The sequence below is a fragment of the Streptomyces sp. NPDC046759 genome, assembly GCF_040645475.1.
GTDB lineage: Bacteria > Actinomycetota > Actinomycetes > Streptomycetales > Streptomycetaceae > Streptomyces.
This window is the reverse complement of sequence record NZ_JBEYYJ010000017.1, coordinates 113713-170084: the sequence shown is the minus strand read 5'-3', so window position 1 is coordinate 170084 and position 56372 is coordinate 113713. Positions and strand designations below refer to the sequence as shown.

Here is a 56372-nt window from a genome sequence, read left to right as displayed (position 1 = left end):
TCTCCCTCCTCTCCCCCTCTCCCTCACGCGACGGCACCCCGTACCCCGCCACCTCGTACTCGATCGGTGAGCTGGCCCGGCGTACCGGGCTGACGGTCAAGACGATCCGCTTCTACTCGGACCAGGGCCTGGTCGTCCCGGAGAGCCGCACCGCGGCCGGTTACCGCCGCTACGGCCCCGGGGCCGTCGCCCGGCCGGCGCTCGTACGGACGCTGCGCGAGCTCGGCCTCGGCCTGGAGGTGATCCGGCGGATCGTGGACCGGCCGCTCAGCCTCGGCCGGGTCGCGGCCGAGCAGGCCGCCGCACTGGATGTGCAGATCAGTGTGCTGCGCCTGCGCCGGGCGGTGCTGTCCACCGTCGCGTCCAGGTGCGAGCCGACCTTCGGGGAGATGGAACTCATGCACCGGCTGGCGACCTTGTCCGGAGCGGAACGGCGACGGCTGATCGGCGGTTTCCTCGACTCCGTCTTCGCGGCGCCGCACCGGCCGGCCCGCCCCGAAGCACCCCGGCCGGCCCAGCCCGGCGCCCCGCACCCGGCCGAGGCCGCGCTCCGGCGTTCATCGAGGACGAGACCGGTGCGCTGCGCTGGATCTGCGAGCAGCGGCGGGAGTGGGAGGCCGGGAGCCGGTTCGGGTTCGCCGTCACCGAGACCGATGCCCAGGGACCCGGAGCCGAGGGGCAGTTGGTGGGGCACGTCGTCCTGAAACAGCCGGGCGGGGGATCCGCCGAGGTCGGCTACTGGACGGCCACGCATGCGCGGGGGCGAGGGGTGGCGCCGCGCGCGCTGGAGGCGTTGACCGACTGGGCCTTCGGCAGCTTCGCCCCGGCGGGGCTGACCCGTCTGGAACTCCTGCACCAGGTCGACAACATCGCCTCGTGCCGGGTGGCGGGTAAGTGCCGTTACCAACTCGCCGGGCTGCTGCCCGCCGCGCCGCCCGGCTTCCCTCTCGACGGTCATCTGCATGTCCGGAAGTGTCCCGGCCGAGCCGTTCCCGGGACGGGGACCGGAACATGACGGCTGTCCCGGGACCGTGCACGGGGACCGCCGCGGCACGGATGAAGCCGGGCTTCGGCACCCGGGGGGGATAGGCGCCGAAGCCCGGCTCGGGAAGGTCCCGGCGCCGGGGGGGATGTGCGTCGGGACGTGGCTGTGGGGTGGGGTCGTGCGGGTCGCGTGCGTGGGGTCGGCCGTGTGGTGCGTGGGGAGTGCGGTTCCCGGGCCTGGTGGCTGGGGACTCGGAAGGGTTGTTCCCGCGGTCCCGGAGCTTGAAGCGATGGGACCACGCCATGTTTGCGCCGTCTTCCGCCCCCGGCGTGCGCTCCCCCCAGGCACCGTACGCCCACAAGCATCACGCGTATCCGCGCACCGCCGGGCCCGGCACACCGCACGGCCCCCGCGCACCCCGCGCGCAAGGACACCGTACGCCGCCGCCCGGGCACTTTCCGAAGCCGCGGACGCGATCGAGCCGCGGCGGGCCGCCGGCGCCCTGCTCCGCACGGCCCGGAACCCCGCCGTGCTCCCGCGTCACGCCGCCGCGTCGAAGCCGGTGTCGCGTGCCAGCTTCTTCAGCTCCAGCAGGGCGTGCTTCTCGATCTGGCGGATGCGTTCGCGCGTCAGACCGTGCTCCTTGCCGACCTCGGTCAGGGTGCGCTCGCGGCCGTCCTCGATGCCGTACCGCATCTTGATGATGGAGGCCGTGCGCTGGTCCAGGCGGCCGATCAGGTCGTCCAGTTCCTCGCTGCGCAGCAGCGTGAGGACGGACTGCTCCGGGCTCACCGCGGAGGTGTCCTCCAGCAGGTCGCCGAACTGGGTCTCGCCCTCGTCGTCCACCGACATGTTCAGCGAGACCGGGTCGCGGGCCCAGTCGAGGACGTCGATGACGCGCTCCGGCGTCGCACCCAGCTCCGCGGCGATCTCCGCGGGCTCCGGGTCGCGGCCGTTCTCACGGTTGAACTCGCGCTGCACGCGGCGGATGCGGCCCAGCTCCTCCACGAGGTGGACGGGGAGCCGGATGGTGCGGGACTGGTCGGCGATGGAACGGGTGATGGCCTGACGGATCCACCAGGTGGCGTAGGTCGAGAACTTGAAGCCCTTGCGGTAGTCGAACTTCTCGACCGCGCGCACCAGGCCTGCGTTGCCCTCCTGGATCAGGTCGAGCAGGGGCAGACCACTGCGCGGGTAGCGTCGGGCCACCGCCACGACCAGGCGGAGGTTGGAACGGATGAAGACGTCCTTGGCCCGCTCGCCTGCGGCGACCAGCGCCTCCAGTTCCTGCCTGGTCGCGTCCGAGGTCGTCTCCTCGAAGCCGTCCAGGACCTGCCGCGCGAACACACCCGCCTCGACGGTCTGGGACAGCTCGACCTCTTGGGCTGCGTCGAGCAGCGGCGTACGCGCGATCTCGTCGAGGTACATGCCGACCAGGTCGCGGTCCGCGATCTCGCCGCCATGAGCGCGAACACTGCTTGCCGAGTCGGCCGTCTCGCCGGTGGCGGACTGACGACGGGCGACGGCACGGGTTGCCATGCGTGCTCCCTTGCGATGGTGGGCTGGCGGGTGGTCCTACGAACGCTCGGCACGGGCGGGGACTGTCTCTGGGACTCTCTCCGAGTGCCCTGCATCCGTGGGAGACAACGACTGGAATCCGGACAGAATTCCCAACCTGCCCCCCAATTTTTCTGATCTTGCAGTACCCTGTTTCGCCACACGGGGAGGCGAGATGCCGACGCCACGTACAGGGGTGCAGGTCAGGCCGGGAGTCGAAGGGGACCTCGACGCCCTCACGGCGATCTACAACCACTATGTACGTGAGACGGCCATCACATTCGATACCGCGATCTTCACTTCGGAAGAGCGCCGCCCTTGGCTGCTCTCCCACCCGGAAGACGGCCCGCACCGGCTGATGGTTGCCACCGACAGCCGGTCACAGGAGATTCTGGGGTACGCCACATCCAGCCCTTACCGGCCGAAGCCCGCGTACGTCACCTCGGTGGAGGTCTCGGTGTACGTCGCCCCGGACGCCGGCCGGCGCGGCGTCGGCACCCTGCTCTACGACGCCCTCTTCAAGTCCCTGGCCGGCGAGGACGTGCACCGCGCCTACGCCGGGATCGCCCAGCCCAACGAGGCCTCCGAACGGCTGCACGCCCGCTTCGGCTTCCGGTACGTCGGCACGTTCCGCGAGGTCGGCCGCAAGTTCGGCCGCCACTGGGACGTCGCCTGGTACGAGAAGGACCTCTAGGGCCGCCGGGCAGTACTCAGCCGAACTGCACCGACCGCTTCGCCATTCCCATCCAGAACCCGTCGATCACCGACTTCTGCGCGTCGAGCCCGCCGCCGGCGTCCGCCGCGCCCATGGTGACGAAGAGGGGGGCGAAGTGCTCGGTGCGCGGGTGGGCGTAGCGGCCGGCCGGGGCCTTGTCCAGGAAGTCCAGCAGGGCGTCCCAGTCGCGGGCCTGGAGCGCCCGGCGCCCCCAGTCGTCGAACTCGGACGACCAGCTGGGCACGCCGCTGCCGGCATGCCGCAGGGCGGCGAGGTTGTGGGTGAAGAAGCCGGAGCCGACGATGAGTACGCCCTCGTCCCGCAGGGGCGCCAGTCTGCGGCCGATGTCCATCAGGCGCCGGGGGTCGAGGGTGGGCAGGGAGATCTGCAGGACGGGGATGTCGGCGGCCGGGAACATCTCGACGAGCGGGACGTAGGCGCCGTGGTCGAGGCCGCGGTCGGGGATGTCCTGGACGGGCGTGCCGGGGGCGCGCAGCAGCTTGCGCACGGATTCGGCCAGCTCGGGGGCGCCGGGGGCGGCGTAGCGCACCCGGTAGTAGTGCTCGGGGAAGCCCCAGAAGTCGTAGACGAGCGGGACGGTCTCCACCGCGCCCAGCGCGAGGGGGGCCTCCTCCCAGTGGGCGGACACCATGAGGATCGCCGTGGGGCGGGGCAGGGCGGCGGACCACGCGGCGAGCTGGCCGGGCCAGACGAGGTCGTCGGCGAGCGGCGGGGCACCGTGGCTGAGGTACAGGGCCGGCATGCGCTCCGGCCGGGCGGTGGACGTCTCCGGTATGGCGGCGGACATGTCGGCGGCTCCGATGCTGATGCTTTAACTCTCAAGCTTTCGTCCACCGTACGCCCGACTTGTTCAAGTTTCAAGGAGCCGTTTCGTACAGTGGGCCCCATGAACACGGCATCCGGCTCCGCCGCGCAGCACCGCTGGCTCACCGACGGGGAACAGCGCGTCTGGCGCGCCTACCTGCACGCCACCACCCTGCTGGAGGACCACCTCGACCGGCAGCTGCAGCGCGACGCGGGCATGCCGCACATCTACTACGGCCTTCTCGTCGGCCTCGCCGAGGCCCCGCACCGCCGGCTGCGGATGACGGAGCTGGCGATGCAGGCGAAGATCACCCGCTCCCGGCTGTCGCACGCGATCGCGCGGCTGGAGAAGAACGGCTGGGTCCGCCGCGAGGACTGCTCCTCCGACAAGCGCGGCCAGTTCGCGGTGCTCACCGACGAGGGCGCCGAGGTGCTGGCGCGCACCGCGCCCGGCCATGTGACCGCCGTACGGCAGGCTTTGTTCGAGCGGCTCAGCCCGGAACAGCAGAAGGCCCTCGGCGAGATCATGGAGATCGTCGCCGAGGGCCTGCAGCCCAGTGAAGCGGGTGCGGACCTGCCCTGGCTCCGCTAGATCACCGCACGGGCGCTCAGTGGGCGACCACCGGCACCGGCACCTCGTCCTCGGCGCCCTCGCCGGAGGCCACCGTGAGGGGCGCGGGCCGGCCGGCGTTGACGAAGGTGAAGGCGATCAGGGAGGCCACGGCCAGGATGCCGACGGCGAACCAGATCGCGGTGCTGTAGCCGTGCACCATGCCCTGGAGCTTGACCAGCTCCTGCTGCGGCCTGGCCGCGGCACCGGCGATGTGGTCCTTGATGTACGACGTGGTCGCCGAGGCGGCGATGGTGTTCAGCAGGGCGGTGCCGATCGCGCCGCCCACCTGCTGCGAGGTGTTGACCATCGCGGAGGCGACACCGGCGTCTCGGGGCTGGACGCCCTGGGTGGCCAGGGACATCGCCGGCATGAACGCCGTACCCATGCCGAGGCCGAGCAGCACCATCGCGGGCAGCAGCTGGGTGCCGTACGCGGAGTCGATCTTCAGCTGGGTGAGGATCAGCATGCCGAGCGCGGCGACCAGGAAGCCGGGGCCCATCAGGAAGCGGGCCGGGATCCGGGTCATCAGCCGGGCGCCGATCTGGGTCGAGCCCGTGATCATGCCGGCCACCATCGGCAGGAACGCGAAGCCGGTCTTGACCGGCGAGTAGCCCTTCACGACCTGGAGGTAGTAGGTCAGGAAGAGGAACAGGCCGAACATGCCGATGATGGCGAGGCCGAGGGAGAGGTAGATGCCGCCGCGGTTGCGGTCGGTCACCACCCGCAGCGGCAGCAGCGGGGCCTTGACCCGGGACTCGACGATCACGAAGGCGAGCAGCAGCACCGCGGAGGCGACGAACATCGCGACGGTCACACCGTCGCCCCAGCCGTCGGACTCGGCGCGGGTGAAGCCGTAGACGAGCGCGACCAGGCCGAGGGTGGACAGGATCACGCCGGGGATGTCGAGCGGGGAGCGGTTGCGGCCGCCCTCGGGCTCACGGATGACGAAGTAGGCGCCGGCCGCGGCGACGATGGCGAACGGGATGTTCACGAAGAACGTCCAGCGCCAGTCCAGGTACTCGGTGAGGAAACCGCCGAGGATCAGGCCGACGGCACCGCCGCCGCCGGCGATCGCGCCGTAGATGCCGAACGCCTTGGCCCGCTCCCTGGCGTCCGTGAACATCACGGCGAGCAGGGACAGCGCGGCCGGGGCGAGCAGGGCACCGAAGACGCCCTGCAGGGCGCGGGCGCCGAACATCATCGGGCCGTTGACGGCGGCACCGCCCAGCGCGGAGGCGAGGGCGAAGCCGGCCAGGCCGGTGACGAAGGCGCGCTTGCGGCCCCACTTGTCGGCGATACGGCCGCCGAAGAGCAGCAGACCGCCGAAGGCGAGGGCGTAGGCGGTGACGACCCACTGCCGGTTGCCGTCGGATATGCCGAGATCGTTCTGGGCGGAGGGCAGAGCGATGTTCACGATGGTGGCGTCGAGGACGACCATCAGCTGGGCGAGCGCGATGAAGACGAGCGCTTTCCAGCGGTTGGCGTCGCCGATCTGCGCGGCGGCGCGGGCAGCCTTGCTGGCTGTTGCGGACATGGGGGTACCCACTTCTGGACTTCGTGACGGAAAAGACGAGGTAGGGAGGGAGGTCGGAAGGTGCGAAACAGGAGCAGAGGGCAGGACGGAGAAACGGAGGGCGAAGAGCTCGGCTCGTCGTCGGTGACGGCCTCGGCGTCGGACGCGGACGTACGGGTGGACTGGGATCAGGAGCGGAACTGAGCGGTCAGCACGAACGCAGCTCCTTGATCGTCACGGCGGTGCCCGGCAGGGCGGAGCGGGCGGGCGCCCGCAGGCCGTCGAGGAAGAGCTGGAGGTGGCGGTGGACGAAACGGTCGCCGTGGAGGCAGTCCGTGCCGGCCGGCGGCCGGCTCAGCTGGGCGACGACGATCATCAGATCGCCGACACCCACGTCGGACCGGAGCTGTCCGGCCGCCTTGGCCCGGTCCATGACCTCCTCCACGAGCTGTTCGACGCGCTCGCGGGAGGCCTCCAGATCGGGGTGGTGCTGATTGAAGGTGCCGGCGATCATCGGGCACAACGCGCTGATCCGCTCGTCGGCGGCGGCGTGCACGAAGCGCTCCAGTGCGGCGAAGGCGTCGCCGGTCTCCGCGAGCGCCACCTCGGCCGCCTCGGCCGTACGGTCCATCACGGAGCAGACGACCTCGCGGACGAGGGCATCCCGGTCGGGGAAGTTGCGGTACACCGTGGCGTTGCCGACGCCGGCCCGGCGGGCGATCTCGTCGAGCGGCACGTCCGGGCCGTGCTCGACGAACATCTCCCGGGCGGCGCCGACGATCCGCTCCCGGTTGCGCACGGCGTCGGCGCGGGGCCGGGGCACCTTGCGCGGTGCGGGGGTGGTCGCGGTCGGCACGGTGGACTCCTCGGAAGTGATGCGGTGTTCGAAGGCGATGAGGGCGATCCGGGGAGGCAGTCCCCGTTTCGCTCGGACACAGGGCTAAACGGGGAGACGCTCCCCGGTTATTTCCCGACCCTGCCCACAATCCCTGTGACCTGAGACACACTCACTTCCCGCCCGGATTCACCCGCGTGCGGACCGGCATTCCCACGTTCGGTCTCCTCCAGCGCGCGCCCCCGTACGCCGCCGACACAGGGTGAGCGCAAGGGTGCAGCCGGAAGCCCCGCGGCTGCCGTGGAGCGAAGGGTCCATGCATGCCGCCGCAGCCACCCCGCCGCCGCATACGCCCCGCCCGCGCACGCCGCCGGATACGCCCGCGCCGGACGGCCGCTCTCGCCGCGGTGACCACGCTGACCCTCGCGGTCGGCACCTCGGCCGGGACCGGACGTCTGACGGCGCCCACCACCGCCGGGCCCATCGGCACGGCACCCTCCACCGCCCTCGCCCCGTGCACGGTCCACGGCGGCTCCGAGATACAGATGACCGAGGGCATCCCCACCCCCGCCGGCTACGCCCACTCCACGGGCACGCTGCACGCCCTGACCCTGATGGTCGACTTCTCCGACGCGCCCGGGCACGGCAGCGCCATGGACCGCTTCCACGAGTTCTTCCCGCAGACCCAGCAGTGGTTCCGCACCGCGTCGTACGGCCGCCTCGACTACCGGCCCGAGACGCCGATCCGCACCTGGCTGCGGATGCCCAAGCCCTTCAAGGCGTACGGCATAGAGCGCGGCGCACCCTTCGATCCCGGCTACCGGCAGCTGGTGCAGGACATCGTCGCCGCGGCCGACCCGGCAGTGGACTTCCGGTCGTACGACATCCTCAACGTCCTGGTCAGCCCCGACGCCGGCCCCGCCGCGCTGGACACGGTCCTGTCGGTGACGTTCGCCGGCAACGGTGACGCCCCGGTCGCCGACGGGGTCACCGTCTCCAACGCCTCCTTCGTCTACTCCCGGCAGGACGACGGCTCCGGCTCCTACGCCCGCACCGGCTACCGGGTGCTGCCGCACGAGAACGGCCACACCCTCGGCCTGCCCGACCTGTACACCCAGGACGGCGGGGGCGCGGCCGGGCACTGGGACATCATGAGCGAGGACTGGGGGGCCGACAACGATCTGCTCGGCTGGCACAAGTGGAAGCTGGGCTGGCTGGACAACTCGCAGGTGGGCTGCGCGGCGGCGCCGGGCAGCGCCGAGTACCGGCTGACGCCGCTGTACCGGCCGGGCGGCGGAAAGCTGGTCGTCGTACCCCTCGACGCGCACAGCTCGTACGCGCTGGAGGTGCGCGAACAGGGCGGCAACGACGAGGTGGTGTGCCGGCCGGGCGTGCTGGTCTACAAGGTGGACGGCACGATCGACACCGGCCACGGGCCGGTCACGGTCTACGACAGCCACCCGGGCAGCGGCGGCTGCACCCGCAGCCCCAACGTCCAGGCGGAACTCTCCGACGCCCCCTTCTCCCCCGGCGAGAGCTTCAAGGACCCGCGGCACGGCATCACCGTCCAGGTGCTCGGCGCGGACGAGGACGGGATCTACCGGGTACGGGTGACGCGGGCGCAGGGTGCTTCGGCAGCGGGGTGACGAGCAGCGGTCTACCGTAGGCGTGCCGTACGCCGTACCGGAGGGACGATGCCCGCGAAGACCGCACCGGATGCCGACGCCCGAACCGAAGCGGCGCCACCGGAGGAGGCGGTCGGGCCGCTGGTGCGCGGCGTAGGGGTGCTGCGACGGCTCACCGGGGCGGGCGGCACGCTGAGCCCGAGCGGGCTGGAGCGGGCCACCGGTCTCGCCCGCTCCACGGTCGACCGGATCACCGCCACCCTGGCCCGCATGGGGTACGTCCGCCTCGACGGCCGGGACGTCGTCCTCGCCCCCGGCGTGATGGAGCTGGGCAACGCCTACCTGGCCGCCCTGCGCCTGCCGGCACTGCTCGGGGCCCACGCCGACGCCCTCGCCGACGAGCTGGACGAGTCGGTGTCGCTCGCGGTCGCCGATCTCGACGGCATCCGCTTCATCCACCAGGCCACCCGCCGCCGCGCGCTGTCCGTGAGCTTCCGCATCGGTGACCTGCTCCCTGCCGAACGCACCGCGCCAGGGCCGCTGTTCGCGGCCGAGTGGGCGCAACGGGACTGGGCGCGCTGGCGCGCCCGCCGCGCGGCGGACCCGACGGACGCGGCCTTCCCCGCCGTGCCGCCCCGGCAGAAGCCCGCCGGCGGCTCCGGCCGCGCGGACCACTCGGACGACGCCGGCGACCCGGGCTTCGCGCGGCGGGTGGAGCGGGCGTGCCGGGACGGGTGGGCGGTGGACGACCAGCTGATCGAGCCGGGCCTGGTCGCCGTGTCGCTGCCGGTACGGGATCCGGGCACCGGCCGCGTCGCCTGCGCGGTGAGCGTGGTCAGCCACACCAGCCGGCACTCCGCGGCCGGCCTGCGCGCCGGCCTCCTGCCCCGCCTTCGTACGGCGGCGGCGGCGATGGAGTCCGCCCTGCGCACGGCACCACCGCCCGAAGCCGGCCCGCCCCCCTCGGGCCTGGCCACCTGGACCACGGCGTCCAAGCACCAGCTGGGCCGGGACTTCGTGGAGTCGCTGGCGCGCGGCCTGACCGTGCCGGCCGCGTTCGGCGAGGGCCGCTCGGCGCTGTCGCTGAGCGAGGTGGCCCGGGCGACCGGCCTGACCCGGGCCACGGCCCGCCGCGCGCTGCTCACCCACGAACACCTCGGCCTGGTGGTGTCGCACCCCGACCGCACCTTCGGCCTCACCCCCCGCGTGCTGGACCTCGGCTTCCCGCCGCTGTCCCGCAGCACGCTCCCCCGCCTGGCCGGACCGCATCTGCGCGCCCTCGCGGACCGGTTGCACGAGCCGACGGCGCTGGCGGTGCTGACGCCGGACGGCACCGAGATCCAGTACACCGCCGGCGCGGGCGCGAGCCGGGTCCTGACCGTGCACGTCACCGTCGGCGCCCGCCTGCCGGCCACCGCGACACCGCCGGGCCGCGTCCTCCTCGCGGACACCGCCGCCCCGCTGCCCCCGGCCCTCGCCGAGGTCCGCGCACAGGGGTACGCCCTGGTCGACGAGGAGCTGGAGTCGGGCCTGCGGTCCGTCGCCGTACCGGTGCGGGACCGGGCCGGCCGGGCGGTCGCCGCGCTCGAGGTCGCCACCCACGCCGCCCGCCGCTCCCTGGAGGACTGCGTCCACGGCGTCCTCCCGGCCCTCCGCGCGACCGCCGACGACATCCAGTCGGATCTGCACACGGCCTCCCGCTTCACCCGCATCCCCGTTTCCTGAACCCCGCCCGCGGCGGACCGGAGCGGGCGCGCCCCCGTCACCCTTGTAGAAAATTCCTTCGCGAAGGTATTGTCTGGCCTCGGCTCGGTTGGCGACCGCCTTTCGGAAGGACTCTCGGCGTGCACGACGTGATGGATGCTCTGCGGGACCGGTTCCGCCGCGCGGAGGGAACACTCTCCGACGCGGAGCTGATGGGTGCGGTGGCCGTGGCCGTGTGCCGGCGGGCCGGGATCCGGCAGGTGGAACTCGACGGTGCGGGACTGCTCAGGGTGACACCCGGGACGACGTTCCGGGAGGTCACCGAGCAGGTGCGGGAACTCGGCGTCGGGCTCGGGATCGTGACGGACGCGGACATCGACCTCGAGTTCGACCCCTGTCTCGGTCCGGACCGGCTCGCCCTCCTCGTCGAACGCCTCACCGCGCACCCCGACGAGCCCGTGGAGCACGTCGACCTCGCCCGGCCCGAGGAGCTGGAGCAGCTGCGCGCCTGGAACGACACCGCCCGTGCCCTCCCCGCCACCACCCTGGCGCTGCTCGCCGGGGAACAGGCCGCCCGCACCCCCGACGCCGAGGCGGTACGGGACGAGCACGGTGCCCTGTCCTTCGCGCGCGTCGAGCAGGAGGCGAACCGGCTGGCCCGGCTGCTCGTGGCCCGGGGCGCCGGGCGGGGGCGGACCGTGGCCGTGGCGCTGCGCCGGTCGGCACGGCTGCCCGTGGCCCTGCTCGCCGTCCTCAAGTCGGGTGCGGCGTACGTGCCGTTGGACCTCGGCCACCCGGCCGGACGGCTCGCCGCCGTGCTGGAGGACACACGGCCCGCCGTGGTCGTCGCGGAGTCCGGCGGCGGCAGCGACGACCCCGGGCTGCTCAGCGGCGCCTGGGAGGCCGCCGGTCTCGACGGCCATCTCCCGCTGCTCGACCTCACCGGCTCCGCCACGCGCGCCGCCCTGTCCGCCCTGTCCGCGCTCCCGGACACCGGCCTCACCCCCGCCGACCTCCCCCAGGGCCCGGCGCTGCCCGCGGATCCCGCCTACGTCATCCACACCTCCGGCACCACCGGCCGCCCGAAGGGCGTCGTCGTGTCGCACGCCGCGATCTGCAACCGGCTGCTGTGGATGCGGGACGCGTACCGCGCCGACGGGCACGAGCGCGTCCTGCACAAGACGCCGGTCGGGTTCGACGTGTCCGTCTGGGAGCTGTTCCTGCCGCTGATCAGCGGGGCGGTGATGGTGGTGGCACCCGACGGCGCGCACCGGGATCCCGGACGGCTGGCGGCGCTGGTGCGGCGCGAGCGCGTCACGCTCGCCCACTTCGTGCCGTCGATGCTGCGGGTCTGCCTGGAGGACCCGGAGCCGTGGCGCGGCACCCGGCTGCGCCGGATCGTGTGCAGCGGGGAGGCGCTGCCCGCCGGACTGGCCGCGCGCGCGGTCGCGGTGACCGGCGCCGAGGTGCACAACCTGTACGGCCCCACCGAGGCCGCCGTCGACGTCACGGCCTGGGTGTTCACGCCCGAGACGACCACCACGCCGACCGTGCCCATCGGCCGGCCCGTGTGGAACACGCGGACCCATGTGCTGGACGACGCGCTGCGTCCCGTGCCGCCGGGCGCCGTCGGCGAGTTGTACCTGGCCGGCGACCAGCTCGCCCTCGGGTATCTGGGGCGGCCGGAGCTGACGGCGCAGCGGTTCGTCGAGGATCCGTTCGGCGCGCCGGGCGAGCGGATGTACCGCACCGGTGACCTCGTACGCCATCTGCCGGGCGGCGAGCTGGAGTTCCTCGGCCGGGCCGACCAGCAGATCAAGCTGAACGGGGTGCGGATCGAGCCCGCCGGCATCGAGGCCGCGCTCACCTCCCGCCCCGGTGTGCGGGCCGCCGCCGTGCTGCTGCGCGAGGACCGGCCGGGGCATCCCGTCCTCACCGCGTACGTCGTCCCGGAGCGGGACGGGGCGGGCGGGCCGGAGGAGTGGCGGGCGCATCTGGCGGGCCTGCTGCCGGAGGGCCAGGTGCCGGGCGCGTTCGTCACGCTGGACCGGCTGCCCGTCACCGTCCACGGCAAGCTCGACCGCGCGGCCCTCCCCGCCCCCCTCGCCGCCGCGCCCGGCACCGGCCGGGAGCCCGGCAGCCCTGCCGAACGCGCGCTGTGCGAACTGTTCGCACGTGTCCTCGGCCTGGACCGGGTCGGCCCCGACGACGACTTCCTGGCGCTCGGCGGGCACTCGCTGACCGCGGTCCGCCTCACCGCCCTCGCCCGTACCGTCCTCGGGGTCGAACTCTCCGTCCGCGAGGTGTACGAGAACCCCACCCCGGCCGCGCTCGCCCGGCGCGCCGGTGCCGCCCCGGCCGCCCGGCCACCGCTGACCGCCCGGCCGCGGCCCGCCCGGGTGCCGCTGTCGGCGGCCCAGACGAGCCTGTGGTTCCTGGACCGCATGGGCAGCGGGGCGACGTACAACATGCCGCTCGTGCTGCGGCCCGTCCGGCCGGTCGACGTGGACGCGCTGCGGGCGGCCCTGGCCGACCTCGCCGACCGGCACGAGGTGCTGCGCACCCGGCTGGTGGCCGGGGCCGACGGGCGGCCGTACCAGGAGATCGGGGACGTGGGCTCCGTTCGGCCCGCGCTGAGCGTCCTCGACTGCCCGGAGGAGGAGGTCGAGGCGCAGCTCGCGGCCGCCGCGCACCACCGCTTCGACCTCGGGCGCGACGTGCCCCTGTGGGGAGCGGCCGTCGGCGGGAGGGCCGTCGTCCTCGTGCTGCACCACGTCGCCGGTGACGGCTGGTCCCTGCTGCCGCTGGCCCGGGACCTCGGGCAGGCGTACGCGGCCCGGACGGCGGGGCGGGCCCCGAACTGGGCGCCGCTGCCCGTGCAGTACGCCGACTACGCGCTCTGGCACCGGGAGCTGACCCGGGACGGCGGCGAGCCGGCGCAGCGGCAGCTGGCGTTCTGGCGGACCACGCTCGACGGGCTGCCCGGCGAACTCCCGCTCCCCGTCGACCGGCCCCGCGGCGCCGGTGTGCACACCGGCGCGGGCCAGGTCGCCGTGTCCGTCGGCGCGGACCTGCACGGCGCGCTGCGAGCGGTCGCCGAACAGGGCGTGACCAGTCTGTTCATGGTGCTGCACGCGGCGCTCGCGGCGCTGCTCACCCGCTGGGGCGCGGGCACCGACATCCCCGTCGGCACCCCGGTCGCCGGGCGCACGGACAGCGCGCTCGACGGGCTGATCGGGCACTTCGCGAACACCCTCGTGCTGCGCGCCGACACCTCCGGCGACCCGGCGTTCCGGGAGCTGCTCGCCCGGGTCAGGGAGGCGGACCTGGCCGCCTACGACCACCAGGACGTGCCCTTCGACCGGGTCGTCGAGGAACTCAACCCCGAGCGGGTGCCCGGACGGCATCCACTGTTCCAGGTGATGTTCGCCCTGCAGAACAACGCCGACGCCGAGCTGCAGCTCGGCGGGGAGACACTGCGGGTGCAGCCGTGGGCGACCGCCACGGCCAAGTTCGACCTGTTCCTGGACGCGGTGGAGCGGCACACGGCCGACGGTGCGCCCGACGGGCTCGACTTCCGCTTCGACTACGACGCCGCGCTGTTCGACGCCGGGACCGTCCGGGCCCTGGGGGACGCCTGGTGCGCGCTGCTGGCCGCCGTGGCCGCCGCGCCCGGCGCACGGGTCAGTGCGCTGCCCGCGCCCTCCCGGCCCGAACCCGCCGACAGGCACGAGGCGTCGGCGGCCTTCGTGCGGACGCTGGACGGCGTCCGGGACGCCGCCGCCGTGGCCGGTCCCGACGGACGTCCGGTCGTGCTCGCCGTACCGGAGCGTGCGGGCGCGATCGGCGCGGCGGCCGAGGCGCTGCGCACCGCTTACGGTGCCACCGGCGCCCCGCGTGCCGTCGCCGTCTCCGGGCTGCCCCGCACTCCCGACGGCGCCCTCGACCACTCGGCCCTGACCGGCCTGCCGCTCGTCGACGAGGTGCTGGCCGAGCGATGGGCGGCCGAACTGGCGGCGCTGCCGGGCGTGCTGAGCGTGGACGTGGGCATCGAGCCGCACGCCCCCGAGCGCGAGCCGCTGCGCTTCGCCCGCCGGCCGCCGGCCCCCGAGGCGGCCGGCACCGCACCCGATCCCACGGCTCCACCCTCCCTCAGTGAGGGCCCGCGCCTGCCCGAGCCGGAGGTCAGCACCCTGCCGGAGGCCCTGCGGCGCGCCGCGCAGGCCGGGCCCCAGGGCGGGATCGTGCACGTCCGGGCCGACGGCAGCGAGGTGCACCGCGGGTACGCCGGACTGTACGCCGAGGCCACCCGGGTGCTCGGCGGGCTGCGCGCCCGGGGACTCGCGCCCGGCGACCGCGTGCTGCTCCAGTGCGACGACAACGAGGACTTCCTCGCCGCGCTGTGGGGCTGTCTGCTCGGCGGCTTCACCGTCGTGCCGCTGACCGTGCCGCCGTCGTACGCCACCCCGTCGGCGGCCCGCGCCAAGCTGGTCTCGGTCCACGGCATGCTGGACCGCCCCTGGGTGATCGCCTCCGGCCGGCATCTGGACGCCCTGGCCGCGCTCCTGGCCGCCGACGGCGCCCCGGCGCCCCGCCTGGCGTCGGCGCACGCGCTGCGCGCGGCCGCACCGGACACCGAGGTCCACCCGTCCCGCCCCGGCGACATCGCGCTGTTGCTGCTGACCTCCGGCAGCACGGGCCTGCCCAAGGCGGTGCGGCTGAGCCACCACAACATCCTCACCCGTTCGGCGGCCACCACCGCGGTCAACTCCCTCACTCCAGGCGACATTTCGCTGAACTGGATCCCGCTGGACCATGTCACCGGGGTGGTCATGTTCCACCTGCGCGACGTCTACGTCGGCTGCCGCCAGGTGCACGCGCCGACCGCCTGGGTGCTCGCCGACCCGCTGCGCTGGCTCGACCTCGCCGACCGGCACCGCGCCACCGTCACCTGGGCGCCGAACTTCGCCTTCGGGCTGGTCGCCGAGCATGCGCACCGGATGGCGGGGCGGACCTGGGACCTGTCGGCGCTGCGGTTCATCACCAACGCCGGCGAGGTCGTGGTCGCCGCCACCGCGCGCCGCTTCCTGCGGCTGCTGGCCCCGCACGGTCTGCCGCGGAGCGCGATGCACCCCGGCTGGGGCATGTCCGAGACGTCGTCCGTGGTCACCGACGCCGAACTGGCCGCCGAGCCCGTGCCCGACGAGGGTCCCGTGGTCAGCTGCGGTCTGCCCTATCCCGGCTTCGCGATGCGCGTGGTCGACGAGGACGGGCGGATCGTGCCCGAGGGCACCCAGGGACGGCTCCAGGTCCGCGGCACCTCGGTGACCGACGGCTACCACGACAACCCGGCGGTGAACGCCGAGGCCTTCGGTCCCGAGGGCTGGTTCGAGACCGGCGACCTGGCCCGTCTGCTCGCCGGCGAGCTGTATCTGACCGGCCGTGCCAAGGACGTCATCATCATCAACGGCGTCAACCACCACAGCCACGAGATCGAGGCCGTGGCCGAGGAACTCCCCTTCGTGGAGCGTTCGTTCACCGCCGCCTGCGCGGTGCGCACCGATCCGGCGGCGACCACCGACTCCCTCGCCCTCTTCGTCTGCCTGGCCCCCGGCACGGACGAGGCCACCGCGCTGCGCGAGCTGCGCGGCAAGGTCACCCGGGAGACCGGCGTCGCGCCGTCCTACGTGCTCCCCGTGGCCGCCGGGGACATCCCCAAGACGGAGATCGGCAAGATCCAGCGGACCCTGCTGCGCCGCCGCTTCGAGGCGGGCGAGTACGACGCCGTCGTCCGCCGCGTGGAGGGGCTGCCGGGCGGGGCGCCGGCCGTGCCGGACTGGCTGCTGAAGCCGGTCTGGCGGCCGTGCGAGCGGTCCGGCGCAAACGTGCCGGCGGGCAGCGCTCTGGTCGTCGCCGGCCGCGGGGCCGGGGCCGGTGCGCGGCTCGCCGGACTGTGGCGGGACGCGGGCGGCATCTGCACCGTCGTGGAGTGGGGCGCCGGGTTCGAGCGGCGCTCGGCAGCCGCGTACCGGGTGCGGCCCGACGCCGTCGAGGACTGGACGGCGCTGCTGGAACGGCTCGCGGCGGACGGCCGTACGCCCTCGGTGGTGGTGCACCTGGCGCCGTACGCCTGCCCCGAGGACGTCCCGTTCGAGGACGCGCAGACCGACGGCGCCGAGAGCCTGCTGATGCTGGCGAAAGCCCTGGCCGTGCGGGCGGATCCGGTCGCCGTGCACCTGGTGACCGCGCGCGCCTGGGCGGCCGCGGACGCCGACCGGCCCGCCTTCGCCCACTCCCCGGCGGGCGCCCTCCTCAAGAGCCTGCGGGACGAGCTGCCGTGGCTGCGCGGCCGGCACCTCGACCTGTCCGGACCCGACGACCTCCCGGCGCTGGTGCGCGAACTCCTCGGCGACGGCACCGACCCCGAGGTCGCCCTGCGCGCCGGACGCCGCCTGGTGCGGCGGCTCGCGCCGGTCACCGGGCCGCTGCCGCCCGTACCGGACCGGCTGCCCGGCACCCCGGGCGGATTCCACGTCGTCAGCGGCGGACTCGGCGCTCTGGCCGGCGAGGTCGGGGCGCACCTGCTGGCCGTGCCCGGCACCCGCCTGCTGCTCCTGGGCCGCACTCCGCTGCCCGAGGAGGCCGGGTGGGACGCGCACCTCGACGAGGACTCCCCCCTGGGCCGGCGCCTGGCCACCTACCGGCGGCTGCGCGAGCTGGGCCCGGTGCGCCACGCGTGCGTCGACGTCACCGACGAGGCGCAGCTGCACGACGCCGTCGAGCGGGCGGAGCGCGACTGGGACGCTCCCCTCGCCGGGGTCTTCCACCTGGCCGGCGGCTTCGACCAGCGGCCCGCGCTGGAGTACGACCTCGCCGGGTGGCGGGCGGCGCTCGCCGCCAAGGGGACCGGCGCCCTCGCGCTGGCACGGCTCGCGGCCGGGCGTCCGGGGGCGTCCTTCGTGGCCTTCTCCTCCGTCAACGGCACCTTCGGCGGGGCGTTCAGCGCCGCGTACTCGGCCGGCAACGCCTTCCTCGACGCGCTCGCCGTGCACCAGCGCCGGGTGGCGGGCGCGGATGCACGCAGCCTCGCCTGGAGCCGCTGGGACGGACTGGGCATGAGCCGCGGTCTCGGGCTCGCGGCGCTGACCGCGGCGCGCGGCTACCGGGCCGTCGGCGTCCCGGACGGGCTGCGCAGCCTGGACGCGGCGCTCGCCCTGGCCGAGCCGCACCTGCTGATCGGGGCCGACCGCGACGCGGTGTGGGTCGGCAGCCACGTCGACGACACTCCCCGGCCGCTGCACCGGCTCACCGCCCGTGTCACCCTCGCCGAGGGCACCGACCTGGGCGCCCTGCACCACGGCGCCGCGCGGGCCGCGGGGCGGGCCGGCGCGGGCGGGGCCTGGGTGCTGCGGGCGGGCGGGGGCGGGGCTGCGTCACCCGCGTCCGGCGGCGAGGGGAAGGCGTCGTCCGCGCCGGACGCCCCGGCCACGCCGGCGCCGGGACCGGCCCGGACGCGGCGGACGGACCCCGGCGAGGCACGGCTGAGGGAGCTGGAGGACCGGCTCGCCGCCATCTGGCGCGAGGTCCTCGGCGGCGCGGCGGTCGGTCCCCTGGACAGTTTCTTCGACCTCGGCGGCACCTCGTTGCTGCTGATCCAGGTGCAGGCCCTGACCGCGCAGCGGCTGGGACACGAGCTCACCGTCGTCGACCTCTTCGACCACCCCACCGTACGGACCCTGGCCGCCCACCTCGCCGCCCGCGGCACACCACCGGACGGCCCGGCGCCGGACGGCACCGACCCCGACGCCGGCACCGGCACCGGCACCGGCCCGGACGGCACCGCCGCGTCCCACGCCCTGCGCCGGGCCCGGGACCGGGCCGCCCTGCGCCGCGCCGCCCGGCCCGCCCGCCGTCCCCTGGACACCGAAGGGACCCTCCGCCATGTCTGATCAGCACCGAGCCGCCACCGAAGCCGACCCCGACGCCTCCTTCGACATCGCCGTCGTGGGGCTGGCCGGCCGGTTCCCCGGAGCCGGGAGCGCCGAGGAGTTCTGGCGGCTGCTCGCCGAGGGCCGGGAAGGGATCCGTGACATCACGGAGGAGGAGTTCCTCGCCGCGGGCGGCGCCCCGGCCGACCTCGACGACCCCGCACTGGTCCGCAGGGTCGCCGCGCCCGACGGCATCGACCTGTTCGACGCCGCCTTCTTCGCATACAGCCCGGCCGACGCCGAACTCCTCGACCCACAGCAGCGGTTGCTGCTCGAATGCGCCTACCACGCCCTGGAGGACGCGGGATGCGCCGTGCTGCCCGACGGGCAGGTCGTGGGCGTGTACGCGGGCGCGGACGACAGCCAGTACTACCCCGGGCACATCCATCCGCGGTTCGCGGGCGTGCCGTACTCGATGGCGCAGACGCACGCGGCGATCGCCAACTCCCTGGGCGCGGTCGCCACCCGGATCTCCTACGAACTCGGGCTGACCGGACCCAGTCTGAGCGTGCAGACCACGTGTTCCACCGGGCTGGTCGCCGTGCACACCGCCTGCCAGGAGCTGCTCGGCTTCAAGTGCGACATCGCGCTGGCCGCCGCCGCGAGCGTGAACCCGGCGGGCCCGCTCGGCTACCGGCACGTGCCCGACGGGCCGTTCGCGCCGGACGGCCGCATCCGGGCCTTCGACGCGAACGCCCGGGGCACGGTGTCCGGCAGCGGTGCCGGCGTGGTCGTCCTCAAGCGGCTGGAGGACGCGCTGGCCGCGGGTGACCGGATCCGGGCCGTGGTGAAGGGCACGGCGGTCAACAACGACGGCCGCCGCAAGATGGGCTTCACCGCACCCAGCGCCGAGGGCCAGACCGAGGTGATCCTGGACGCGCAGGCGGCGGCGGGGGTGACGGCCGACTCCATCGGATACGTGGAGGCGCACGGCACGGGCACCCGCATCGGCGATCCCATCGAGGTCACCGCGCTGACCCGGGCGTTCCGGGAGACCACCGGGCTGCGGCAGTACTGCGCGCTGGGCTCCGTGAAGACCAACATCGGGCATCTGGGCGCCGCCGCGGGCATCGCCGGCTTCATCAAGACGGTGCTCGCCCTGGAACACCGGGCCATCCCGCCCAGCCTGCACTTCGAAGCGCCCAACCCGCTCATCGACTTCGCGTCGAGCCCCTTCCGGGTGCCGACCCGGCTCGAACCCTGGGACAGCCCCGGGGACCGGCCGCGCCGCGCGGCGGTGAGCGCCTTCGGGGTGGGCGGCACGAACGCCCACGCCGTCCTGGAGGAGGCGCCTTGGCCGACGGACCGCCCGGCCCCGACGGCCTTCGCGCATCCGGCCGCCACCCCGGCCACCGGTCCGGCCATCACCCCCGCCCCGGATCCGGCCGCCACCCCCGATCCCCCTCCGGCCACCGGCCCGGCCCCCGCCTCCGCCCGCCCCCGTGTCCTGCCCCTCTCCGCCCGCACCCCCGGCGCCCTCGACCGCTTCCGGGCGGACCTCGGTGTGCAGCTCGCCGGTCATCCCGGTGTCTGCACCGCCGAGGTCGCCCACAGCCTGTGCACGGCGCGGCCGGCGATGCCGTACCGCGGTTTCGTGGTCGCCGGGGAGCGGGAGGACGCCGTACGGGCACTCGCCGCTGCCGCCCCGGCCGCCGACCACGCGCCGCCCGGACGGGTGCCGCCGGTCGCCTTCCTGCTGCCCGGCGGTGGTACGCAGTACGTCGGGATGGGCGCCGGCCTCTACCGGGAGCTGCCCGTCTACCGCGACGCCGTCGACGCCTGCGCCCGCATCCTGCGCCCGCACATCGGCCACGACCTGCGCACCGACCTGTACGAGGACACCGACCCGAACAGCCCGGAGGCCTTCCTGGCGCTGGTCACCACGCAGTACGCGCTGGCCACCGCCCTCGGCGAGTACGGTGTGCGGCCCGCCGCGTTCATCGGGCACTCGCTCGGCGAGTACACCGCCGCGTGCCTGGCCGGAGTGCTGACGCTGGAGGAGATGCTGCCGCTGATCGCCCTGCGGGTGCGGCTGATCAGCGCGTCCGGGGGTGCCACCACGGCCGTGGCGCTCGGGGAGGCCGAGCTGCGGGAGCGCCTCGGCGACGCGGACCGGCTGTCCCTGGCCGCCGTCAACGGGCCCGCCGCCTGTACGGTCGCCGGCCCCGAGGACGCCGTGGCGGCGCTGGAGGCGTCCCTCGCCGCCGACGGCGTCACCTTCCGGCGCCTGCGCCTGCCCGCCGCCGCGCACTCCACGGTGCTCGACCCTGTCCTGCCCGCCTTCGCGGACGCCCTGGACGGGGTCACCTTCCGCGCGCCGCACACCCCGTACGTCACCAACGTCACCGGCACCTGGATCACCGACGAGCAGGTGACCGACCCCGCGCACTGGCTCGCCCACACCCGGGGCACGGTCCGCTTCGCCGACGGCATCGGCGCCCTGTGGCAGCGCGACGCCCCCCTGCTGCTGGAGGTCGGGCCCGGCCGGGTGCTCACCGCGCTCGCCGAGTCGGTGCTGGCCGACGCCGCCCCGCGCACGGTGCCCACCCTGCGCCACGCCGGTGCCGAGCAGCCCGACACCCCGCTGTTCGCACAGACGCTTGGCCGCCTGTGGAGCGCGGGCGTGCAGGTGGACCTGCCCCGCTGGAACGGACCGTCCGCCACGGGCCGGGGCGCGCCCCTGCCGCCGTATCCCTTCGAACGGCACCGGCACTGGATCCCCGCCCCGGGCCCCTTGGCCGCCCCCGCCCCGCGGGAGCCGGCCGCGGCCCCGGCCACCGGCCCCGCCGAGCCGGTGCGGCGCCCGGGCCGCTCCCCGCGTCCGCACCTCGGCACCCCCCGCGTCGCCCCGCGCACCGAACGGGAACGGGACGTGACGGCGTACTGGGAAGAGGCACTCGGGATCGACGGCATCGGGATCGAGGACAATTTCTTCGACCTCGGCGGCGACTCGATGCGCGCGGTGCTGCTCGCCACCCGGCTGCGCACGGCCGGCGTCCTGGACGTGCCCGTCACCCGGCTGCTGGCCACCCCCACCATCGCCGGCCTGCTGGCCGACGTGGCCGAGGACGCCTTCGCCCCGCTGCTGACGCTGCGCGCCGGCACCGGCCGCCGCCCGCTGTTCTGCGTGCACCCCAGCATCGGCACGGCCTGGTGCTACACCGCGCTGCTGCCCCGGCTGGGCGCGGACCAGCCGGTGTACGGGCTGCAGGGGGACGGCCTCGACGGGCGGCTGCCGGCCGCTGCCGACGCCCGGCGGATGGTCGCCGGCTACCTCGACCGGGTGCGCTCGGTGCAGCCCGAGGGGCCGTACCGGCTGCTCGGCGGGTCGTACGGCGGCATGGTCGTGCACGCCATGGCCACCGAACTGCGGCGCGCGGGCCAGGAGGTGGAGCTGCTGGCGATGATGGACTCGCCGCTGCCCGGCCAACTGGCCGCGCTGCCGGTGCCGGGCCCGGAGCAGGCCGGGCGGCAGGTCGCGGCGATTCTGCGGGGCGACGGCTCCGGGGTGCCGGTGACCGACACGGACGTACGGGCCATGGGCCGCGTCTTCGCCAACAACCTGCGCGTCGCGCCCGGCTTCGAACTCGGCCGCTTCGACGGCGACCTGCTCTTCTTCACCGCCGGCGGCCCGGGCACCGTCCCGGAGGGCCTTCCCCTGCCGGCCGGCGACCGTCCGCTCGCCGAGCAGTGGCGGCAGCACGTCTCGGGAACGGTGGACGACCACCGGCTCCCCTGCGGCCACTACGAGATGACCCGCCCCGAGCACATCGCCCGGGTCGGCGACGTCCTCGCCGGGACACTCGCGGCCCTCGACGCGCGCGTGCCCGTGACCGCGTGAAACTCCTGAAGGGAAGCACGACATGACCATGACGACGCTTGATCTGAAGGCCCCTCAGGACATGAACGGCCTGAAGGACCTGTACGAGCTCCACGAGACACCGCCGTTCGGCGAGATCCCCCGGCTGATGTACGCGTCCGTGATCCGGCCCGAGCGCTACGGCCGCCCCGCCGACGCGTTCCGCACCGAGGTGGTCGGGACGCCGCGCCCGGGACGCGGCCAGGTGCTGATCCGGATGATGGCCGCCGGCGTCAACTACAACAACGTGTGGGCCGCCCTCGGCCGTCCGGTGGACGTGATCGCGGCACGGCAGCGGCGCGGCGAGGGCGAGGACTTCCACATCGGCGGCTCCGACGGCGCGGGTGTGGTGTGGGCGGTCGGCGAGGGCGTCCGCACGGTGCGGCCCGGTGACGAGGTCGTGCTGATGGGCAGCCGGTGGGACGAGCAGGCGGAGGACATCCGGCTCGGCGCCGACCCGGCGACCTCGTCCTCGCAGACGGTGTGGGGGTACGAGGACAACTTCGGCTCCTTCGCGCAGTTCGCGGTCGCGGAGGAGTACATGTGCCACCCCAGGCCGAAGCGGCTGTCGTGGGCGGCGGCCTCCAGCTACATGGTGACCGCGGCCACCGCCTACCGGCAGCTGTTCGGCTGGGCGCCGCACACCGTGCGGCCGGGCGACCGGGTGCTGATCTGGGGCGGGGCAGGAGGGCTGGGCTGCATGGCGATCCAGCTGGTGCGCTGGGCGGGCGGGACTCCGGTGGCGGTGGTCTCCGGCGAGGAGCGCGGTGCCGAGTGTCTGCGCCTGGGCGCGAAGGGCTGGATCGACCGGCGGGAGTTCACTCACTGGGGCCGGCTGCCGCACACCGACGACCAGGAGGCCATGGCCCGCTGGCTGGCGGGCGCCCGCGCCTTCGGCCGCCGCTTCTGGGAGGTCCTGGGCGAACGCCGGGCACCGCGTCTCGTCCTGGAACACTCGGGCGCCGACACGATCCCGACCTCGATGTACGTCTGCGACAACGCCGGCATGGTCGTCATCTGCGGCGGCAGCACCGGATACAACGGTGACGTGGACCTCCGCTTCCTCTGGATGCGCCAGAAGCGGCTGCAGGGCTCCCACGCGGCCAACGCCCGCCAGGCCCGTGAGGTCACGGAACTCATGGCCCGCGGCGTTCTCGACCCCTGCCTCTCCCGTGTCTTCCCCTTCTCCGCCACGGGCGAGGCGCACCAGCTCATGCACGACAACGCCCATCCCCCGGGCAACCTGGCGGTGCTGATCGGCGCGCGGACGAAGGAGGAGGGGGCGGAATAGCGTGTACCGGCCGGCCGTCCTGCCCGCATCCGGCGGACGGCCGGAACACCTCAGCCCTTCTCCGCCACCGGCAGCACGGCCGTCAGGATCTCCTGGACGCGGTCCGCGATGTCCTTGCGGTCGTTGAGGACCCAGGAGATGTGCTGGGCGCCGAAGAAGGCCGAGACGAGGACGCGGGCGGTGGACTCCGGGGACGTGAGCGCCGGGAGCTGGGCCTGCTGCCGGGCCTGGCGGAGCCACACCGTGAGGGACTCGGTGTAGCCGAGGTACGGCATCGGCATCTCGGCCCCGATCAGGGAACGCTCGATCTGCAGCCGGGCGCCGGCCTGGACCATCGTGTCGTCGCGGAAGGCGACGGCGGTCCGCACCAGCAGCTCCGCCACCGCCTCCAGCGGAGGCAGCCCGGCCTCCTCCACCTCCTGCCCGATGACCCCGAGCAGGTGGTAGAACTCCTCGGCCACCGCCTGGGCGAGCGCCTCCTTGTTGGCGAAGTGGAAGTACACCGCCCCCTTGGTCACGCCGGCCAGCTCGGCGACGTCCTGCACGGTCACCGCGGGGAAGCCCTTCGTGGCGAAGGCCTCGGCCGCCGCGTCGAGCACCTGGCCGCGGGTACGCACGGCCCGTTCCTGCTTCAGCCCCGTGTCCCGGTGGCGGGGAGCGGTGGCCCGTTCGGGCCGGGACCTGGGAGCACTGCGTTCCGCGGCCATGGCGTCCATCCCTTGCTGAGACTCTGGTTCTCGCTTGAAATATACCTTCGGGAATGTATTGTAAGTGGCGGCTCGATGAGCTCAAGCGTCGTGCCGGTGTTGCTGTCTGCGTGAATACATTCACTGGGGGTTCAGACCATGCATCAGCCTGTCGCCACACCCGTCGCCACATCCCTCGACCCGGGCTCCACCCGCGTCGAGACGTGCCGCCCGCGGCACCTCGCCCCGGCTCCGGCGGCGGTCGCGCGTCCCGGTCACCGGCAACTCAGCTACCTCCACGCGGTCCCGCGGCACATGGTGCACCGCGCGGCGATCGCCGAGGTCTTCCTCACCGACGCCGTCCGTACCGGCGAGCACAGCTTCCTGGTCGCCGCGCAGTGGCCGCGCGACCACGCCCTCTACTCCCCCGGCAGCGACGGCACCAGCGACCCGCTGCTGTTCATGGAGACGATCCGGCAGGCTCTGGTCTACCTCGCGCACACCTACCACGACGTGCCCCTCGGTCACCGCTTCATAGGCTTCGGCTCCGAGTTCGAGATAACCGACCCGGCCGCCCTGCACATCGGCGGCGAACCCGTCCCGGTGGTCCTGGAAGCGCAGTGGATCTGGGTCGGCAGCCGTCCGCCACACCGTTACGGCATGCGCCTGGAGGTCGTCCTCACGGTGGGCGGGCGGCCCTGCGGCCGCGGCGCGCTGCACGTCGTCGCCGTGGACGACAAGCGGTACGCGATGCTGCGCGGCCGGGGGGCCAAGCCGCGCGGTGTCGCCGCGACCGGCCCCGAGCCGCGCCCGCTGCAGCGGGCGCATCCGGCGGCCGTGGGCAGGCTGCGCGCCAAGGACTGCGTGCTGGTGCGCGAACGCGCCGACGCACCCTGGCAGTTGCTCATCGACGTGGAGCACCCGATCTTCTTCGACCACCCCAGCGACCATGTGCCGCTGATGGTCACCCTGGAGGGCTTCCGCCAGCTCGGCCACCTGCTGCTGCACCCCGGCGACACGCCCCCGGACGCCGGACACACCCTGCTCGGCATGGAGGTCGACTGCCTGGCCTTCGGCGAACTGGACACGCCCATCGACCTGGTGGTGCACGAGCGCGATTCCGGTTCCGGCACGACCCGCCTGACGCTGGACGCCGTCCAGGGCGGCGTGCGGCTCGCCAGCTGCCGGTCCCGCTGGGGAGCCGCCGGCCCGGCCGCGGGCGCCGCGCACCAAACCGCCGCTCACCGCGCCGCCGTTCCCCGGACCGCCTGAGTCCCCTCCCCCACCGCGTCCCACAGCTCGCGCACGCGCTCGGCCAGCCCGCGCCGCTCCAGATCGGGCGCCGTACAGTAGGCGCCCACCAGGATCACCGTGGCGAGGTCGGCCAGGGCCGCGGTCGCCGTCGTCTCCTCCAACGCCCGGCCCGCCTCCGCGCCGTCCACCATCTCGGTGGCCAGCGCGCGCAGATCCGCCAGGATCTTCGGCGGTTCGGGCCCCACGGGCGCCTCGTCCAGCACCAGCCGCAACGCCGCGTTGAACCGCACGTCGGACTCGACGCGTTCGGCCAGCGCGCAGCACAGCGCGCGCAGCCGCTCGCGCACCGGGAGGTCCGTGGCCGCGTACCGGGCGAGGATCTCGTCCACCACCTCCTCGAGGTGTTCGGTCAGCGCGCGGGCCAGGTGCTCCTTGGAGGCGAAGTGGCCGTACAGGGCGCCCTTGGTCAGTCCGGTGCGGGCCGCCACGTGCTGGAGGTTGGCGCGGGGGTAACCGTGCCGGACGAACTCGGCCGCGGCGGCGTCGAGGACCAGTTCATGGGTGCGCAGCGAGCGCGCCTGCTTCGCCATCGTGCGTCCCTTCGATCGTGCGAGAGGTGGCGGGCGGCCGGGACCCTCAAATAATACCTTCTTGAACGCACTTTTTTGGTGCGGGATTCCGACAAGGAGCAGACAGCATGCCCTCCAACAGTGCTCTGGGCACGGTCGCCGACCACGCCCCGTCCGCCGACCGGGACCGCCGGCTGGCCCAGGAGGTCGTGGCCGAACTGACCTCCGCCGGTCTGCCCCGGCATTTCGTCCCGCGCCGATGGGGCGGCGCCGAGGGCCGATTCGCGCCCCTGCTCGCCGAGGTGGCGGCGGTGGGCGAGGCCTGCACCGCGGCCGCGTGGGTCGGAATGCTCTGGGCCGCGCACGCGCGCTATGCGGCGCTGCTGCCCGAGGAGGGGCAGCGGGAACTGTGGGGCGGCTCGCCCGACGTGCGGATCTCGGCCGCGCTGATGCCGCCCAGCGGGTCGGCCCGGCCGGCCGACGGCGGCTGGCGGGTGACGGGGTCCTGGGGGTGCGTCAGCGGGATCGACAGCGCCGAGTGGGTGCTGGTGGCCGCGCCGGAGCCGGCCGAGGACGGCGGACGGGTGCGCGTGTTCGCCGTGCCGGCCGAGGCCGTGGAGGCGGCCGACACCTGGGACGCCACCGGACTGCGCGGCACGGGCAGTCACACCGCCGTGGTGCGGGACGCCTTCGTCCCGCACCACCGCTCGTTCTCGCAGGCCGAGTTGATGCGCGGCGGCGACGCACCGGGCCTGGCCCGCTGCCACACCGTCCCGGCCCAGCTGGCCGGCGGCCTGCTGTTCTGCGCCCCGGCGCTGGGCGCGGCCCGCCGGGCCCTTGCCGTGTGGTCGCAGTGGGCTTCGGGGAAGGCACCCGGCAGCGGGCGCCCGCACCGCGACAGCGCGGCGGTGCGCGAGACGCTCGCGGTGGCCTCGGCACACATCGACGCGGCCGGACTGCTGCTGGAGCGGGCCGCCCACCGCGCCGACACGGCACCGGTCAACTCGGCCCTCGTCACCGGCAACCAGCGGGACGCCGCCGTGGCCGCCGGGCTGCTCGCCGACGCGGTGGACCGGCTCTTCCGCACCGGCGGCGCCCACGTCCGCGAGGGCGGCGGCGAACTGAACCGGCTGTGGCGCGACGTCCACACGGTCGCCTCGCACGGCGTGCTGCGACTGGAACCGGTGGCCGCCGCCTACGCCTCGGCCGTGCTCGGCGCCGACGCCCCGGCCCGCACCAGCGCCGCCTCCCGCTCCAGATAGAAACCGATCTTCCAGTCGAGGTAGCGCAGCGTGGAGTCGAACTCCCTGGACCGGGCACGCAGCACCTCCCGGTGCGCCTCGAGGAGTTCGCGGCGGGCGGCGATCGTCGAGTCGCCCGCCCGGTACAGCTCGACGTAGTGGTTCATGTCGGCCGGGAGCATCCCGGTGCTGCGCAGGTGGTTGAGGAACTCGAGCCAGCGCAGGTGGACCGGGCTGTAGGCGCGGCCGCCGTACGGGTCCTCCTGGGCGCCCTCGATCAGCCCCTGGTCCTCGTACCAGCGCAGCGTCTCGGCGTCGAGGCCGCTGATCCGGACCACCTCCTCCAGGGAGTAGGTCTCGGCGTGGCTGGTGACATAGGCGGTGGGACGGTTGTCGTGGGTGGCGTGGGTGGCCTGGGTCGTGGCCATGGTGATCCTCCGGGTCAGTGGCGCCAGGACGTGGCGGCGCGGTGCGTGGTCAGGGCGGGGCGGTGCCAGGTGGGTCGGGTCCGGGCGGGCGCGGGCTCCTCCGCGGCAGGCGTCCGCCGGGCCAGTTCCAGCAGTACGGCGGTGGCCGCGGCCAGTTCCTCCGGGGTGGGAGCGCCGCGCAGCACCCGCAGGACGGGACCGTCGGTGTCGTCGCTCATACCGGCTGGTTCCCGTGCTTGCGGGACGGCAGGTCACGGTGCTTTGCACGGAGCATGGCCAGCGAGCGGACCAGCACCGCCCGGGTGTCGCGCGGGTCGATCACGTCGTCGACGAGGCCGCGCTCTGCCGCGTAGTAGGGGTGCATCAGCTCGGACCGGTACTCCGCGATGCGCCGGGCCCGGACCGCCTCGGGGTCGTCGGCCGCGGCGATCTCCCGGCGGAAGACGACGTTCGCCGCACCCTCGGCACCCATCACGGCGATCTCGTTGGTGGGCCAGGCCAGCGCCAGGTCGGCACCGATGGAGCGGGAGTCCATGACGATGTAGGCGCCGCCGTACGCCTTGCGCAGCACCAGGGAGATCCGGGGCACCGTCGCGTTGCAGTACGCGTACAGCAGCTTCGCGCCGTGCCGGATGATGCCGGCGTGCTCCTGGCCGACGCCGGGCAGGAACCCCGGCACGTCGACGAGCGTCACCAGCGGGACGTTGAAGGCGTCGCAGAACTGCACGAACCGCGCGCCCTTCTCGGACGCGGCGATGTCCAGCACCCCGGCCGTCGTCGCGGGCTGGTTGGCGACCACGCCGACGACATGACCGTCCAGCCGGGCCAGCGCGCACACCAGGTTGGCCGCCCAGGTGGGCTGCACCTCGAAGTACTCTCCGTCGTCGGCGATCTCCCCGATCACCCGGTGCATGTCGTACGCCTGGCCGGGCTCGGCCGGCACCAGGTCGAGCAGGGCCTCGCAGCGCCGCTCCGGATCGTCCGACGGCACCTCGTACGGCGGCAGTTCGCGGTTGTTGGACGGCAGCAGCGACAGCAGGTGGCGTACGTCCTCCAGACAGCTCGCCTCGTCGTCGTAGGCCGCGGCGGCCACCCCGGAGACCGAGGCGTGCACGTCGGCACCGCCGAGCCCGTCGTGGTCCACCTGCTCGCCAGTCACCGCCTGCACCACGTCCGGGCCGGTGATGAACATCTGCGAGATGCCGCGCACCATGAAGACGAAGTCGGTCAGGGCGGGCGAGTAGGCGGCGCCGCCCGCGCACGGCCCGAGCATCACGCTGATCTGCGGCAGCACACCGGAGGCCGCCACGTTCCGGGTGAAGATGCCGCCGTAGCCGGCGAGGGCCGAGACGCCCTCCTGGATCCGGGCGCCCGCCCCGTCGTTCAGGCTGACCAGCGGTGCCCCGGCGGCCAGCGCCAGGTCCATCACCTTGTGGATCTTGGCGGCGTGCGCCTCGCCGAGGGCGCCGCCGAAGATGCGGAAGTCATGGGCGTAGACGAAGACGGTGCGGCCGTCGACGGTGCCCCAGCCGGTGACCACGCCGTCCGTGTACGGCCGCCTGGCCTCCAGTCCGAAGCCGGTGGCACGGTGCCGGCGCAGCGGCTCGATCTCGGTGAACGAGCCGGCGTCCAGCAGGAGTTCGATGCGCTCGCGGGCGGTCAGCCTGCCGCGCGCGTGCTGCTGGGCGCTCGCGCCGGGGGCGGGGCCCTCGTGCGCGAGCTCCCGTATCAGCTCGAGTTCGGCGAGCCGGGAGCGGGTTGTCCGGGGCGGGGGATGTGGGACGGCGCGTTCCTCCATGACGGTCATGCGTCCATCATGGGCTACTTAAATTCCTTCGTGAAGGTATTTTAATCTCACTTTACCTGAGCGGTCCGGGCACGCGAAGGCCCCGGTCCCGGGAACGATCCCGGGCCGGGGCCTTCGTACGGTGGCCGAGCGGTCGGCGAGGGGAGGATGCACCGCCCGGCCGTCCAGGGGCGCGTCGGACGCCCCTAGGCCTTGTCACCGGCCTTCTTGGTGAGCCGGGGCAGCAGCAGGGCCGTGGCCGCGGCCGTCGTCAGCAGCATCGCCACCCCGATCACGAAGCTGGTGTCGAAGCCCCGCTGGAAGTGCGAGGTGTCCGCGATCAGCGCGCCGAAGGCCGCCACCGCGATGCAACTGCCCACCTGGCGGAAGGTGTTGAGCACCGCGGCCGCCGTGCCCGCCCGCTCGCCGTCGATGTTCTCCAGGATCGCCGCCGTCAGCGACGGCACCGCGAACCCGCCGCCCAGGCCGATCGGGACCAGCAGCAGCACCGGGATCAGGTACGAGGTGTGGGAGGTGACCGTGAGCATCAGCAGCGAACCGGCGGTCATGACCAGCTGGCCGATGGTCATCGGCACCCAGGCGCCCTTGCGTGCGGCCAACTTGACGCCCGCCATGTTCACGATGGAGATCAGCGCGCACATCGGGATGAACATCGCGCCGGTGCTGACCGGAGAGGCCCCGCGCACCTGCTGGAAGTACATGCCGAGCAGGAAGATGGCGCCGTAGAAGACCGCGTTGATGGTGAAGCCGGCGGCCAGGCAGACCAGCACCGTACGGGACTTGAAGATGCTCAGCGGCACCATCGGGTGCTCGCGCCGCGACTGCGTCACCACGAACACCGTCGTGGCCACGACCGCCAGCGCCAGCGTGCCCAGCACGTCGATGCTGCCCCAGCCCGCGCGGCCGCCCTCGATCACCGCGTAGGTCAGACCGGCCAGGGACGCCACGACCGACAGCTGTCCGAGGAGGTCGACCGGGGCCGCACGGCGGGGCGAGGGGGTGATGCGGGTCAGCATGGCGAGACCGAGCGCGCCCACCGGAAGGTTCAGGTAGAACACCGCCCGCCAGCTCAGCCCACTGGTGAGCATGCCGCCGACCACCGGGCCGACGGCGACCGCGACGGAACCGGCGGCCGTCCAGATCGCGATGGCCCGGGCCCGCTTGCCCGGGTCGGAGTAGGTCTGCCGGATCAGCGCGAGCGAGGCCGGCACCATCAGCGCGGCCGCCCCGCCCTGCACCATGCGGGCACCGATCAGCGTGCCCAGATTGGGCGCGATGCCGCAGGCCAGGGAGGCCACGGTGAAGGCGGCGAGGCCCCAGGCGTAGGCCCGGGTGGCGCCGATCCGGTCCGAGAAGGTGCCGGCCGACAGCATGAAGGCCGCGAACATCAGGGTGTAGCCGTCGACGATCCACTGCAGGTCGGCCATCGAGCCGCGCAGGCTGTGGGAGATGGCCGGCAGGGCCACGTTGACGACCGAGCCGTCGAGGGAGATGACGAAGAAGGCGAGTAGGGCTGCCGCGAGGACGGTGGTGGGGGAGCTGCGCCGCGGGGTGGACGGATCGCCGGCCGGTACGACCGGGCGCCGGTCGGTCCGCGCGGACCGGGTCAGAATGGCCATGGGAACTCTCCTTGGAAGCGGCCGAGTTGGTGGGGGGACGGGCGGGATGCGGAGCGCGGTCAGGCGTCGGCCGGCGCGGCGCGGCGGCGGCTGAGTTCGGCGAACTCGGGGTTCGTGCCGAGCACTCCGCCCTCGCCCCAGCGGTTCTGCGGGATCTCCTGGATGTAGACAGTGATCTTGTCGAGGGGCGCGCCGATGACGCGGTGCACCGTGGCGGTCAGCTCCTCGATCAGCTCCTGGCACTTCTCGTCGGTCTGGTTCGGCCAGGTGGTCATGGAGAGGATGGGCATGACGAAGCTCCTTCGGGCGGGAGGGCGGGAGGGCGTTCGGAGTGCGCGGGCGGGAGGGCGTTCGGAGTGCGCGGGGTACGGGGCTTGCGTGACGTACGGGCTGCGCGGCGCACAGGGGGCTTGCGTGGCGCACGGACTGCGCGGCACACGGGCTGCGCGCCACACCGGGGGGGTGCACGGCGCACGGATTTGCGCGGGGCTACGGCGTACGGCGCTCACGGACACAGAGGCGCACGGGCGCCGGGATCCGCGCCGGGGTGGTCTGCGGCGCGTGAGCCAAGGGCGCGGGACGGGGCCTAGAGGCCGGCCGAGGCACCGCCGTCGAGAGTGATCGCGGCACCCGCGACATGGCGGGCGGCGGGTGAGAGCAGGAAGGCGGCGAGCCGGGCGACATCGGCCGGGGCCGCGAGCGTGCCGAGCGGGGTCTGGGCGGCGACCTGGGCGCTGACCTCCTCGCCGGTGGCGCCGGTGCGGTCGCCGATCGCCTTGGCGATCTCGTCCCACAGCGGGGTGCGCACGGCACCGGGGTCGAGCACGTTGACCCGGACGCCACGGCGGCCGAGGTCCTTGGAGACGGACTTGGCGAAGGCGGCGAGAGCGGCGTTGACCGCGCTGTTCACCGGGAAGAGCGGGTCGGGGTCCTTGCGGAAGACCCCGCTGACCAGCACCACCGAGCCGCCGCCGGCCTCGGCCAGCGGACCGGACAGTGCCCGGGTGAGCCGGACCGCGCCCATCAGCTTGCCGTTGAAGGTGGTCTGCCACATCTCGTCGGTCGTCTCGTCGAGGGGGGCCAGGGGGCCGTCGCCGGCCGTGTGCACCAGCCCGTCGACCCGGCCCAGCTCCATGAGCAGCGCGGCGACGGTGGCGTCGACCGAGGCGCTGGAGTTGATGTCGGTCTCGTAGGTGACCAGCCGGCCGGCGCCGCCGGTGCGGGCGTCCACCTCGGCACGAGTCCGCTCCAGCCGGACGGCGTCACGGCCGAGCAGGGCGACGGTGGCGTCGGAGCGGGCCAGCTCCTCCACCACGGCGGAGCCCATGCCGCCGGTGGCGCCGCTGACGACGATGACGGGGGCGACGGTGTCCACGGTTGCCTCGATTCCCGGGGCAGCGCCCCTGATTGACGATACGTCAGGTCATGTCGAGCGGCTCGGACCGAGCCGCTCCGGCCTGACGATGAAGAAGGTAGCGGGGTTCGGAGGCGCGCGCAACCATCTAGTTGGTTTTCGCCTGGGCGGCTTCCCCGGACGGCAGAAAGGGAGCCCGGGAAAACCCGAACTCCCTTGCAGGTGAAGCCACATGACACCCCTCGGACGGGACCGCGGGGCAGGACTCTCAGACGGACCCCTGCAGCACGTTGTCGATGATCGAGTGCCCGTGCGCCACCACACTGGCCCGCAACAGCGCCCAGCCCGACTCCGTGTCGCCGTCCGGCCCCAGCATCAGCCGGCGCTGCTGCGGCACGATGAACGGCCAGGACGCGATGCCGATCAGGGCGATGAGCACCCGGGCCGCCGCGGTGGGGTCGTCGACACCGAGGGCGAGGCTGAGCGCGGCCGTCTTGTGGACGTAGTACGCCTCACGTTCCTTCTCGTCCGGGATCGCCTTGTCCCGGTAGTGCAGACCCTCCCAGGCCAGCAGCCGCACCAGGTCGGACCGGCGGTGGTAGTCGAAGACCTCACCGACGTAGGAGCGCAGCCCCTCCTCCGTGGTGGGGATGGGGACGGCCTCGGACATGTGGGCGTACACCTTGGCCATCACGGCGGCGAACAGGGCTTCCTTGTTGCCGAAGTAGGCGTAGATGCGCTGCTTGTTGACGCCGGAGCGCTCGGCGATGCGGTCCACGCGCGCACCCGCGAGACCGTGCTCGGAGAACTCCGCCTCGGCGGCCTCCAGAAGCTTGGCGCGGGTCTGCTGTCCCTTGGGTGTCTCAGCCATGGGAGGAGCCTAGTCCACCGTGAAACCAACTGGATAGTTCAGAAAAACCAACTAGATGGTTGCGCTGGGGCTCGGACGTCCTCTACGGTCTTCACATCGGCCCCGCCACCCCGGAAGAACCGAGGCGGAAGAGGCGGCAGGCCCTGTGCGTCCCCGCACGTCAGCTGTTCCTGTTCGACGCTCCTCCCGTTCTGCGGCCACCCCTCGGGCATCGGCCGCCCCACCAAGGAGAAACGCATGTCAGCCACAGCCACTCCCCGGACCCTGCTGCTCGTCGGTGACCGTTTTGTCGGATTCGCCGTTCAGCAGGACGTCCTCACCGTCTCGCAGTTCATCGAGGAAATGCGCCTCGGGGTGTACTCCTGGGACTCCCAGCCGATCCGGGTCCGGGCCGGCCAGGGCGTCACCGTCGACGAGTGGGAACTCGTCCGCGGCGAGGCCCTGCTCCTCGGCCTCGCCGAGCGACTCGACTTCGACTTCCGGGCGCCGGACCTGGCCGGCCGCGGCGAGGCCCACAAGCACCGGAGCTGCAACACCCTCATAGCCGACCTCAGGCGGGACGGCGAGGACCTGTTCTCCGCCACGCTGCGGGTCCACAACGACAATGAGCTGCTCATCGACCACCAGACCGGCGAGCACGTCCAGGGCATGGTCGCCGTCGAGGCCGCCCGGCAGATGTTCCTCGCGGTCAGCGAGCGCTATCACGCCTCCCGCTACCTGGACCGGTCGTACTACTACGTCATCGAGTCGCTCAACACCGACTTCGAGAACTTCCTCTTCCCACTCGACGCCACGATCGTCTACCACACGGTCCGTGCCGAATTGGACAACCCGGACCGGCTCTCCTTCGAGGCGGAGATCTCCCTCCACCAGGCCGGCCGCCGCGCCTCGATCACCACCGTGAGCTACACGGCCTTCGACTCGCCGGTCATCGAGGCCAAGGAGCACCGCAGGGCCCGGTCGGCCGTCGAGCACGCGGTACGCACGGCATCGCCCGCGGCCACGGCGGCGGGGGCCGCGGCCGCCGCCCGGCAGCCGGTGCTGGTCGGCGCCTGAGCCACCGACGTCCGTACGACACCCGACCGCCGCGCCGCGGCGCCCACATCGTCAGGCACACCACCACGACGCGCACCTTCGTCAGGCACACCACCGTCACACGCGCCTTCGGCGCCCGCACCACAGTCACGCGCCACCTCTTGGGCGCCCACACCATCGCCACGCGCACCTTCGTCACGCGAATCCCGAACTCAGACACACAAGGAGACCGTCATGTCCGCTTCCGCCTCCGCCGCCCTGATCACCGCCACCGAACTGTTCGCCAAGCCCGAGCAGATCGACGCCGTCGCCGAGGCCTGGCAGCGTCACAACGACGCGTCCGGCTTCGCGGGCCGCATCCTCTACCGCGGCCTGGAGAGCAACTCCGTGCTGGAGCTGGCCCCGCTGGACGGCTTCGAGCGGATGGAGGAGCTGCGCGCCGACTGGTGGAAGCTGTGGGAGGCCGTCGGCCCGCTCGGCGAGGGTGACTTCCGGCGCCAGTTCCTGCAGTTCGTCGAGGCCCCCAAGCCGGCCGCCGGCGCCTTGCCCGACACCCGGTACGTGCAGATGCGGCACGTCGAGGTCGTGCCGCGCGTCTACCGGCAGTACCGCGCCTGGCGTGAGGAGACCATCTTCGACGTCGTGCGCACCTCGGAGGAGGTCAAGAGCTTCCAGGCCTTCCACTCGCTGGCCAGCACCGAGCCCGGCGTGATGTTCGTGTCCGGCTTCGACGCGGACCCGGCGAAGTACATGGAGGCCTTCACCTCCCCGCGCTACCAGCAGATCGTCCGTGAAGCCGGCGACACCTACATCACCGGAGGCGACAACGGCCTGTACACCCGCATCTACGAGCGCGTCACCGCCGCCTGACCCGCCGCCCACCTCCCCCGGCCGGCCGCGGAGCCCCTGTCACCGAGCAAGGCGTCCCGCGGCCGGCCGTTCGCACACGGCCCCATACGCCCCACGGCCTCATACGGCTCATACGCCTCATGGCCCCATACGCCCCATGACCCCATCCGCCTCATGGCCCCATACGCCCCATGGCCCCGCACCGGCTTGCGACCGGCGAAGGAGCAGAAGGAGCACCCGACATGACCCTCTCCCCCGTGGCCCCGGCACCCGTCGCGGCCACCCCGATGACCCGGACCTACGACCTGAGCGTCACCACGCAGGGTCCGCTGTACCCGCCGAGCGAGATCGTGGACGAGAACGGCGACTTCGTCGTCATCGGCCGCGTCAACCGCCCCGGCACCGACGGCGCCACCGTCTCCGAATGGGGCGGCGCCGTGGTCTCCCCCGACAGTCCGCTGCCGCCGCTCGGGCAGAACCTGCCGTACGACGTCGTCCGCGAGCTCGACCTCGCCGACCCCACCGGACCGGACGCCCAGGTCCAGCTCTACACCCTGCCCCTCCCCCTGCCGTGCAACAACTACCCGATGCTCTTCGCCCCGGACCAGCGCCCCGACGCGCACGACGTGCGCCGCCCGAGTTATCCGCTGCACGGCGCCCCCATCCCGGACCTGCGGGAGGAGGACGGCCCGAAGCTGCGGGAGCCGATCACGCTCGGCCAGTGGATCAAGGCCCGCGGACAGCTGGAGGTGCACGTGCCGGCGCACCGGCGCAGCGCGGACTTCTCGTTCGCCTTCACCGGTCTGATCCCGGACAGCCTCTACACGGTCATGTCGCTGCGCGAGCACGACCTCGACCCGGCGGGCCCGACCCGCCCCGGCCCGCTCGGCGTGCCCAACGCGTTCATCAGCGACAGCAACGGCATGGCCCACTACCGGGCGACGCTGCCCAACCCGTTCCCGGCGCCCGGCACCCCGGGCGCGAACCGGGTGATCAACGTGGTCGTGCTGTGGATGAGCTACCAGCAGAACTACGGCGGCGCCATCGGCCACTTCGGTCTCGGCGGCGACATCCACGCCCAGCTGAAGCTGCAGGGCCCGAGCTTCGGTGAGTTCACGACCCGGTCCACCGACTGACGCCGTACGGACAGCAGTTACCGCCCTACCGCCACGACACCCGGGAGTGAGTGACCGTGAACACCCTGAACAGCACGAAAACAGCGAACACCGCGAACACCGCGATCGGCATCATCGCCACCGGCTCCTACCTGCCCGCCACGGTCGTCGACAACGCAGAGGTCGGCGAGGCGGCCGGGGTGAGCGCCGAATGGATCGAGCGCAAGACCGGCATACGACGACGGCACCGCGCCGCCCCCCACGAGGCCACCTCGGACCTCGCCGCCCAGGCGGCCCGGCAGGCCCTGGAACAGGCGGGCCTGACGCCCGACGAGATCGCGTACGTCGTCGTCGCGACCTCCACCCCCGACCACCCCCAGCCCGCCACGGCGGCCATCGTCACGGACCTCATCGGGGCCCGCCGGGCCGCGGCCTTCGACGTCAACTCGGTGTGCAGCGGCTTCATGTTCGCGCTGACGGCCGCGGACCGCATGCTGCGCGCGGACGCGGCCGACGCGGCGGCCGGCGGGCGGACGCCCGCGCAGGGACCGTACGCCCTCGTGATCGGCGCGGACGTCTACTCCCGCATCCTGGACCAGGCCGACCGCAAGACCGCCATCCTGTTCGGCGACGGCGCGGGTGCCGTGGTGCTCGGCCCGGTGCCGGCCGGCACCGGCGGCATCACCACCAGCCTGTCCACGCGCGGCGACCAGCATCGGCTGATCAGCGTGCCGGCCGGCGGGAGCAGGCGGCCGGCGTCGGCGGACACGCTGGCGGAGGGCGCGCACTGGTTCACCATGGACGGGCGCGGCGTCCGCGGCTTCGTGCACGAGAACCTGCCGGGTGCGATCCACACCCTGCTGGACAAGGCGGGGGTGCCCGCCCGCACGGTGCGCCACTTCGTACCGCACCAGGCGAACGGCGTGATGCTGGCGGAGGTCTGGCCCGCGCTCGGCCTGGACGCGGCCCGGATGCACCTGGCCCTGGTCCACCACGGCAACACCGGCGCCGCCTCGGTCCCGATCACCCTCGATCTGGCGCACCGCCGCGGACTGTTCAGCGAGGGCGACGTGACCGTCCTGTCGGCCTTCGGCGGCGGTATGTCGGTGGGTTCGGCCCTGCTGCGCTGGGCCCCGACCCGGCACGCCCGCCCGGCCAGGACCCGCACGGAGACGCTCGTCCCGGTGGCACCGGTGCGGGAGCCCGTACTGGCCGGGGCGCGGTGACAAGGCCCGGCGTCAGCCGGACGGCAGCAACGACAAGCGCGCCCGTGGAAGAGCCCCAAGAGTAAGCAGCGGAGAGAAGAACGCGACCGTCACCAGCACCCGCCCCCGTACCCAGGAGAAGCAGTGATCACGATGGAGACCACCGACCAGCAGGCCACCACCGCCCCCCTGTCCCCCCGTTCCGCCCGTTCCGCCCATGCCCGCCTGTACGTCCTCGCCAACGGCAACATGGCCTCGGTCCAGCACGACGGCCGCTGGTACCTGCTCAACACCGGGCCGGAGGCGAAGACCCCCGTCCTGCGCCTGGCGGGCGACGTCGACGACGCGGCGCTGGAACCGCACATCTGCCGGAGCATCGACTGACCCCGCACACGCGTCGGGGGACGGCGGGCCACAGCCCGGACCGTCCCCCGACGCCCGTGTACGGCGCCCCGCGCTCAGCCCAGCGGCAGGGCGCACTGCCCGGAGCAGTCCGCGGAGTGCTCGTCCCGGCCCATGGACCAGCAGGCGAGCGCACACCCGGACACGGCGGTCCCCGCCCCCTCCGCACGCCGGCCGAGATAGCCGCGCACGGCGGGGTCGTCGCCGACGGCCCGGGGATGGCCGACGCAGTCGAGCATGGGGAAGTCCGAGGGGTGGTCCCCGTAGGCGTAGCAGTCGAGCGGGTTGACGCCGGGGTGTTCGGCGAGCAGCCGCAGCACCGCCGCCCGCTTGCCCTCGCCGATCACGGACTCGGGCACCTCACCGGTGTAGCGGCCGTCGGCCACGTCCGGCGTGGTGCACAGGACGTGCCGGGCGCCGATGTGCGCGGCGATGGGCTCCAGGCAGGGCGGGAAGGAGCCGGAGACGAGCACGACCTCGGCGCCGGCGGCACGGTGCCGGTCCAGCTCGGCCACGGTGGACGCGACGAAGAACCCGGGGTCCGCGACGGCGAGGGAGAACCACTCCCGGCCGAGAGCGGTCATCTCGGCCGCGCTCTCACCGGCGTAGGAGCGGTAGTAGAGGCGGTTGACGACCTCGCGGGGCATGCCCGAGGCGGCCCGCTGCCTGATGTCCCCGTGGATGGACCGGTAGCGCTCCTCGCCCGCGTCCCCGTAGCGCCGTACCAGCTGGAAACGCAGGAACTCGAACATGCTCTTGCAGTCGATCAGGGTCTCGTCGACGTCGCAGAAGACCAGATAGGCGGGCCGATGCCCGCCGTCGGCCGACACCTCGGCGTCCATGTCTGCCATCACTGTCATGCCCTCAACCTCCCCCTGGGGTGCCCGGCACGGCGCCGGGCCGCGAAAAAATTCGTTCTGGAAGGTATCATTAATCGGGCGCCAGGGGGAGGGCCCGCACGTAACCCACGATCCCCGACCCGGGCCGCGACTCCCCGACTCCAGCGCCCGTCACAGGACTGATCCGGTACCCTGTGGTTCGAGCGCCCCCACGGGCGCCCGAACAAGCCCCGCCTTCGTAGCTCAGGGGATAGAGCACCGCTCTCCTAAAGCGGGTGTCGCAGGTTCGAATCCTGCCGGGGGCACCAGGGAAAGGGCCCCGGACCGATCATGGTCCGGGGCCTTTGACATCCAGCTTTGACATCAACGGGGGCGGTCACTGACGACCATGGCGCTTCCGCAGCAGCCGATCCATGTGGCTCATGGCCTCGCGCTGGGTGTCCTGGACGACATGGGTGTAGACGTCCATGGTGATGCTGATCTGGCTGTGCCCAAGGATCTCCATCACGACGCGGGGCGCGACTCCGGCCGCCGTGAGGAGCGTGGCCGTGCCGTGGCGAGCGTCGTGCAGGCGGATGACGCGGAGGCCGGCGGACTGGGCGACGCGGGTGAAGGAGCGGTACAGGTTGCGCGGCTCGACCGGGCGGCCGGTGCGAGTGGTGAAGACGTAGGCCGAGTCCTGCCACCGCTCCCCCGCCTTTGCTCGGGCAGCTGCCTGCCGCATGCGATGCCAGCGCAGAGGCGCGATGCAGAGGGCAGGGAGCGGGACGGCTCGGCGACGACGGCTCTTGGGGTCGTCGTCGTACAGGACGCCACGGCGCCGCTGGGTCTGCTGGCGGACGTACAGGACCCGGTTGTCGAGGTCGAGGTCCGACCAGCGAAGGCCGACGATTTCGCCCCGGCGGAGGCCCATGGCGATGGCGAGCACGAAGGCCGCGTAGAGCGGGTCCTTGCGGGAGGCGGCGAGGAAGTCGAGGGTTTCGTCCAGGCTCCAGGGCTTCAGCTCGCGGATGTCGGTTCGGGGCGGCTCGACGAGCTTGGCAACGTTCCGCGCGATCAGTTCCTCACGGCAGGCCGAGGACAGCGCTGAACGCAGGACTCGATGGGCCTCCTTGGCCGTTGCCCCGGTGGTCTCCTGCTCCAGGCGCACGAGGAACCGGCGGACATCGGGGACGCTGAGAGATTCGAGCCGCTTGGCGCCGAGCATGGGCACCAGGTACAGCCGGACGTGCGTCTCGTACTTGTCGTACGTGCTCAGCTTCCGGCGAGTCTTGATGACGTTCTCCACCCAGTACGGCAGCCACTCGGCGAGCTTGGCCGACCGGGTCGGTACGGGCACGCCCTGGTCCACCTTGGCGAGCAGTTCGCGGCGCTTGGTGTCGCACTCCGCCCAGGTCTTGCCGTAGGCGAACTTGCGGGCGCGGGTGCCGTCCGGCTGGAGAACATAGACCGCGCACTGGTAGCGGCCGTCCTTGCGCTTGGTGATGGTGCCCGCGCCGTTCGGGTTGCGCTTACGTTGACCGGCCATCAGGCGGCCTCCTCGATCTGACCGAGGATGAAGTCCCGGACGGCATCAGCAGGAATGCGGCGAGCGCCATCGATCTTGATCGAGGTCAGGCGACGCGAGCGGATCAGGTCGTAGACCTTCGAGCGTCCGAGCTTCAGCCGGACCATGACTTCCGGCACGGTCAGCAGTTCGGCGGTAGCGGTGGTCATGCTGCGGCTCCTTCCAAGGCGCCTTGGTCGTTTAGGGCTTCGCGGGCGGTCTCGCGGTTGTGTTGGATATCGCGGCGGATGTTGGCGGCGAGCCAGGATTCGCCGGGGGTGTGGCCGTGGCCGGCGTAGGTCCAGTGGGCGAGGGTCAGGGTGGTTGCCTCTTCGTCGTCGGGGTCGGGCAGGCCGAGGGCGGCGCGTTGTTGGGCGACGCGGTAGTCGGCGCGGACCTGGCGGAGGGCGCCGAGGGTGGTGGAGTAGCGGCGGGATTTGGTGGAGAAGTGGCCGCGGAAGCCGAGCATGTGAGCCCAGCGGGCGAGCTGGCGTTCGGGGTAGAGCGCCTGGAGGTCGATGCACGCGGCCATCAGGCGCCGGGCGTGTTCGGAGATCTCCAGGCGGGCGAGGTCTTCGCCCAGGCCGGTGCCGTGGCAGCCGGTGCAGCGGCTAAGTGCAGAACCAGCGCGGTCGTACACGGCGGAGCGGCCGGTGCCTCGGCATGTGCGGCAGTGGACCGGAGTGTCCGCGGCGCCGGAGATCTCGGCGGCTTTGGTGGCGTACTTGGCGACGTAGGAGGCGACCGCTGCTTCGGTGATCTCGGAGCCTTCCCCGAAGGCGCGGATCGGGCGGACGTCGAGCTGTGTGCCCCAGGCGAGGGTGCGGGCGGGCTGGTCTCCGGCCGGGTCGATGTCGACGGCGACGCGGGCGGCTGCAGCATGGATGGCGTTGGTGAGCAGGTCGAGGGTGGCCCAGGTCGGGGGCGGGGTGTCCGGTCCGTCGGGGCCGTCGAAGCGGATGACGGCGTGGAAGTGGACGGCGCCGCGCTTTTGGTATTCGGCGACCTTGCCGAAGGAGACGCGGGACTGTTCGTGGGCGTCCTTCTGGGTGAGGCCAGCGCGGCGGGCGATCTCGCGGCGCAGGTAGATCGTGAAGTAGCGCCACAGTTCGGGGGCGTGGTTGTTCCACAGCACGGCGCCGGCGTAGTCGTAGGTGTCGGGGTCGAGGGGTGTGCCGAGTTCGGGGGCGTCCTCCCGGTGGTGGGTGCCGCAGCGGCAGGGCCGGTTGCCGGGCCGGTTGTGGACGGGGCCGAACGACGGGGCGGTGAGGGTGGCGAAGACCCGGGGGTGGTCGCGGATCGTCTCGGGTGTGCCTTTGGCGGGGTCGCCGACGAGGCCGGCGCGGATGAGGTGGTAGGTGTCGCCTGCGTAGGTCCAGGCGCAGGACGGGCAGCGGGAGGCGCGGCGGTTGCCGCAGGCGATGCGGAGCCGTCCGCCAGGTTCGCCGTCCGTCGAGTAGGCATGCAGCAGCTGCCCCGTGGACGCATCGCGGGTGGCAGTGGAGCCGATCAGGTGGATGGGGTCGGAGCAGCCGCCGGTGCGGCGGATCTGGTCTTGGAGGCGGTCGAAACCGGTGGACCCGGCCAGCCTCAGCACGTCGGCGAGGGTGGCCGGGTCCAGGCCCGCCATGGTGGCGGAGTCGGTCACGCAGTCACATCCTTTCGTGTGCTGGACCGTCGGTGGCCATGGCGTCCAGGGCTCCTGCCGCTTCGATTGCTGCGACGGCCAAGTTGCACAGGGCCTGCGAGGTACCGAGAGAGGCGATCAACGCGATCTCGACGGAGTCGCCCTCAACGCGGAGGCTGACGAAGGGGTTGGCGCGGTCCGCGAACGGCGTGACGCGGAAACGGGTGTCCGGCTCGATGTGAGCCGAGGTGGTGAGGCTCTTCACTCGGTCACCTCCCGACCTGGACGAGGACGTTGGCCGGGAGGGTGTAGCCGGTGCCCTTGCAGGCGCGGCAGTCGACGCGGAGGGTGACGCGGGAGCCGTCGCGGTGACGGATGCCGGTGGTGATGGCGGCGGTGGCGAAGCCGTCGCAGTCGCGGCAGACGGGCTTGTTGCGGGCGGGCTGGGGCATGATGGGGCTTCCCTTTCGGGTCCGTTGGATCTGGAAGAGGTGGAGCCGTCCGGGGCGGCGGATCTTTGGCGAGAGAGCCGCCCCGGAGGGCGTTACTTGATGCGACCGGAACGCTTACGTCCGGCGTTCCAGATGCGCTTGTCTTCCTTCGTGGCGGTCCCGTCCTTGATGCGCCCGTAGATCTCGCGCTCGAGCTGTGCGCCACGGCGCTTGCCTTCCTCGATCTGCCGGTCCCGCTCGTCGAGGTCGATCTCGGGACGCTTGCTGAAGATGCCCATTGGGGGTTCCTTTCGGGATCAGTGGTGGGTGTTGCGTCGACCGTGGCCCTTGGCCGCGTACATCGCGGCGTCGGCAGCGGACAGCGCGTCGGTGAGGGTCGGGACGGGCAGATGCCGGCGGTGGCAGCAGCCCATCGAGGCGGAGACCGGCAGGACGTGGCCGTTGTGGTGGACCGGCTGGTCCATGGCCTTTCGCAGGGCTTCCAGTCCGGTCGTGTGGTCGGGGACGGTGACGATCGCGGCGAACTCGTCTCCGCCGAGGCGGGCGGCGATGCCGTGGCGGCCGCACCAGCTGCTCAACCGGTCGGCAGTCGCGGTCAGGACCGCGTCTCCGGCGAGATGCCCGTGGGTGTCGTTGATGGCCTTGAAGTCATCCAGATCGACGAGGAGGACCAGGGCGCCGGGGTGCTTGGAGAGCAGGCGTTCGGCGCGGGCGGTCCATCCGGCGCGCGTGTGCAGGCCGGTCAGGGGGTCACGCCGGGCGGTGGCCAGACGCCGCAGGAGCACTCCACCGTGGACGGTCCAGCCCAGGGCCGGTAACCCGGCGGCGATCAGGCTCGTGTCCATACGAGATCACCGCCCCTGCTGGAGGTCTTTGACGAGCAGGCGTAGGACGACGGCGACCACGGCGACGCTGACGCCGGTGATGGCGACCGCCAGCAGGAGCGAGACCAGGACCGCGCCGACGACCAGGACCACGGCACCTCCGCCCGCGGCGAGGGCGAGCGCGCTGCCGGGCGTGAGCTGGACGGTCCGCCGACCCGGAGCCGAGGCGATCGGGGCTGGGGCGGTGGGCTGCGGCTGGAGGGCCGCCGGGGGCGGTGCGGTGTCCTGAGGCGGGTATTTCGGTGTGAACACCACGAGTTGTCCCTTCTGGTTGGGTCAGCTGACGAGCATGGCGATGACGGGGCCGAGGAAGCTGTGGGCGATCAGGTAGCCGCCGAGGAGGAGCAGGGCCACGAGCCACCAGGGCGGGCGGACGTGCTTGACGCCGAGGTAGCCGAGGGCGATGACCGCGATCGAGAGCGGAACGTCCATGACAGGGGGCTCCTTCTAGGCCTTGCAGCGGTGGGTGCGGGCAGCGAGTTCGGCGCCGGCGCGGGTGGAGTAGTCGGCGTCGAAGCCACAGCCGGGAGCGGTGCAGGCAGCGGTGTGCGTCTCGCGGCCCCGCCCGTTGTACGAGGTGGCGACCTGCACGGGGCCGATGCGGATCACGTCGCGGAAGCGGCGGTGAGCAGACACGGTGACCTCCTGTCGAGTCAGGCGAGTTGGAGTTGGCTGGTGATGGCGCGGGTCATCTCGGCGGGCAGGCCGAGGCGGGCCGAGAGCGTGTCGGCGGGCATCGGGGACCCGGTAGCGGCCTGGTGGGCCTCGGCAAGCTTGCGGGCGTGGTCCAGCAGCGCGGCCGGGACGACCGGAGCGGCAGCCGCGGGCTTCACCGGGGCCGGTTCCGGCGCGGGAGCCAGCTCGGGCGCCGGCGCCGGGTCGTCGGTGCGGTGTAGCGCGACCTCGGGCGTGGCCGGGTCATCGGTCTCCGGTTCTGCCGCTGTCGGGGTGGTGGGTGAGTGGACGAGGAGCGTGCCGCCGAGGAAGGCCAGGGCGGGCCAGCCAGCGACGAGGATCCGCAGCCAGGCGGGCACCTGGTGCAGGTCGAGGAGTCCGGCGGTGGCGATGTTGGCGCCGAGCGAAGCGCCCAGGGCGATGACGAACCAGGTCCAGGCCGAGCGGTCACGCCGAGCGGTCCGCAGCCGACGCCAGGCGGCGACCAGCAGCAGATCGACGGAGACCGGATAGGCCCAGCCCTTCCAGCCCGACTGACCAGCAGCTTCGGCCAGGTCGTGCAGGTGGGCGAAGGACAGCGCACCGGCGATCACGGCTTGGATGAGAACGGGGTCCGGGCGGATGGTGGCAGCCATAGGGGGTCAGCCCTCCAGGCGGGGGTAGCTGTGTCCGGCGGGCGGGTAGGCGCCGGCGTCGCTGAGGGAGAACTCGGCGCCGAAGGCACCGGCCATCACGGCGGTGAAGGCGTCCCATTCGGTGTGGCGGGTCAGGTGGTGGACGAACGTCTCGTACAGGTAGCCGAGCCGGTTGATGTCGTCGCGTTCGGCGGCGGTGTACTCGCTCCAGTGCTTACGGCCCATCGGGGGTTCCTCCCGGTTTTCGGCATGGCGGGGCTAGGGACCTGGCGCGAACGCGGTCGCGCCGACCGTGGAACGGGGGGGTGTCAGTCGGTGGCCGGTCGCGGCTTGACCAGCGACGGGCCGTCCGCCGGCGCCTCGATGGGCGCGTTGGGGCGGAACGGTTCGAGGAAGGGAAGGTCCGGGACGAGGTGGGCGAAGTTCCGGCAAACAGCGGCGACTTCGTCGCGGGAGGTTTCCGGGGTGCGGATCTTCGACCAGCCGCCGGAGGCGTCCGCCGCAACGGCGGTGCCGGGACGTTCCATCGGGATCAGGCTCGCGGCTGGTACGGCGTCGGGGGCGACGTCGGCGAGGCCCATCTCGGCGGTCTGCTTGTCGTTGACGCGGTGCACGACCCGGCCGGTGAGCTGGGCGCGGAGCATGGTGGCGCCCTTGCCCAGGTCGGAGCCGAAGCGCTGCCCGCAGATCTCCAAGTAGATGCCGACCGCGCGGGCCATCTGCGCCAGCCGGATCAACGCGGTCACGATCTGCTCGCGGCGCTCCTCATCCTTACGCGAGGCGATCAGGAACAGCTCCGCAACCTCGTCCACCAGGACGACCACGGGCACCGGCCGCGCGGACTCCTGGAGTTCCCAGATGTCCGAGGCCCCGGAGGTGCTCAGCAGGTCGAAGCGGTCTTCCATCTCCGCCACCAGAACCGCGAGGAGGGAGGCGGCATCGTCCGGGGTGGTCACCAGAGCCGACAGGCGCGGCGCGTATGCGGACTGTTCCACCCCGCGCTTGCAGTCGATGCCGGCGAGGGCGACCGGAAGTTGGGCCAGACCCTTGATCAAGTTGCGCTGGTACATCGACTTGCCCGACCCGTTCGCGCCCAAGGTGAGCGCCATAGGTGCCTTGCGGTAGTCCCGCTCGAAGGCGGTCCCGTCATCGCGCAACGCGACCGGCACGACCATGTCGTGCGGCACGGCCTTACGGGGCATCCGCACCCGACGCAGCACGTCATACCCAGTCATCCGCAGCTCCACGAAGCCCGGCTTTGTCTCCCGCACCGTCACCGAGTGCACGCCCCAGGCATGGCGGAGCCGTTCCGAGGCGGCAGCCACGTCGGCGGGCTCCAGGCCAGCCGGAAGCCGCAGCGTCACCCGCAGCCCAGTCGACGTGCCCCGCACCCGGCGGATCTTCGGCGGTACCGGCTGCACCTCACGCCTAGCCAGGTTCCGGGTCACGAACGCCCGCAGACCCGACGGCCGCACCGTCAGCCCACACACATCCATCGTGGACCGATACGAGAACCCGAACCGGGCCAGCGTCACCGGCAGACCGACCAACGCCCAGTACGCGCGAGGCGCCCGCACCTTCGCGTAGCCGACACCACCGGCGGCGGATAAGCCGGCCGTGGCCTCCAGCCACATCGTCACGTCAGTCATGGTCAGGCCGCCGGCGTGATCGCGACCGCGCGGAACGAGATGCCGTGGCGCTTCTGGCCGTTGAACTCGTTCTCCCAGTCACGCGCCTTCAGCCCGACGACCCGCACCGGCATGCCCGGCGCCAAGCCCTCGGGGTAGCCGGTCTCCGGGATGGTCACCTGGTAGAGGTTCCCCTCCCCCTCATCCGAGACCAGCAGGCCCACAGTCGACAGGGCCGCGCCCGTCTCTCGGTCCATGGCCCGCTCACCGGTCTTGGCGTTGGCCAGCTTCGGCGTCGGCGCGGTCGCCACGAACACCACAGCGGTTGAAGTGTCGATCTTGAAAGACGGCATTCCTAGCTCTCCCTCGTGGGACGAGCCCTAGACCTGCGTCGTCATCCCGGCGGATGGCACGAGGCCCAGGGCGCCTTGGTACTGCGACACCATCGAAGCTACTCGCAGAAAAACTGCGAGTCAACAGAAAAACTGCGACTAGTAGCCCAACTCCGGGTCTGCGAGACTGAGGGCGACGACAAGGAGGCAGAGATGGCCAACTTTGGGCTTTTTGTTCGCTTCACGCTGCGCGAGGGAGCTGCCGAGGCGTTCGACGCGCTGGTCCGCGAGACCGCCGAAGGGATCCGAGCGCACGAGCCCGGAACGCTGGTCTATGCGTGCCATGAGGTCGAGGGCGCGCCCAATCAGCGCACCTTCTTTGAGCTGTACGCCGATCACGCCGCCTTCGAGGAGCACGAGCGTCAGCCGCACACGCGTCACTTCCTGACCGAGCGCGACAAGTACGTCGAGAAGACCGAGGTGGACCGCCTCCAGCCGTACGCCGGCAAGTACCCCACCGGAGCCGAGAAGTGACGACCTCCGACACCAAGGCCCTTGGCCCCAGAGTCAAGGAGCTGCGCCGCGCCGCCGGTATGTCACAGAGTGACCTTGCCGCCGCGATGGGGCGCTCAGAAAGCTGGGTGTCGCAGGTCGAGAGAGGCGTACAGCCCGTCGAGCGGCTGTCGGTCCTGCAAGCCCTGGCCGACGCACTCAATGTGCCTGTGCGAGAGCTTCGGCCGGACGCTCCTCCAGCAGAGGAATCCGAACCAGAGGCCCAGGCGAGGAACAACGATCTCGATGGCCTGCGGGTAGCCCTCACCGGTCACCCGGCACTGGGCAGCCTTTTCCAGCAGCCGCCGGCCGAGGCGACCCCATCGGTTGCCGACTTCCGTCAGCAGGTAGACGAGGCCTGGACGCTCGTGCACGCATCGAGCTACGCGGCACTCAGCGATCACCTCGCCCAGCTGCTGCCCAGCATCGAGACCGCAGTACGCCACGCGCCCGCGGGCGACCGCACGGAGCTTCATTCCCTACGCGCCAAGGCGTATCAGGTGGCCGCAGCCAGCTTCACGCGGCAGGACCAGGCAGATGCGGCGTGGATCGCGGCAGACCGCGCATTGCAGGCAGCCGAACTGGCGGGCCAGCCGTTGGAGGTGGTTGCGAGTCTGTTTCGCATGGCGCATGCCTTCATGAGGCAGCAGCACATGGAGCAGGCGGAGCAAGCGGCGACTTCCGCTGTGGCTGTCATGGCGCCGAGGGCAGAGGCGCCGGCATGCCCGCCGGAAGAGCTCTCGCTGTTGGGTGCCATGAACCTGGTCCTTGCGGTGATCAACGCGAGGGAGGGCAACCGGGCGCGGACTCATGAACACATTGAGCGGGCGCGAAGGATCGCGGCGCGGTTGGGGGAGGACCGCAACGACTTCGACACGGAGTTCGGGCCGACGAACGTGGAAGTCCACGCCGTGAGCACCGCGGTTGAGCTGGGGGATGCAGGGCTTGCCCTGGACGTGGCTCAGGATGTTGACACATCGGGCCTGTCGCCCGAGCGGCAGTCGCGTTTCTTGCTTGACGTGGCGCGAGCACACGCGCAGCGGCGACACGTCGGCGAGGCCACAGCCGCGATTCTGGAGGCTGAGGCTTTGGCGCCCGAACAGATCCAAGACCACCACCTGGCCCGCGAGGTCATCCGCGACTTGATCCAACTCTCCGGTCCCCGGGTGCCTGAAGCCCTGCGCGACTTGGCCGAACGGAGCGCTGTCCTCTAGACCGACCTGTTACAGGTTTCTCTACCTCATCAAGCCCCGGCTGCGCTCCGCTCCGCCGGGCGCGCTTCCGGCTCCGCTGCGGGCGACGCTCCTGCCTCCGGCCCGCTCCGCCCGCGCTGCGCCGACGCGCGCCCACTGGTGGATAGGGCTGGTGGCCATGAGTCGATCACCGCCTACGTGACGGTCAGAACAGTGCCTCCGGCGGGGGATCGGCCGGCACCGGGATGGAGGGGGCGCCGTCGCCGACCGCGGGTCCGTCATGGCGGATGCTGGGGCTCCCATCCCGCACACCATCGACCCAGGCAGAGCCGAGCAGACGCGGCCCCTGGCGTCCAGGTCGTTCGTACAGTGGCGCGCTCCACCTGGACGCCAGGAACCACGCCCGCTCCACGGTGTGTGGGTCGACGGCGTACGGGATGGGAGCTGGGGAGGGTGGTCGGTGCTGGGGGTGCGCATCGAGATCGAGGGCGACATGGTCACCCTGGCACCGCCGCCCAACCCTACGATGATCGACCATTCGTACTTTAGTGACGTTCATCACTGGGTAAATCGGGACAAAGGTTGTGTAGCTACACGCATCTATGGATGCGTTAGGGTGGGGGCGGCCGAGTTTGTCAGTGTGTTGTGATATGGCGACGCAAAGATGCAGGTCAAGAGGTCGCTATCTCGTAGCTAGAGGTAGCTCAAGTTGACCCTAGTTAGCCTGAGTTGGTTCGCCGAGACCGGCATGCCATGAACGTCTCGACGGAAACGTACTGTCGCGGTCGTGCCCTACCGTTGGAGCACCAACACCGAAGGGCGCGCCCGCCTTTGGGAAGAGGAACCGGGCGCGCCCTTCTGACAACCAAGGAGGACGTATGCCCATCCTGGGCTTCGGCGGACTGTCGGTGCTTGACGCCCACCTGCTTGACACTCTCGCACGCGGGCGTCGCAGTATCAAGAAGATCATGATTCCGTCGGCCGTGATCATGGCGTGTGTGATCAACGCCGAGGCTGTGACCGGTCTCATTCGCCAAGCTACGTGGCTGGTGGTCGCAGTGATCGTTCTGATCGTCGTGCAGGCGATCGCAGTGCGCCTCCCTCAGCCCCGTGTCAAGCCCGTCGTCGTTGTCTGACACCAACGTCTGACACCAACAGCGGCGAACACGGCCGAACGAGAGCGGCCCCCAGCGGTCGGTAGACCGCCGTAGGGCTGGGACCCCTCCAGCCCTCAGGGGGCACGTAATCGACCTGATAAGGATGAGGGCAGACCTCAAAGCCTGGGGCCCATACGGGCGCCGGCCACAGCATCGGCCGGCGCCCGTCGCCTTGACTCGGTCCTTGAGGCTCCGGCGACCTAAGCTCTTCGCCGCCCGGCGGTAGCCACAAGGAAGATCGGAAGCATGACAGCCAGAAACACCCAGTAAGCGACTGTCATCAACAGTGGCTCTCCGACGAGGAGCATCAGCAGCCCCAGCAGCAGGCTGCCGTCAACATGGATGCCGATGAGCGGCATTGTCCCGCCGGCGAACCCGATCCACACACACCACAGACCCCAAACACCAGCAGCAAAGCCCAACAAGACAGCGAGAGCCGACACCCACCCAGGCAGCTCTTGATCGCGCATGTTCCCCCCAAGGAATCCGGCGCTACTGTGATCTAAACCACAGCGACGGAGGATACAGGGCGGTGTGCCCCTCACGTGCCCGTTCGGAGGGAGACCGGCGGGGAAGGACGGGGAACATCGGCGAAAGCCCCGAGAACGCAAAGGTCAGCGTCCCCCAAGCTCAGCACCGACGCGGTTACGCGATCTGCCAAACCGGTGCTCCAGGTGAAGCCCAGCTCTAAAGCCTGCCGGAGTTGCCGACCAGCGTACGGCCCCCTGATCATGCTCAACCCCAGACCGGGCAGGCCACCGGCCAAAGTCGCTCCACCGACCTCGTCTATGTTGCTGAAAGCTTCTCCCACATGGGCCGCCCTATGGTGAGATAGGCGGCCGAGCACATCAAGGCCGGAGGGGATGAAGTGGTCCAGAGATCAGCAGCGTTCGCCGTTGGTAGCCTTTTCCCGGAACTCAAAAGTACCTGGAAAGACGCCTCCTCCTGGGTGAAGTCAGTCGAGGAATCACTGAATCTGATTCCCTCCATTAGCGAAGTGAAAATAACCGGCGTAGCTGGCTCGGCCGTCTTCAATGCGGGCAACGATCCCGCACGCCATGACAACCTGATTCAGCATCCCATCCCGATAGGCGGGCGCCTCGAATTCAAAATCACCATTCCCGCTCGCATTCAAGAAAGACTCAAGCTGTGGCGAGTTAGCGAGAATAGTGAACTGACCGAGTTCTTGGTCATCACCGAGCTGGATCTTCCGTATCCGTGCACGTTCGTTGCCCCTCTTGGCCAGGGAAGGATTATTAGACCCTCGGGTGCTGTAATTGTTTTGCGCGAATTCCTGATAGAGGAGCTTGAAAAACTTGGCGACAAGTCACAAATCAAGCTGACGACACTGGGTCCCAGCCCCTTCCACATTGACTGTCACATCCGAGAGTGCCCAGAACAGGAGGAAAGCCCGCCGGGTGAACTGATCATCCCTAACGTTTGGCTTAGGAAGACTCTGGGGCGCGGGTACGCGCGATGGGACTTTTTTTTCCTAGCGGGATCCTTCGAAAGCCCCGGCGCGGTGCGCACTGCTCTGGTTGAGCATGTGAAGCCGGAATTTGCTACGTACTACCGTCTGACATGCCAGCGCAATGTACAGCGTTTCAACGTTGCAGCAGCGTCCGCGAGGGCAGAGGCAGCTGTAGCGACCTTCAGGCTGCGGGGGGCGCGGAACTGGATGCGCAGGGTCACTAGACTTCGAGGCCTCCTGCGCGATCTGAATCTGGAAATCCTTCTGCTGCAGATGGGTATCGCGAAGGACCAGGAACGCAACAATAAATTGCTGGACAAGCTTCGTGATCGAAGCGTTCCTCTTGTCATCGAGAAGGAATTGGCAGAACGGGCTGAGTTGAATTTTTCCACGGAGCTGGACACGTACGGTAAGGTGTTGGAGGTCCTGGAAACCCAGCACACGCAGACCGTGCAACGAATCACCGCTTTTTCGGTCTCACTCCTCGGTGTAATAGTCGGTGCTCTACTTACTGCAGCGCTTCGTCGCTAACAGCGCATGACCCGTGACCGCCTCTGCGTGATCACGATGACCGTGGACAAGTAACCGCCCAGTTCGATGGCGGCCCCAGGGGCTCGCAGTGCAACAGGTATGACCATCAGCGACCCATCCACATAGAGCTAAGGATCAGACGGCTTCTGACATCCACGGCTGACATCAACGATGCCGGACAGGGGCGCACACCAGCGTCTCTGTCCGGAAGCCGCACCAGTCGACTGCTGCAGTCGGAGCGGGCTCGGATCGAACTCCTAAAGCGGGTGTCGCAGGTTCGAATCCTGCCGGGGGCACAACGCATTACCGCTCTGACCTGGGGTTTCTCCCCCAGGGAGGGGGCTTATTCGGCCTCGGACGTCTCGTCCGGGGCCGTTTGCGTGAGCGGTGCGTGAGCGGACGGTGTGCCAGGCCCCGATATTTCTCCGGACGGATCAGCACCGTCCAGCACGTTCGCCTCCACCGCCTCGGCCTCGCCCTGGGCCTCCGGAGCGTCGCCCTTGGAGGCGGCACGGGCGCGCGGTACGAGCCTGGCTGCGGCCTCGGCGATCGCCAGGTCCGCCTCGGGAAGCAGGCTCGTGTACGTGTCGGCCGTGATGGTGATCGAGGAGTGGCCGAGCATCTCCTGGATGTCGTTCAGGTCGGCCCCGGCCGCGTGAGCCAGCGTCGCAGCGCCGTGGCGGAGGTCGTGGAGCCGGACCGGCGGGAGGCCGATCTCCTTGTACAACTCGACGAACCGCCGTGTGACGTTGGCGGGGTGGAGCATCTCGCCGTTCTCCTTGGTGAAGACGCGACCAGTCTCCACCCAGGCGCTCTCCCACTCCTTGCGGCCCTTGTCCTGCTGGGCGCGGTGCCGCTTGAGGGCCTGGACCGTGTCGGAGTCGAGTGCGATGGTGCGTGCGCCGGCGTCGGTCTTCGGGTCGTCCTCGTACACCTCCCAGCCGTCGACGACGAGTTGCTTGGCGACGGTGATGAGGCCGGCGTCGAGGTTGGTGTCGGTCCACTTCTGCCCGCACGCCTCGCCTCGTCGCAGCCCGCGGAACGCGATGAGGTGGAACAGCGCGTACAGGCGGTCCTCCGCGATGTGGTCGAGGAAAAGACCTGTGTGCTCCGGGGTCCACACCATCACCGGCGACGGCTTCTCACCGGTGCGCTTCCAGTGGAGGATGCGCTCGTCCGTCCACACGAGCGCCTTCGGCCGCTTGCCCGCCTCCAACTCGACGTGGGCCGCCGGGTTGAAGGTGATGAGCTGCTGGGCGATCGCAGCGTTCAGCGCGGCCCGCAGGGTGGAGCGGACGCGCTGGCGGGTGGCCGGGCCCACGATGCGGCGGTAGGGCTCCATCTCCTCGATCGCCGCCTTCATCGCTTTGCGGCGGGCGCGATGCTCCCGGCCCTTCCAGGGGATCTGGGCGAGGTCCTCGAACGCCTTGCGGCGGGCTGCGTTGCCTTCGGCGATCTCCACGTTGGCCTCGGCGATGGCCTCGAACATCTCCGTGAGGTGGGTGCCCCGGAGACGGTCGAGACGCAGGTGTCCGATCCGCGGTTTGAGGTGCACCCTGATGTTGCTCTCGTCGCGGCTGATGGCGCTTTGCCGCCCCTTCTTGCCCGCCAGCCACATGTCCAGCCATTCGCCAACGGTGAGACGGCTGGTCAGGTCCAGGCCGTGGCTGAGGCGCCTGCGGGTCGCCTCGATGTCTGGCAGCGGGGCCTTCTCCTCGGCAACCTTCTCCAGCAACTCCGCAATCTGGGCCAAGCCCTCGGCGTCGTCAGAGTCGGCGAGGCCAAGCAGGGTGCGGACGTGGTCGAGGTCCGCCTGAGCGGCCTTGAGGGACTCGTAGCCGGCGCGGCTGAAGGAGCGGCGGGTGCCGTCCTCGCGGGGCGGGAGCTCCTGACGTATGGAGTAGGAGCCGTGCTTGCGGCTGGAGAGCCTGGGGCACTTCTTGCCGAGCGGCTTACCCGTGTGAGGGTCGCGGCAGTAGCAGCGGCGGTGGGTGGAGCCCTTCAAAGGCGTTCCTCCTGGATGGTGTCGGCATCGGGTTCGGGCGGGTCGACGTCGCCCAGTGCGGGTGGCAGATGAGGTGGTGTGGCCCCCTCCTCGCGGAGGTCGCGGCGCAGGTAGCGGAGCCTGTACTTGGCGGAGACGACCTGGTCGGCGTACTTGGCCTGCCGACGCTCGGCTTCTTCCTTCTCGGCGCGGCTGGTGGCCGTCTTGGCCGTGAATCGGGCCTGTTCTTCCTCTTCGAGCGCGGCGAGAGCGGTGCGGACGAGGCTGGCGTGGAGTTCGAAGTCGGGGACCAGGCCAGCGTCGTAGCCGGGCACATCCTCCTCGCCGGTAAAGCGGCGCAGGGCGTCCCAGGTGGGCACAAGGTGCTGGAACGGCAGTTCCTGGGTCTTCTCGACGTAGCCGACCGGGAAGATCAGGCAGACCGGGTACGTCTCCAGAGCGGCGGCCAGGACCATCACGTCCACGAGGGGAAGGTTGGCCCGGCGGCCGGACTCCATGTTGGCGATCACGTTGCGCGGGATGGGGTGCCCGAGCTCCTCGCACCGATCCGCCAGTTCCTGCGCACTCCATCCCATCTCCTTCCTTCTGCGCCGCACTTCGCCGGCCATGTTGGCCTTGATCCGGTCGGCCCACTCCGGGACGTCGTCCTCGTCACTTCCATCATGGAAACCGTGCTGTGTCATAAAGACACAGTAGCTTCGTCATCCTGGTTTGTAGACGCCTGGAGACGGATGTGATGACCGTGTTCGCCGAGGGCTGCATAGAGAAGGGCGCACTGCATGCGCGACAACGCGACGGCCGGAGACTCGAAGAGCTCGAAGGGGATGAGCCGGGAAGAGCTGCTCGCCCTGCCTGTGGCGGTTGACCTGGACACGAGCAATCGAGCACTGGGGCTCGGCCGGAGCAAGGGCTATGAGTTGGCGAAGCGGGGCGCCTACCCGTGCAAGGTGCTGCGCCTGGGCAACGCCTACCGGGTGGTGACCGCAGATCTGTTGGAGCTGCTGGGTCTGGCGGCGTGAAGGGGAGGGAGCGTAACAAACCGTTCTGCGCTGAGCTGACACAGAAACGCTGGACTGTTGCCCGGGGCGGACGTACTGTCCGTGTTCCCTCGGGGAACCGAGCGAGCGTCCCGACTCGGGACATAGCGCGCGTTCAGTGTCTGAACCCAGCGAGCCTCCGGCGCGGCAACGCCGGAGGCTCGGGAATCCCCGTCGCCCGCATCCCACGAACGATCCGCGCCGCTGGGCCTGCATGCCCGGCGCCGCAGAAGAGGAGCCACCTGGTGCAACCTGAGAACCCCGCGCCCTATTCCACCCTCGTACCCCCTGCCGCCGCATGGCCGCCGGTCGCGGTGCCAGGCAAGCCCGAGGAGGGCGGACCCGAGCACGCTGCGTCGGTCGCGGTGGCCGAGACATCGGCGCCGGATCCAGAGCCGACCATCGGCTCGGCACTGCTGGACGAACTACGTGCACAGATAGCGAAGTTCGTGATCCTGCCCTCGCCGGAGGCGCTGGATGCGGTGACGCTGTGGGTGGCGGCGACGCATCTGCAGCCGGCCTGGCAGCACGCGCCGCGTCTGGCGGTAGTGGGGCCGGCGAAGCGGTGCGGCAAGTCGCGGCTGCTGGACGTGCTGACCGAGACGGTCCACGAGCCGATGCTCACCATCAACACCACACCGGCTGCGGTGTTCCGGTCGATCACCGAGGAGCCGCCCACGCTCCTGGTGGACGAGGCGGACACCATCTTCGGTACGCCGAAGATGGCGGAGAAGAACGAGGAGATGCGCGGCCTGCTCAACGCCGGCCACCAGCGCAACCGCTACGTCACGCGGGTGGTCGGCAACGACCACACCCCGCACCGGTTCGCTACCTTCGCCATGGCGGCGCTGGCGGGGATCGGTGACCTGCCTGACACGATCATGGATCGGGCTGTGGTGATCCGTATGCGCCGCCGGGCGGAGGGCGAGCGCGTCAAGCCCTTCCGCTCCCGACGCGACATCCCCGCTCTGCACGACCTGCGCGACCGGATCGCTGTATGGGCAAGGCCGCTGCTGGATGAGGCTGCGGACCTGGAGCCGGACATGCCGGTGGAGGACCGGGCCGCAGACACCTGGGAGCCGTTGGTCATCATCGCGGACCTGGCCGCCGGATCCTGGCCCCGTCGCGCCCGAGAGGCGTGCGCACGGATGGTCGCCGCAGAGGTCGAGGCAGAGGAGGACCGGCCCGGTGGAGCCCGAATCCTCGCTGACATCCGCAGGGTGTTCGTAGCCCAGCGCGAGCCCGACAGCCTTACCACGGACGAACTCCTCCACCAGCTCCGGCAGGATGCCGAGAGCCCCTGGGCGGAGTGGGGACGCAACGGGCTGAACGCCAAGGACCTGGCAGCGATGCTCCGGGAATTCGATATCAGGCCCGGCAACGTTCGCCTCCCCGACGGAACCCAGCGCAAGGGCTACATGCGCAACAAGTTCCTCGACCCGTGGCGGCGTTACTGCCCCACTGTCCACCCAGTGGACACCGAGCCTGCCGCCCACAGCGCAGACTGACCCCCAATCCCCTGGTGCGCGTGCCTGCCGTCCCTGCCGTGATCTCGCAGGTCAAACGGCATGCAGACAAGACGGCAACCGGGGACAAGACGGCAACGCGATCATGGTGAATCGCTGTCGCCGGGAGGACGCCGCCCGGATCCGTCTTGTGCCGTCCCACGCGTCCTCGCCGCATCACCGCAGGTCACAGCCTTGCCGGTCAGGACGGCACAACGTGGCAATGCCGTCCTGACCGGCAGAGGGACACGCCGAGACGCCGCCGGCTGGCCGCCCGCCGTCAGGTCGCGCCGCACACGCGGGAAGACGCCCGAACGCCGCCGGTACGGCACATCAACACCGCTGCCGTACCGGCCCT

The 56372-nt window shown here is 71.8% G+C and carries 50 protein-coding genes, 1 tRNA gene and 2 pseudogenes; 23 read left to right on the top strand and 30 right to left on the bottom strand.

The window, feature by feature from the left end; translation table 11 throughout:
- Positions 1 to 62 precede the first annotated feature (62 nt).
- A pseudogene (locus ABZ919_RS23455) lies at positions 63 to 470 on the top strand (MerR family transcriptional regulator); the annotation flags it as partial.
- A gap of 83 nt (positions 471 to 553) precedes the next feature.
- Positions 554 to 1015, top strand: a pseudogene (locus tag ABZ919_RS23450) (GNAT family protein); the annotation flags it as partial.
- Between the two features lie 510 nt (positions 1016 to 1525).
- Here the strand turns inward: ABZ919_RS23450 and ABZ919_RS23445 are convergent.
- A complete protein-coding gene (locus tag ABZ919_RS23445) occupies positions 1526 to 2524 on the bottom strand; it encodes a sigma-70 family RNA polymerase sigma factor (RefSeq protein ID WP_361251004.1) in 999 nt (332 codons plus the stop codon).
- A gap of 193 nt (positions 2525 to 2717) precedes the next feature.
- Here ABZ919_RS23445 and ABZ919_RS23440 point away from each other — a divergent pair, with 193 nt between their 5' ends.
- Positions 2718 to 3236, top strand: a complete 519-nt coding sequence (locus ABZ919_RS23440) for an N-acetyltransferase family protein (RefSeq protein ID WP_361251001.1) — start codon at positions 2718 to 2720, stop codon at positions 3234 to 3236.
- A gap of 16 nt (positions 3237 to 3252) precedes the next feature.
- On the opposite strand, the gene ABZ919_RS23435 is transcribed toward ABZ919_RS23440, so the two are convergent.
- A complete protein-coding gene (locus tag ABZ919_RS23435) occupies positions 3253 to 4020 on the bottom strand; it encodes a class III extradiol ring-cleavage dioxygenase (RefSeq protein ID WP_361251061.1) in 768 nt (255 codons plus the stop codon).
- Positions 4021 to 4164: 144 nt separating this feature from the next.
- Here ABZ919_RS23435 and ABZ919_RS23430 point away from each other — a divergent pair, with 144 nt between their 5' ends.
- Positions 4165 to 4674: a MarR family transcriptional regulator gene (locus tag ABZ919_RS23430; RefSeq protein WP_361250998.1), complete on the top strand. Its 510-nt coding sequence runs from the start codon at positions 4165 to 4167 to the stop codon at positions 4672 to 4674.
- Positions 4675 to 4690: 16 nt separating this feature from the next.
- Here ABZ919_RS23430 and ABZ919_RS23425 read toward each other — a convergent pair whose 3' ends face one another.
- Entirely contained in the window at positions 4691 to 6229 is a 1539-nt protein-coding gene (locus tag ABZ919_RS23425; RefSeq protein WP_361250995.1) for an MFS transporter, read from the bottom strand.
- 187 nt (positions 6230 to 6416) lie between these two features.
- On the bottom strand, positions 6417 to 7064 hold the full coding sequence (locus ABZ919_RS23420; RefSeq protein WP_361250992.1) for a TetR/AcrR family transcriptional regulator: 648 nt from the start codon (positions 7062 to 7064) through the stop codon (positions 6417 to 6419).
- A 299-nt stretch (positions 7065 to 7363) separates the two neighbouring features.
- On the opposite strand from ABZ919_RS23420, the gene ABZ919_RS23415 reads away from it, so the two are divergent.
- The 5 genes from ABZ919_RS23415 to ccrA all read left to right on the top strand — a co-directional run bounded on the left by ABZ919_RS23415 (position 7364) and on the right by ccrA (position 23510).
- Positions 7364 to 8689, top strand: a complete 1326-nt coding sequence (locus ABZ919_RS23415) for a M6 family metalloprotease domain-containing protein (RefSeq protein ID WP_361250989.1) — start codon at positions 7364 to 7366, stop codon at positions 8687 to 8689.
- Between the two features lie 48 nt (positions 8690 to 8737).
- Positions 8738 to 10393 carry an IclR family transcriptional regulator C-terminal domain-containing protein gene (locus ABZ919_RS23410; protein WP_361250986.1) on the top strand — a complete coding sequence of 552 codons (1656 nt, stop codon included), beginning with the start codon at positions 8738 to 8740 and terminating at the stop codon, positions 10391 to 10393.
- 119 nt (positions 10394 to 10512) lie between these two features.
- Positions 10513 to 18321, top strand: a complete 7809-nt coding sequence (locus ABZ919_RS23405; RefSeq protein ID WP_361250984.1) for an amino acid adenylation domain-containing protein — start codon at positions 10513 to 10515, stop codon at positions 18319 to 18321.
- Positions 18314 to 22201 (top strand): beta-ketoacyl synthase N-terminal-like domain-containing protein, encoded by a 3888-nt coding sequence (locus ABZ919_RS23400; protein WP_361250981.1) that lies wholly within the window; start codon positions 18314 to 18316, stop codon positions 22199 to 22201. The genes ABZ919_RS23405 and ABZ919_RS23400 overlap by 8 nt, the downstream gene beginning before the upstream one ends.
- 61 nt (positions 22202 to 22262) lie before the next feature.
- Entirely contained in the window at positions 22263 to 23510 is a 1248-nt protein-coding gene (gene ccrA / locus ABZ919_RS23395; protein WP_361251059.1) for a crotonyl-CoA carboxylase/reductase, read from the top strand.
- Positions 23511 to 23560: 50 nt separating this feature from the next.
- On the opposite strand, the gene ABZ919_RS23390 is transcribed toward ccrA, so the two are convergent.
- The gene (locus ABZ919_RS23390; RefSeq protein ID WP_361250980.1) at positions 23561 to 24217 is read right to left on the bottom strand and encodes a ScbR family autoregulator-binding transcription factor; all 657 of its coding nucleotides are present in this window, start codon (positions 24215 to 24217) and stop codon (positions 23561 to 23563) included.
- Positions 24218 to 24355: 138 nt separating this feature from the next.
- Between ABZ919_RS23390 and ABZ919_RS23385 the strand changes: the two genes are divergently transcribed.
- Positions 24356 to 25468 carry a ScbA/BarX family gamma-butyrolactone biosynthesis protein gene (locus ABZ919_RS23385; RefSeq protein WP_361250978.1) on the top strand — a complete coding sequence of 371 codons (1113 nt, stop codon included), beginning with the start codon at positions 24356 to 24358 and terminating at the stop codon, positions 25466 to 25468.
- Here ABZ919_RS23385 and ABZ919_RS23380 read toward each other — a convergent pair.
- Complete coding sequence (locus ABZ919_RS23380; RefSeq protein WP_361250975.1) at positions 25438 to 26040, bottom strand: helix-turn-helix domain-containing protein; 603 nt, start codon at positions 26038 to 26040, stop codon at positions 25438 to 25440. The two genes, ABZ919_RS23385 and ABZ919_RS23380, sit on opposite strands and share 31 nt — an antisense overlap.
- Before the next feature lie 107 nt (positions 26041 to 26147).
- Between ABZ919_RS23380 and ABZ919_RS23375 the strand changes: the two genes are divergently transcribed.
- On the top strand, positions 26148 to 27281 hold the full coding sequence (locus tag ABZ919_RS23375; protein WP_361250973.1) for an acyl-CoA dehydrogenase family protein: 1134 nt from the start codon (positions 26148 to 26150) through the stop codon (positions 27279 to 27281).
- On the opposite strand, the gene ABZ919_RS23370 is transcribed toward ABZ919_RS23375, so the two are convergent.
- From ABZ919_RS23370 to ABZ919_RS23340, 7 genes are all read right to left on the bottom strand, one after another.
- Positions 27215 to 27688: a MerR family transcriptional regulator gene (locus ABZ919_RS23370; RefSeq protein WP_361250970.1), complete on the bottom strand. Its 474-nt coding sequence runs from the start codon at positions 27686 to 27688 to the stop codon at positions 27215 to 27217. The genes ABZ919_RS23375 and ABZ919_RS23370 overlap by 67 nt on opposite strands.
- Positions 27689 to 27702: 14 nt before the next feature.
- A complete protein-coding gene (locus tag ABZ919_RS23365; RefSeq protein ID WP_361250967.1) occupies positions 27703 to 27906 on the bottom strand; it encodes an acyl-CoA carboxylase subunit epsilon in 204 nt (67 codons plus the stop codon).
- Positions 27903 to 29495 carry an acyl-CoA carboxylase subunit beta gene (locus tag ABZ919_RS23360; RefSeq protein WP_361250965.1) on the bottom strand — a complete coding sequence of 531 codons (1593 nt, stop codon included), beginning with the start codon at positions 29493 to 29495 and terminating at the stop codon, positions 27903 to 27905. Before ABZ919_RS23360 ends, ABZ919_RS23365 begins: the two co-directional genes overlap by 4 nt.
- Before the next feature lie 185 nt (positions 29496 to 29680).
- Complete coding sequence (locus ABZ919_RS23355; RefSeq protein ID WP_361250964.1) at positions 29681 to 31114, bottom strand: MFS transporter; 1434 nt, start codon at positions 31112 to 31114, stop codon at positions 29681 to 29683.
- A 59-nt stretch (positions 31115 to 31173) separates the two neighbouring features.
- Positions 31174 to 31404 (bottom strand): tautomerase family protein, encoded by a 231-nt coding sequence (locus ABZ919_RS23350; protein ID WP_361250961.1) that lies wholly within the window; start codon positions 31402 to 31404, stop codon positions 31174 to 31176.
- Between the two features lie 296 nt (positions 31405 to 31700).
- Positions 31701 to 32489, bottom strand: coding sequence for an SDR family oxidoreductase (locus ABZ919_RS23345; protein WP_361250959.1), 789 nt, complete (start codon positions 32487 to 32489; stop codon positions 31701 to 31703).
- A gap of 247 nt (positions 32490 to 32736) precedes the next feature.
- Entirely contained in the window at positions 32737 to 33339 is a 603-nt protein-coding gene (locus tag ABZ919_RS23340) for a TetR family transcriptional regulator (RefSeq protein ID WP_361250957.1), read from the bottom strand.
- Positions 33340 to 33576: 237 nt separating this feature from the next.
- On the opposite strand from ABZ919_RS23340, the gene ABZ919_RS23335 reads away from it, so the two are divergent.
- From ABZ919_RS23335 to ABZ919_RS23315, 5 genes are all read left to right on the top strand, one after another.
- A complete protein-coding gene (locus tag ABZ919_RS23335) occupies positions 33577 to 34395 on the top strand; it encodes an AfsA-related hotdog domain-containing protein (protein WP_361250954.1) in 819 nt (272 codons plus the stop codon).
- 213 nt (positions 34396 to 34608) lie between these two features.
- Positions 34609 to 35244: a hypothetical protein gene (locus ABZ919_RS23330; protein ID WP_361250952.1), complete on the top strand. Its 636-nt coding sequence runs from the start codon at positions 34609 to 34611 to the stop codon at positions 35242 to 35244.
- A gap of 221 nt (positions 35245 to 35465) precedes the next feature.
- Positions 35466 to 36359, top strand: coding sequence for a hypothetical protein (locus tag ABZ919_RS23325; protein ID WP_361250949.1), 894 nt, complete (start codon positions 35466 to 35468; stop codon positions 36357 to 36359).
- 56 nt (positions 36360 to 36415) lie between these two features.
- The gene (locus ABZ919_RS23320) at positions 36416 to 37564 is read left to right on the top strand and encodes a ketoacyl-ACP synthase III (RefSeq protein ID WP_361250948.1); all 1149 of its coding nucleotides are present in this window, start codon (positions 36416 to 36418) and stop codon (positions 37562 to 37564) included.
- A gap of 123 nt (positions 37565 to 37687) precedes the next feature.
- Positions 37688 to 37927, top strand: a complete 240-nt coding sequence (locus tag ABZ919_RS23315) for a hypothetical protein (protein ID WP_361250945.1) — start codon at positions 37688 to 37690, stop codon at positions 37925 to 37927.
- A 74-nt stretch (positions 37928 to 38001) separates the two neighbouring features.
- Here ABZ919_RS23315 and ABZ919_RS23310 read toward each other — a convergent pair whose 3' ends face one another.
- Positions 38002 to 38805: an HAD family hydrolase gene (locus tag ABZ919_RS23310; RefSeq protein ID WP_361250942.1), complete on the bottom strand. Its 804-nt coding sequence runs from the start codon at positions 38803 to 38805 to the stop codon at positions 38002 to 38004.
- A gap of 211 nt (positions 38806 to 39016) precedes the next feature.
- Here ABZ919_RS23310 and ABZ919_RS23305 point away from each other — a divergent pair.
- Positions 39017 to 39092: transfer RNA gene (locus ABZ919_RS23305), tRNA-Arg, on the top strand.
- A 68-nt stretch (positions 39093 to 39160) separates the two neighbouring features.
- Here ABZ919_RS23305 and ABZ919_RS23300 read toward each other — a convergent pair.
- From ABZ919_RS23300 to ABZ919_RS23235, 14 genes are all read right to left on the bottom strand, one after another.
- Entirely contained in the window at positions 39161 to 40312 is a 1152-nt protein-coding gene (locus ABZ919_RS23300) for a site-specific integrase (RefSeq protein ID WP_361250941.1), read from the bottom strand.
- Positions 40312 to 40500: a helix-turn-helix domain-containing protein gene (locus ABZ919_RS23295; protein ID WP_361250938.1), complete on the bottom strand. Its 189-nt coding sequence runs from the start codon at positions 40498 to 40500 to the stop codon at positions 40312 to 40314. The genes ABZ919_RS23300 and ABZ919_RS23295 overlap by 1 nt, the downstream gene beginning before the upstream one ends.
- Positions 40497 to 41978 carry a replication initiator gene (locus ABZ919_RS23290; RefSeq protein WP_361250936.1) on the bottom strand — a complete coding sequence of 494 codons (1482 nt, stop codon included), beginning with the start codon at positions 41976 to 41978 and terminating at the stop codon, positions 40497 to 40499. The genes ABZ919_RS23295 and ABZ919_RS23290 overlap by 4 nt, the downstream gene beginning before the upstream one ends.
- Positions 41979 to 41982: 4 nt before the next feature.
- A complete protein-coding gene (locus ABZ919_RS23285; protein WP_361250934.1) occupies positions 41983 to 42222 on the bottom strand; it encodes a hypothetical protein in 240 nt (79 codons plus the stop codon).
- Between the two features lie 4 nt (positions 42223 to 42226).
- Positions 42227 to 42409, bottom strand: coding sequence for a hypothetical protein (locus ABZ919_RS23280; protein WP_361250931.1), 183 nt, complete (start codon positions 42407 to 42409; stop codon positions 42227 to 42229).
- A 92-nt stretch (positions 42410 to 42501) separates the two neighbouring features.
- Positions 42502 to 42687, bottom strand: coding sequence for a hypothetical protein (locus tag ABZ919_RS23275; protein ID WP_361250929.1), 186 nt, complete (start codon positions 42685 to 42687; stop codon positions 42502 to 42504).
- A gap of 18 nt (positions 42688 to 42705) precedes the next feature.
- Complete coding sequence (locus ABZ919_RS23270) at positions 42706 to 43254, bottom strand: GGDEF domain-containing protein (protein WP_361250926.1); 549 nt, start codon at positions 43252 to 43254, stop codon at positions 42706 to 42708.
- A gap of 6 nt (positions 43255 to 43260) precedes the next feature.
- On the bottom strand, positions 43261 to 43545 hold the full coding sequence (locus ABZ919_RS23265; protein WP_361251057.1) for a SpdD protein: 285 nt from the start codon (positions 43543 to 43545) through the stop codon (positions 43261 to 43263).
- Positions 43546 to 43569: 24 nt separating this feature from the next.
- The gene (locus tag ABZ919_RS23260) at positions 43570 to 43725 is read right to left on the bottom strand and encodes a hypothetical protein (RefSeq protein WP_361250924.1); all 156 of its coding nucleotides are present in this window, start codon (positions 43723 to 43725) and stop codon (positions 43570 to 43572) included.
- A 15-nt stretch (positions 43726 to 43740) separates the two neighbouring features.
- Entirely contained in the window at positions 43741 to 43929 is a 189-nt protein-coding gene (locus ABZ919_RS23255) for a mobile element transfer protein (protein ID WP_360086919.1), read from the bottom strand.
- A 17-nt stretch (positions 43930 to 43946) separates the two neighbouring features.
- Positions 43947 to 44603, bottom strand: a complete 657-nt coding sequence (locus tag ABZ919_RS23250) for a DUF2637 domain-containing protein (protein ID WP_361250921.1) — start codon at positions 44601 to 44603, stop codon at positions 43947 to 43949.
- Between the two features lie 6 nt (positions 44604 to 44609).
- The gene (locus ABZ919_RS23245) at positions 44610 to 44828 is read right to left on the bottom strand and encodes a hypothetical protein (protein WP_361250919.1); all 219 of its coding nucleotides are present in this window, start codon (positions 44826 to 44828) and stop codon (positions 44610 to 44612) included.
- A gap of 83 nt (positions 44829 to 44911) precedes the next feature.
- A complete protein-coding gene (locus tag ABZ919_RS23240; RefSeq protein WP_361250916.1) occupies positions 44912 to 46252 on the bottom strand; it encodes an FtsK/SpoIIIE domain-containing protein in 1341 nt (446 codons plus the stop codon).
- A 2-nt stretch (positions 46253 to 46254) separates the two neighbouring features.
- On the bottom strand, positions 46255 to 46584 hold the full coding sequence (locus ABZ919_RS23235) for a hypothetical protein (protein ID WP_361250913.1): 330 nt from the start codon (positions 46582 to 46584) through the stop codon (positions 46255 to 46257).
- 192 nt (positions 46585 to 46776) lie between these two features.
- Here ABZ919_RS23235 and ABZ919_RS23230 point away from each other — a divergent pair, with 192 nt between their 5' ends.
- From ABZ919_RS23230 to ABZ919_RS23215, 4 genes are all read left to right on the top strand, one after another.
- Positions 46777 to 47097, top strand: coding sequence for an antibiotic biosynthesis monooxygenase (locus tag ABZ919_RS23230; RefSeq protein ID WP_361250910.1), 321 nt, complete (start codon positions 46777 to 46779; stop codon positions 47095 to 47097).
- Positions 47094 to 48329 carry a helix-turn-helix transcriptional regulator gene (locus tag ABZ919_RS23225; protein WP_361250907.1) on the top strand — a complete coding sequence of 412 codons (1236 nt, stop codon included), beginning with the start codon at positions 47094 to 47096 and terminating at the stop codon, positions 48327 to 48329. The genes ABZ919_RS23230 and ABZ919_RS23225 overlap by 4 nt, the downstream gene beginning before the upstream one ends.
- 857 nt (positions 48330 to 49186) lie before the next feature.
- Positions 49187 to 49444, top strand: coding sequence for a hypothetical protein (locus ABZ919_RS23220; RefSeq protein WP_361250905.1), 258 nt, complete (start codon positions 49187 to 49189; stop codon positions 49442 to 49444).
- 970 nt (positions 49445 to 50414) lie between these two features.
- The gene (locus ABZ919_RS23215; RefSeq protein WP_361250903.1) at positions 50415 to 51467 is read left to right on the top strand and encodes a hypothetical protein; all 1053 of its coding nucleotides are present in this window, start codon (positions 50415 to 50417) and stop codon (positions 51465 to 51467) included.
- A gap of 343 nt (positions 51468 to 51810) precedes the next feature.
- Here the strand turns inward: ABZ919_RS23215 and ABZ919_RS23210 are convergent, their stop codons facing one another.
- Positions 51811 to 53472, bottom strand: coding sequence for a site-specific integrase (locus tag ABZ919_RS23210; protein ID WP_361250900.1), 1662 nt, complete (start codon positions 53470 to 53472; stop codon positions 51811 to 51813).
- Entirely contained in the window at positions 53469 to 54155 is a 687-nt protein-coding gene (locus ABZ919_RS23205) for a helix-turn-helix transcriptional regulator (protein ID WP_361250897.1), read from the bottom strand. The genes ABZ919_RS23210 and ABZ919_RS23205 overlap by 4 nt, the downstream gene beginning before the upstream one ends.
- Before the next feature lie 96 nt (positions 54156 to 54251).
- On the opposite strand from ABZ919_RS23205, the gene ABZ919_RS23200 reads away from it, so the two are divergent.
- Positions 54252 to 54491, top strand: coding sequence for a hypothetical protein (locus ABZ919_RS23200; protein ID WP_361250894.1), 240 nt, complete (start codon positions 54252 to 54254; stop codon positions 54489 to 54491).
- A 263-nt stretch (positions 54492 to 54754) separates the two neighbouring features.
- On the top strand, positions 54755 to 56017 hold the full coding sequence (locus ABZ919_RS23195; protein ID WP_361250891.1) for a DUF3631 domain-containing protein: 1263 nt from the start codon (positions 54755 to 54757) through the stop codon (positions 56015 to 56017).
- Positions 56018 to 56372 lie beyond the last annotated feature (355 nt).

Bases quoted from the DNA above. Each gene is read 5' to 3' on its own strand.
- ABZ919_RS23445 (WP_361251004.1), bottom strand. From the start codon at position 2,524: ATGGCAACCCGTGCCGTCGCCCGTCGTCAGTCCGCCACCGGCGAGACG.
- ABZ919_RS23440 (WP_361251001.1), top strand. From the start codon at position 2,718: ATGCCGACGCCACGTACAGGGGTGCAGGTCAGGCCGGGAGTCGAAGGG.
- ABZ919_RS23435 (WP_361251061.1), bottom strand. From the start codon at position 4,020: ATGCCGGCCCTGTACCTCAGCCACGGTGCCCCGCCGCTCGCCGACGAC.
- ABZ919_RS23430 (WP_361250998.1), top strand. From the start codon at position 4,165: ATGAACACGGCATCCGGCTCCGCCGCGCAGCACCGCTGGCTCACCGAC.
- ABZ919_RS23425 (WP_361250995.1), bottom strand. From the start codon at position 6,229: ATGTCCGCAACAGCCAGCAAGGCTGCCCGCGCCGCCGCGCAGATCGGC.
- ABZ919_RS23415 (WP_361250989.1), top strand. From the start codon at position 7,364: ATGCCGCCGCAGCCACCCCGCCGCCGCATACGCCCCGCCCGCGCACGC.
- ABZ919_RS23410 (WP_361250986.1), top strand. From the start codon at position 8,738: ATGCCCGCGAAGACCGCACCGGATGCCGACGCCCGAACCGAAGCGGCG.
- ABZ919_RS23400 (WP_361250981.1), top strand. From the start codon at position 18,314: ATGTCTGATCAGCACCGAGCCGCCACCGAAGCCGACCCCGACGCCTCC.
- ccrA (WP_361251059.1), top strand. From the start codon at position 22,263: ATGAACGGCCTGAAGGACCTGTACGAGCTCCACGAGACACCGCCGTTC.
- ABZ919_RS23390 (WP_361250980.1), bottom strand. From the start codon at position 24,217: ATGGCCGCGGAACGCAGTGCTCCCAGGTCCCGGCCCGAACGGGCCACC.
- ABZ919_RS23385 (WP_361250978.1), top strand. From the start codon at position 24,356: ATGCATCAGCCTGTCGCCACACCCGTCGCCACATCCCTCGACCCGGGC.
- ABZ919_RS23380 (WP_361250975.1), bottom strand. From the start codon at position 26,040: ATGGCGAAGCAGGCGCGCTCGCTGCGCACCCATGAACTGGTCCTCGAC.
- ABZ919_RS23375 (WP_361250973.1), top strand. From the start codon at position 26,148: ATGCCCTCCAACAGTGCTCTGGGCACGGTCGCCGACCACGCCCCGTCC.
- ABZ919_RS23370 (WP_361250970.1), bottom strand. From the start codon at position 27,688: ATGGCCACGACCCAGGCCACCCACGCCACCCACGACAACCGTCCCACC.
- ABZ919_RS23365 (WP_361250967.1), bottom strand. From the start codon at position 27,906: ATGAGCGACGACACCGACGGTCCCGTCCTGCGGGTGCTGCGCGGCGCT.
- ABZ919_RS23360 (WP_361250965.1), bottom strand. From the start codon at position 29,495: ATGACCGTCATGGAGGAACGCGCCGTCCCACATCCCCCGCCCCGGACA.
- ABZ919_RS23355 (WP_361250964.1), bottom strand. From the start codon at position 31,114: ATGGCCATTCTGACCCGGTCCGCGCGGACCGACCGGCGCCCGGTCGTA.
- ABZ919_RS23350 (WP_361250961.1), bottom strand. From the start codon at position 31,404: ATGCCCATCCTCTCCATGACCACCTGGCCGAACCAGACCGACGAGAAG.
- ABZ919_RS23340 (WP_361250957.1), bottom strand. From the start codon at position 33,339: ATGGCTGAGACACCCAAGGGACAGCAGACCCGCGCCAAGCTTCTGGAG.
- ABZ919_RS23335 (WP_361250954.1), top strand. From the start codon at position 33,577: ATGTCAGCCACAGCCACTCCCCGGACCCTGCTGCTCGTCGGTGACCGT.
- ABZ919_RS23330 (WP_361250952.1), top strand. From the start codon at position 34,609: ATGTCCGCTTCCGCCTCCGCCGCCCTGATCACCGCCACCGAACTGTTC.
- ABZ919_RS23325 (WP_361250949.1), top strand. From the start codon at position 35,466: ATGACCCTCTCCCCCGTGGCCCCGGCACCCGTCGCGGCCACCCCGATG.
- ABZ919_RS23310 (WP_361250942.1), bottom strand. From the start codon at position 38,805: ATGACAGTGATGGCAGACATGGACGCCGAGGTGTCGGCCGACGGCGGG.
- ABZ919_RS23300 (WP_361250941.1), bottom strand. From the start codon at position 40,312: ATGGCCGGTCAACGTAAGCGCAACCCGAACGGCGCGGGCACCATCACC.
- ABZ919_RS23295 (WP_361250938.1), bottom strand. From the start codon at position 40,500: ATGACCACCGCTACCGCCGAACTGCTGACCGTGCCGGAAGTCATGGTC.
- ABZ919_RS23280 (WP_361250931.1), bottom strand. From the start codon at position 42,409: ATGCCCCAGCCCGCCCGCAACAAGCCCGTCTGCCGCGACTGCGACGGC.
- ABZ919_RS23275 (WP_361250929.1), bottom strand. From the start codon at position 42,687: ATGGGCATCTTCAGCAAGCGTCCCGAGATCGACCTCGACGAGCGGGAC.
- ABZ919_RS23270 (WP_361250926.1), bottom strand. From the start codon at position 43,254: ATGGACACGAGCCTGATCGCCGCCGGGTTACCGGCCCTGGGCTGGACC.
- ABZ919_RS23260 (WP_361250924.1), bottom strand. From the start codon at position 43,725: ATGGACGTTCCGCTCTCGATCGCGGTCATCGCCCTCGGCTACCTCGGC.
- ABZ919_RS23250 (WP_361250921.1), bottom strand. From the start codon at position 44,603: ATGGCTGCCACCATCCGCCCGGACCCCGTTCTCATCCAAGCCGTGATC.
- ABZ919_RS23245 (WP_361250919.1), bottom strand. From the start codon at position 44,828: ATGGGCCGTAAGCACTGGAGCGAGTACACCGCCGCCGAACGCGACGAC.
- ABZ919_RS23240 (WP_361250916.1), bottom strand. From the start codon at position 46,252: ATGACTGACGTGACGATGTGGCTGGAGGCCACGGCCGGCTTATCCGCC.
- ABZ919_RS23235 (WP_361250913.1), bottom strand. From the start codon at position 46,584: ATGCCGTCTTTCAAGATCGACACTTCAACCGCTGTGGTGTTCGTGGCG.
- ABZ919_RS23230 (WP_361250910.1), top strand. From the start codon at position 46,777: ATGGCCAACTTTGGGCTTTTTGTTCGCTTCACGCTGCGCGAGGGAGCT.
- ABZ919_RS23220 (WP_361250905.1), top strand. From the start codon at position 49,187: ATGCCCATCCTGGGCTTCGGCGGACTGTCGGTGCTTGACGCCCACCTG.
- ABZ919_RS23205 (WP_361250897.1), bottom strand. From the start codon at position 54,155: ATGACACAGCACGGTTTCCATGATGGAAGTGACGAGGACGACGTCCCG.
- ABZ919_RS23200 (WP_361250894.1), top strand. From the start codon at position 54,252: ATGCGCGACAACGCGACGGCCGGAGACTCGAAGAGCTCGAAGGGGATG.